Source organism: Lacticaseibacillus porcinae, from assembly GCF_003946305.1.
Taxonomy (GTDB): Bacteria; Bacillota; Bacilli; order Lactobacillales; family Lactobacillaceae; genus Lacticaseibacillus; species Lacticaseibacillus porcinae.
In genome coordinates this window covers 1-55,374 of sequence record NZ_RHNS01000020.1, presented here as the reverse complement: position 1 = coordinate 55,374, position 55,374 = coordinate 1, and the positions used below count along the sequence as shown (strand labels likewise).

The following is a 55,374-nucleotide window of genomic DNA, read 5'->3' as shown; positions in this document are numbered from 1 at the left end:
AAGTCACCGATTGCATATCGACAACTTGCCCTTCAAGAGGCTGCATAACCAAGTTATTTAATTGTCCAACCTAATGGATTCACATCAATCCTCCAAAGGTTAATTGACTAGTTTTTAAGTTAAGTACTGTGAAGAAAAAAATGGCCCGTCCTTGTTGCGAGGCATTTGCCTCCAACAGACGGGTCGTCCTGATCGTGAAACTTGATCAGGTGAGCAGTTAAATTAAATTGGTATATCTCGCTAATCGATTGCTTACAAGAAATAATATACCTAATCTTTGTATAAAGGTCAACTACTTTTTTCAAAAAAATTCGATTAATTTTTGTTTCCTCCTGTCGCAAAGGATCCGCACACTTTCCGATAATTATTTTACGATTTAATTAATTCTGCTTATCCCAGTATTTGTGGGGTAATTCCTGAATTTGTTTGAAAAATCAAGCCATTCGCTGACAAAACGGCATTCAAACATTAAAAACGGCTACAATCGTATGTATTTTTTTATTAATAATTGTCACCCAATAAATAATACACAATTTGCAAAATCAACCGAATTTATTTTCCGAGGCTATTGCGACGCTGAACCACCCCACTTAAACCGGCGATCATGAACAACCCCATTAATACGAATAAACCTCTTATGACATCATTAGAATGAAAGCGCTAACCTCCAACGTACGACTGAATTTTGCTGATTCATTAAATTGGTATAGTTTTTTCAAATTAAAAAGCCACCCACAAAGGATAACTTGTTTACGCCACTTGGATCAATGCCGGTTTCCCGTAGAAATACCCTTGCAACACATCAGGCGCATATTCAGCGACAATATCCAAGTCGCTTTGATCTTCGACCCCTTCCAAGGCGAAGACTTTATGTTCTTTGGCGGCAAGATCACGCCAGAACTTTAAGAAAGGCATGGCCTCTTTGGTGGTGCCAGTGGCGCGGAAGTTTTGCAATGCAAATTTATATTCATTGGCATAAGGTGCCAAAGCTGCGACTAACGCTTGTGTGTTGGCACCAGTGCCGACATCATCAACACATACTCGCAAACCTGATGCCACATAATGTGAGGCGGCTTGGCTCAATGCTTCTACCGAAATATGGTCATCATGTTCCGTCAACTCCACCACTAAATGTACCGGCCGCTTCACATGTAACTCTGCCAAAGCTTGTTCAAAAGCTGGATCAACGAATTGTGCTTGATCCAAATTAAACGATAATAATGGGAGATCTTTTGGTAATACCGCCAAAGTCTGGTCTAACAAGTCAACAATGTCAGCGGCTTGATATTGACTGAAGTCGCTTGTCACTTGCCAGTGGTCGCCATGCCACTCGCGTAATAAGAACTCGTAGCCAATCAAGGTTTTGGGGTCGTTGAGCGAATATTTAGGCTGCCCGAAGAATCTGATCATAACTGGCTCACTTTCTCGTCGACCACGATGCCTTTGCCCGCGCGATCGACGTTTTTGATTTAATATCGTGAATTTTTTGATTAAGGATTCACAGTTTGTGAAATAGTTTCAATTCCATTTCACGCAAAAAAGCCATCAATTCGATGACCCGCCTGCAAAACCTATTGCCGTTTAAGGCGCACATTGCACACACCGGCGATGATGGTTTGAGGGAAGATCAGCGCCAATCCGTTTGAGAATAAAACGACCCGCCACAGCAGACCAGAATCGCCTCTGTGTACGGGTCGTCCTCAACCGATGCAAATCAAGGTCGAGGTGAGCAGATTTATTCATTTGTTCTCAAGTACAAGTTAATCTTATATTGACAGTTGTCGATTTGCAAGCACTTTTGCTTTTCTCAACAAAAATATTGGTTGCCCAATTTATTTCGCTTTGACGTGTAGTCGCTGATTCAACCGCTGCCACTGATACCATGACCATGCCAACGAAATGATCGCTAAGCCCACTAACCACGCTGCGCGCATGCCCAGTTCTGGAAGCTTAATTGCTTTGAGAAACCAAAACAATTGCCCGACATACATCCCGCGCTTCACCCATTTAAATTGCTTAGAGTCTTTAGGCAAGAAACGACTCGGATTTTGATCACTCAAGGTGCCGACTTTGGCGACCATCACATAGGCAATGTACACTGCCACCGTCAGGAATAACGCAGCCGCTACCACATAAGGCCAATTGGCAAAAGCCACGATCACCCCTGCCATCACCACCATTAACCCGGCAAAGCCTAGCAACACCTGCACAGGGATCACACGCTTGGCTTTTTGCATTTGTTCGTCACTCATAATTTCTAGGTCAAACAACACCCAATACAACCAGCGCATGTGCGCTCACCTCTTTAGCTGAAGCATAGCAAATGCGTCAATGTTTTGCACCTAGAAAAATCTTTCCGCGGCGATTGGTGTAAGTTGACCGTGCGATCCCAATGCCGATTACCACATTCATCCCCGTCAACAACCCATCATGACTATGCCACCACGCCACACTGCCTAATATCCCAGCAAACAACAGCATCTCAACCAACTGTAAAATGAATAATTGCCGCCGCCGTTTATAAAAGGCCCCAGCCTCATGATAAATTTCTTGATCTAACCCAGAGTTCGCAACACTTTGCGTCACTGCTATGATGATCGCCTCCCCGCTGATCAACCCGATCCACCAATCTGCTGCATTCATTAGCAAGATCCCCGGTCCCACCATGCACCAATAAGCAAAAAGTTGTAACCCAATTAACGCGAGTCCGAAGCGATCATCGACTTGTTTGACTGCGTCTTCATCGAGCACAGCTAACCCCAATACCCAACGATACAAGCATTGCCGCCAACGTCGATAAGGCACATGCGACGATGTTAATGCCTTGAGCTTCGTTTCCCGATGTCTCGCGTAACTGACCAAACCTACGAAACCCATCATCGCAACACCGAATCCTAACGTCATCCCCCATTGATGTGTCACTAACCCTGCACCCACAGCGACTGATCCTCCCCAAAACATCCCGAACACAATCGCATTACGACGCAATAAATTTAAACTCACAGCCTCCGCCACACTCACACGATCCACTCGCCGACGATAAAGTAAATCGATCAACGCCACTGCGATCACCCACTGCCCCCATTGCCACCTGTAGCCGGGATGTCGCCACGCAGACACAATAAACGCGACGAGACAGACGCCTTTTGCCCACAGCGATGCAGTCCCTACCACTGCGTTTGCTTCATATAATTCTTGTTTCGATGCCACGGTTAGATCAAAGAATAGTCGATACGCCCAAGTCCTCATGTCGATCCCTCCAATTTGCGCTTAGCATATCAGCAATCGCCATTCTGTCAATTTTGACGTCAAAAATAGCGCTGACCACATGATCAGCGCTACCGGTTTAATCAAATACCATTTGATTTTTATACAAGCTCGCATAAAAGCCATCTTGGGCTAACAGCTCTTGATGGTTGCCAGCTTCAATGATACGGCCATGTTGCAAGACTTCGATGCGGTCAGCCGCAAGGATCGTCTTCAAACGGTGCGCAATGACAAAGCTGGTGCGGCCAGCGATCACATTATCCATCGCTTTTTGAATCGCCGCTTCGGTCACTGTATCCACGTTTGACGTGGCTTCATCTAAAATCAACAGCTTCGGATCGGTCAAAATCGTCCGCGCAATGCTCAACAATTGCTTTTGCCCTGCAGAGAACAAGCTTTGTTCATCAGAAAGCGGTGTGTCGTAGCCTTTTGGCAAACTCATGATGTAATCATGAATGTAAGCTTGCTTAGCAGCAAACACCATTTCTTCGCGCGTCGCATCAGGTTTGCCGAAGCACAAGTTTGACGCGACGGTGCCTGAGAACAACTGTGGATCTTGCAAAACGATCCCGACTGTATCACGTAACTGCGTGAGATCGAGTTTGCGGACATCGACGCCATCGACTTCAATGGCACCAGAGTCCACATCATAGAAGCGATTAAGCAAGTTCATGATCGTCGTTTTCCCAGAGCCAGTCGGCCCCACTAACGCAACCATTTCCCCACGACGCGCTTCAAACGACACGCCATGAAGCACTTCTTTGCCAGGAATGTAAGAGAAGCGCACATCATTGACTCGCAGTGCTTGATTGACTGCCGATACAGGCAAGCCGTCAGTCGGTCGCACTTCTTCAGTGTTCTCATGCACTTCAGCGACACGGCGGGCGCCTGTGATCGCCAATTGAATCTGGGCATAAAGACTGGTCATCATCACGATCGGTTGAAAATATTGTTGGGCGTATTGCACGAACACCACGACTAACGCCAACGCCGCGCCAGTTGATAAGTTGCCTTGTAACACCAACCAACTACCAAAGAAGATCACAATGGCAGTGGTCAACAACATCAACCCACTCATCAACGGTTGTAACACCCCTGACCAGATCTGCCCAGTCAAAGTGGTTTTGGCCACTTGGTCATTGAGTTCATCAAAGCCTTTTAGCGAATCTTCTTGCAAGCCGTTGGTGATGATCACCTTTTGCCCAGTGACTTGTTCGTTGATGTAGCCGTTGAGCTTGCCGACATTATCTTGTTGCAAGTTCACCGCACGACTAGCTTGGCGAATGTTGACCACCGCAATGATCGCAGCTAATGGCGTCGTGGCCAAGGTCACCCAAGCGAGTTGTTGCGACGCGGCAAACATCACGTAGATCGCCCCAATGAATTGGGAGATCGAATAAAACATTTGGACGAACACTTCATTCATCGCATTAAAAATGTTATCCAGATCTGACGTGTACCGCGCTAAAATGTCCCCATCAGAATGGGTATCAAAGTATTTCACTGGCAGCCGTTGCATTTTTTTGAACAAGCCAGTCCGCATGTCGCCAGTAGCGGTGCCGCCGACCCATGAAAGGATCATCGAAGTCGACCAATCGCCAAAGTCAGATGCCACATACAACGCCGTTAAAATCGCGGCATTTTGGTAAAATGGCGTCAAGCCTTGTCCATGTTGTACCGTATTGGTCAACGCAGTGATCGCCCGACCTAAAAACATCGGTGCCGCAGCGTTAGTCACAGCAAAAATCAATACTGTAAACACTGCCGCAAGCAACCACCATGAGAAGCGCCCGAGGTACACGCGATAATAATGCATCGCTAATTTAAAATCACGCATGTGCCTCACTCCCTTCTAATGCCCGTTGCGTTTGATAAATTTCTTGATAAATCGGACTGGTTTTCACCAATTCCGCATGTGTGCCTGCTGCGACAATCTCCCCATGATCCACTACTAAGATTTGATCAGCGCGGATCACTGCGGACAATTTCTCAGCGATCAGCACTGTGGTGGTATCTTGCAGTTCATGATTCAACGCATCTTGGACTAAACGTTCACTGCGGGCATCCAATGCTGACGTGGAATCATCCATGATCAGAATCGTCGGTTTCCCAATAACGCCACGGGTGATGGCCAACCGTTGCTTTTGACCACCTGAGAAGTTCGCCGAGCGCTCTTCGACTTCAGCGTCGTAATGCGCATCTAAGCGATCGATAAATTCTGCCGATTGCGCAACATTTGCCGCCCAACGCATATCTGGCAAGGTCGCATCAGGTTTGCCTTGCCGTAAATTATTGGCGATCGTCCCAGAAAACAACGTCGCGCGTTGCAACACCATCGCCACATTGCCACGCAACGTCGCCGCGTTGAGGTCGCGGACATCATGGCCGCCAATGCGAATCGTCCCGCGGTCGACATCAAATAATCTTGGGATCAACTGGGCTAACGTCGATTTACCAGAGCCAGTCGCGCCAACGATCCCTAACATTTCACCAGGTTTGACGCTGAAGCTGACGTCTTTTAATGTCGGTTCCGTGTCACCAGGATATGTAAAGGTCACATCATTGAATTCCAAACTCCCAGTGAGTTTCTCTTCTGGGCCTTGTGGCAATACCATTGAAGGTTCATGGTCGAGGACTTTCCCGATCCGCCCTAAGGAAACAAACGCCCGCGTCGCCCCAGTTAAAATAAACGAGGCATTGATGATCGCCATGAGTAGTTGCATCACATAACTAATGAAACTGGACACTGCGGCTAAGTCACTAGGATGGGCCCCAATACTGCGGCCGACTAGCAACAACACCAACACACACGTGAGGTTGGCGATCAAGAAGAATCCTGGCATCATCCAAGAAAAGGTGTACCCAATTTTCACGGTAATGTCGACCATACGATCAGATGCGGTGGTGAATTGTTTGATTTGTTGCGGCTCTTGATTGAACGACTTCACCACTCGCACACCCATTAAGTTCTCGCGGGCAATGGTGTTAACTTCATCGATATCTGCTTGAACCTTGGCAAACAAACCGCCCATTTTCTTGGTGCCGAATACCGCGATCAACACCACGATCACGATCATCAACACGATCACCCACCACATCCTAGGAATAGTGATCAAGGCCAAGATCAAGGCGCCAACAAACAACACCGGCACCCGAAACACGATTTGAAAGACTGACATCAACATCCCTTGAACTTGGTTGACGTCGTTAGTCATCCGCACCACTAAGTTGCTGGCAGAAAATCGCTCGATATCAGCAAAAGCGAATTTTTGCACTTGGGCATATAAATCGCGGCGCATCGTTGTCGCCACGCCTACAGCAGTTTTCGCCGAATAAAAAGTATTCACGATCCCAGCCGCAATGCCTAATACCGCCAGCCCCACTAACCAGATCCCTAAATGCAGCACAGATTTCTGGTCATTGGCAATGATCGCGTTCATCATCGATTGCAGCAATCGTGGCTGCCATAATGTGGCAAACGCCAAGACGATCGTCGCAATGGTGGCGATGATCGCTGGTTTACCAAAACGCCGTAAATACGGCCATAAAGTTTTCATAGGTCCCCCTGACTGCTTTGAAATAAAAATCCTTTTGGTGCGTCAGTCAACTTTTGCTAACTTCTGTTTATAACCCGCAAGTTCCTTACCCTAAAGCTCTCATAAATCATTAATATTCTAATCGTACCACGGAAAGTCACAGAATCACCAATGATTATGATATTTACGGCCAAGTCATCAGGCGGTAAACTAAACCATATCGCTTTTGGAGGATCTGTGATGTATATTCGAAACGCCCAACCCACTGATGGCGCAGACTTGTTGACGATTTACGCGCCTTTTGTCACCAATACCACCGTGACCTTAGAAACCGAAGTCCCGACCATTGCCGACTTCACCCAACGCATCGTCGACACTTTGCCAGATTACCCTTACTTAGTGGCTTGCGCCGACAACGGCGACATCTTAGGTTATGCCTACGCCCATCGCTACAAAGAGCGCCTCGGTTACAACTGGACCGTGGAAACTAGTATTTACGTCGGCCACTCAGGCCATGGCGTCGGTCAAGCACTATATCACGCATTATTTGAATTATTGACGCAACAACATGTCCAAACTGTGATGGCCTGTGTCACCGGGAACAACCAGCGCAGTTTAAATTTCCACGAACGTTTAGGCTTTATTGAAGTTGGCCATTTTGAAAAAGTTGGCTACAAACTCGGCGAATGGGTCGACATCCATTGGTTTGAACGACGCCTCAGCGATGGCGCCCCGCAAGCGTTTATTCCATTCCACCAATTACCGCAACACCCACAAGCCCATACTGCATAGATGGTTATCAAGCTGACTCAGAAATTGTGAGTCAGCTTTTTTATCCACACTTTTTCATCACGCAATGGCAATCATCATATTATCCACACCCGGCGTTTTGCCCGTAGTACTCACTGACGGAGAGGCTTGGGTCTCATGGAGGTGAGCGGGATCATGGTCGTGGCAGTGAAATCAAGGAAGACGCCGCATTTTGGCGGCTTGCGCAGATTTCACCGGCAAAATATGAAACAAAGTGGTTTTCTTTGGTTCATATTTTAGGCGTAAGAACATCGGCGCACTTTGCCGATTTCTGCAGCCGGCCGCACGACCATGATCCCGCTCACCGGAGTGAGACCCAACCCTCGGAGTCTTTAAAGACACCAAAAAAGCCATCACCGAGAAATCCCGATGATGGCTTTGCTTTGTAATCAGTTGATTAGAAAGCTTGGGCGTCAACTTTGACACCAGGCCCGAAGGTGGAAGTCAAAGTCAAGCTCTTGATGTAAACACCCTTGGTAGATGCAGGACGTGCTTTCGTGATCACGTCGTTCATCGCCTTGAAGTTTTCAGCAAGTTTTTCTTCAGAGAAGGAAACCTTACCGATCGGTGCGTGAACGATACCAGCTTTATCAGCACGGTATGCCACTTGACCTGCTTTGATGTCGTTAACAGCTTTGGTAACGTCCATCGTCACAGTACCGGTCTTTGGGTTAGGCATCAAGCCTTTAGGACCAAGGACACGGCCTAAACGACCAACCTTAGCCATCATCGGTGGCGTTGCAACCGCAACGTCAAAGTCTAACCAGCCGTCTTGGATCTTTTGAACCAAGTCGTCGCCGCCGACAAAGTCTGCGCCAGCTTCTTCAGCCATTTTGGCTTGTGGGCCTTCGGCGAAGACGATGACAGTTTGGCTACGGCCAGTCCCGTTAGGAAGCACAACGGCCCCACGGATCTGTTGGTCAGCTTGTTTTACGTCGATGTTTAAGTTGTAAGCAACTTCAACAGTTGCATCGAACTTAGCAAAGTCGATGGCCTTAACTAATGCGACAGCTTCTGCTGGGGCGTAAGTCTTGGTTGCGTCAACTTGCTTTTGTGCTTCAAGAAACTTCTTTGCTTTTTTAGCCATTTTGGGAATTTTCCTCCTTGCAAATGTGGTCAGCGGGCCTTAGCCCTTCCACTTGATTCACTCGACTTTTGCCGAGGATCCGGACAGTTCTTAGCCTTCGACAACGAAGCCCATGGAACGAGCTGTCCCTTCAACCATGCGCATAGCAGCTTCTACGTCTGCAGCGTTAAGGTCTTGCATCTTCGTTTCAGCGATTTGACGAACTTGATCCTTAGTCACAGTAGCGACTTTCTTGGTGTTTGGTTCGCCAGAACCGTGTTCAACGCCAGCGGCTTTCTTCAGCAAGATAGCTGCTGGAGGGGTCTTGGTAACGAATTCGAAGGAACGATCTTCGAACACAGTGATCACAACAGGGATGATCATGCCTGCTTGATCAGCAGTGCGTGCATTGAAATCCTTGGTGAAACCCATGATGTTGATCCCGGCCTGCCCTAAAGCAGGACCTACTGGAGGAGCTGGAGTTGCCTTCCCCGCAGGGATCTGGAGTTTAACGATGTTTGCTACTTTTTTAGCCACGAAACATAACCTCCTTAAGTCCGTGATGTGGTCATGATGGCCAAGTCAATTTTGGCCTCCCACGTGTATGCACAAAACATACCAGAATAGATTAGCATGAAAAAATACCCTTTGCAAGCAAAACCTGACTAGTCGTGACGTAAATTATTTTGTTAAAATGTAGCTACCCAACATCTGTCACTTTATCTATGGAGGAAACGCCATGTCACCGATGCATCATTGGCGCAAAAACGTCAATTTGTTTTTAGGCGGTCAGTTCTTGTCTGGGATCACCACGATGATCGTGCAATATGCAATCATTTGGTACCTCACCAAACATACTGGCTCAGCCACGATTTTAAGTTATGCGACTTTAGTGGGCATGGTCCCGATGGTGATCTTAAGTCCTTTTGTCGGCGGGTTTATCGATCGTAGCCACAAAAAATGGCTATTGATCATCTCGGATTGGATCGTCGCGGCCTTTGCCTTGGCTTTATTTATCGCTGGGCGCGATCAATTTCCATTATGGTTGGTGTTTGTCAGCTTAGCGATGCGCGCAATCGCCCAAACATTTCAAATGCCGACGATCCAAGCGTTGATCCCAACGTTAGTCCCAGAAGATGAACTCACTCGTGTCAACGGGCAACTCGGCATGGTGCAGTCAGCGAATATGTTGATCGCACCAGCGCTAGGGGCGTTCTTATTTAGTGTTGTCGATATTCGCTGGTTGATTTTACTCGATGTGCTCGGGGCTTTGCTTGGGACATTGATGTTACTCCCAGTCAATATTCCTTATCACCCGGCAGTTGATGCTGGACAACATGTTTGGGCTGACACGAAAGCTGGGTTCACCATGTTACGCCAGCGCCGCGGGTTATGGGCGATCACGATTTTAGGCATGGGGTTCACGTTAGTCTTCATGCCAGCGGCTAGTATGTATCCGTTAATGACGATGCAACATTTTCATGGCTCAGTCGGACAAGCCGGTTTGATCGAAGTGGTGTATTCAGCTGGTATGCTTGCCGGCGGTGCGATCATCGGGTTATTTGGAAAATGGCGCGATCGCATGAAGCCGATTTTATTTGCTTATGCGATCATCGGGATCACCATCGGCGCCAGTGGCTTACTGCCTGGAACGCCACAAGCGTTTTGGTGGTTTGTTGGACTTAATGCGATTGCTGGCTTAGGGACCCCATTTTTCAACACGTTGTTAATGGCGATGATCCAACAAAGCTATCCACCTGAACGCTTAGGCCGTGTGCTTGGGGTGTTGAACAGTTTAATGAGTCTCACCGGTCCCGTCGGTTTGATTTTTGCTGGGCCTTTGGCTGATCAACTTGGCGTGTCGACGTTGTTTGTGATTGCAGGCATCGGCACTTTGATCTGTGGTGCCATCACGTGGTTGTTGCCAGCAACGCGCACTTACGATCAACGGCTACAAGCAGAAAGTAAATAAGCACACGAAGGCCACGAAACTGAATTCAGTTTCGTGGCCTTTTGGCTTTAATGCCATTCAATTACGTCAAAGCAGTGACCAAAAGCGTTCCCAAGCAACAACTCTGCGTAACTTTGGGGGATTGGCCCAAAACCACTTTAAGGCTTACTCAGCTCTGCATTGCCTTTCGTCCACAGGCGTCACAAGCTTCCCATGTCACCATGGGGAAATCGATCCGGTGTGATCTAACTGAACCCGACTGGGCCCTTAGGTGCCGGCACTTTTGAAGCTAGAGATCCAACGGCGTAATGCCGCTGCGGATCAGTCTCACTCAGTTTGCGAGGAACTGCCCCTCGTTGCGAAGTACTACTGACGACCTGCGCTAAGTCGCCCCTTCCTCCTTGAATTCGACATCATCATATCACGTCTAATTACCCGTGACAAGACCAAGAGCTATGAATGTTTTTCCTAAAAATCGTCAAAAAACCGCCACTGAAAATTCAGTAGCGGTCCAGCAACCATTAGTTTTTGTCGACTTGGTCGTAATCGAGTTCTGCGGCAGTTTCACGATCAAACATATTGATGGTGACACGCAGCTTTTGCTTTTCTTTATCGTTGGCAGTGACTTTACCTTCCATACCAGCAAAGGCGCCATCAATGATGGTGACCGTTTCGCCGAGATCGAAGTCAACGTTTGCAGTTTTGCGAGCGCTCATCCCTAAGGAATGTAAGATACTGGTGATTTCTTCTGGTTCCAATGGCGCAGGCTTGGAGCCGGCACCGTGAGAGCCGACGAACCCTGTAACGCCTGGGGTGTTCCGGACCACGAACCAAGATTCATCTGTCATAACCATTTCAACTAAGACATAGCCTGGGAAAGTCTTTTCCATGACCTGCTTCGCCTTACCGTTTTTGGTTTGGGTTTCTTCTTCTTCTGGCACGATCACACGGAAAATGAAGTCATCCATGCCCATGGACCCTGCGCGGGATTCCAAGTTCGTTTTAACTTTATTTTCGTAACCAGAGTAAGTATGCAAGACATACCATTGTTTTTCGACAGATTCTACCATGATGCGCTCCTTTAAATTTGATGGCGACAAAATAAAAAACCGTCCATTACCGGCACGGTTTTTTCGTTAGTTCTAGTATAGCAAATCTCAACTTAGAATACAAACAGCTTCAACAAGGTCAAAATGACAAAGTCAGCTAAAGCGAAGTAAATCGCAAACAAAACTGAGGTCATCACAACAGTGGATGTATCACGCCGAGTTTCCTTGGCGTTGGGCCAAGTGACAGCTTTCATTTCTTGGAATACACTTTTAATAAATTTCATGAATTTCTCTCCCAACGCCGCGGGCTTACTTGGTTTCGCGGTGCTCAGTGACTTTTTTGCAGTACTTGCAATATTTGTTTAAGGTCAAACGTTCAGTACGTTTACGATTTTCTGGTACGAAGTAATTGCGCCGACCACACACAGAGCAGGCCATTGCGACTTTTTTTACAGACATAAGGAATTTCCTCCAGACTACTTACAATGTATCAGAAATTCAAAAGTCCTGCAACTAAGAGTAACACCACTTCTGCCGCTGCCGTCGTTAACAAGGTTTTGATCGCGAGGTTGAAGGTTTTGCGTTTATCTTGCACTGCCATAAAGCCGGCAGTGTTTTTCGCGACTAACGGCCACAACAACAAGGTGAGCAGCGACAACCAAGGCAACGCCCGTAGCAACACCGCTAACACGATCATCGCAAAAGCGACACGCGGCAGCCAAGGATAGATCTTCATGGCGCGCGGCTTGCCGAGATAATAAGGCAGCGTATAGCGTTGATTGCGTTGATCTTGTTCAAGATCACAAATATTATCGGCAAACATCACGGTGCCATCTAAAATCACGATCGGCAAGGCCACCAACAACAATTGCAAGCATTGCGCCATATATAACCCAAAGCGGAATTGACTCCAAGTGAGGCTTAACGTCATCGGTTGCGGCACGATGTTGACAAACACCGCAATAAAAATCGTCCCAAAGCCTTCGCACATCCCTGCAAGAAATTCCCCACTAGGAATACGCGACAGCGGCACCGGCCCAAAAGTATAGAAAATCGCCACAAAAATTGCGGCCCCACCGATCACCAACAAACTTAAATTCGTCCGAAACACCAACCACAACCCGCATAAACAAGCAATGGTCAAGAAACCAAGCATCAACGCGAGGATTCGCTTAGGGTTCAAATGTTCACGACCGATAATATTTTGGGTGGCACGATAATGATCATCTTTGGCTTTATAGAAATCTTGGACATTGTTAAAGCCGGTGACAAACAAGGCAATGCTCATTTGACCAACGAAGTAGATCAAGGTGTTGCCCCAGTTTAATTGGTGGTAATGCACCCAAGCATAGCTGACCCCAAATAAAAAGGGCAACAAGCTCGCCGCTTTAGCTGGCAGTCTGATCAATTCTAAAAATAGTGGCCAAGTTAAATGCTTTTCAGTCATCGACTCAACCCCCAATCGATCAACAATGCCAAAATCAAGGCAATATTTTCTGCCAGTAGCGATAATAACGCGGTTTTAAAGGTTTTGGCTTTATCTTGCAACGCTAAGAACTGTTGGGTGTTGCGCCATACCAATGGTAACGCCACAAACACTAACAACGCGGGCCAATGCAAGAGCCCTAATGCCACCGCGATCAATATCGCGACAAAGCCGCCGTAAGCTAAGCTCGCGTATAACCACATCGCTTGGCCATGGGTCAAATACATTGGCAACGTCGTGCGGTGGTTAGCTTCATCTTCTTTTAAGTCACACAAGTTATTGGCTAACATCACATTGGCGATGGTCCCCATGGGCATCACGCACACTAAGATCAACGTCACCAACGCCACCCAGCTGCCTGACACAAATAAGTTCGGCCATTGCCAAGTCACTGCCACAAAGCTTTGAGGCAACACATTGACAAACACCATTAAAAACGGGATCCCAAAGCCCATCGTCACCCCTGAGAACACTTCTCCGAGTGGTAAGCGATTCAGCGGAAGCGGCCCGCTAGTGTAAAAGATCCCGATCAACACACAAAAGCCGCCAATGAAAAACAGCACCCATTGCGTCCGCCACACCAACACTAAACCGATCACTAACGCTGCAAATAACAAGGTGACGATCAAGTTCAACACTGTTTTAGGCGCCACTTGCCGTCGTCCGAGGACATTGGTGTGTTCGCGATAGTCATCGCTGACCGCATGTTGATAATCCATTAAATTATTAATTGCTGTCGTCGCCATATCGATGCACAGCAACGCCACAAAAAACAACAGGCTGTTAAGCCCGTTGAGTTGATGAAAATACGCGAGGCTAAAGCCTAGCCCGATCAAACATGGCAAAATGCTGGCAAGCTTGGTTTTAGCTTCAACCACTTCTAAAAATGCAGGTATCGTCATTATTTCAACTCCGCCAAGGTATACCCAGAATCCGGTAATAACTTAAAGCTCTTCTTCAAGCCACTTGAAACATAGACTTTTTTATCTTTGGTGATAAAGATCGCTTCGGCATAGCCAGTTTTTTCGATGAAGGCCATGCCATCTTTCAACCCTTTATCAAAGGTCGCAGTCGACAACGCATCCCCATCCACCGACTTTTTGGTGATGATCGACACACCCATTAAGTTGTTTTCAAATGGATAACCAGTCTTTGGATCCATTAAATGGGAGTACACATGACCGTCAACTTTTAAGTAACGTTCATAGATCCCACTGGTGACAATGGTCATATTCTTTTCAGGCACGGTCCCAATGGCTGTCCCCCGTGATTTCTTCGGATCTTGAATGCCGACCGTCCAAGGTTTGTTGGTGCCTTTTGGTGAATGACCGAGCACATAAATATTCCCGCCGAGATCGACAATGGCAGTACTTACCTTGTCGCGCTTCAAGACTTTCACCACTTGATCAGTGATGAAACCTTTGGCGATCCCGCCAAGGTCGATAGCCATGCCAGGCTTTTTCAAATAAACAGTTTGTTTTTTGTCGTTAAGCACCACGTCTTTGTAATTGACCAAAGGCAGTTTGGCATCAATTTCTGCTTGGCTCGGCTTGCGGGCATCGTTAAAGCCGATGTGCCAAAGACTGGTGATCGGCCCGATGGCTAAATCAAAGGCGCCTTCAGACTTATCCGAGTAACTTTTGGCATATTTGATCATCGAATAAATTGCTGGGGTCACTTTAACGGCTTTTTTGCCCGCTTGTGCGTTGACCGCATCAACTTCAGAGCCTTCTTGGTTGACCGTGGTTTCTTTAGCCAGCACTTTAATGCGCGCGAAGGCATCGTCTAAGGCACTTTGTTTGCCTTTGTCATAAACGCGGATCGTTACCACAGTCCCCATGAGAAATTGGGTATCTTCATAAGGGCTTTTGACCAACGTTGGGGCTTTTTTGACCGTGGTGTTTGCTTGCCCACAGCCTGCTAATGAAGTGACGGCAAGCAATACTGTCGCCACTGCGATCCAAAACTTTTTCATCATCAAATTCCTTCCAACCACAGAATAGTTCTAGGATAACAGTTGAGAACAAAAACAGGTAGTACCCACAAGGATACTACCCATTTTTTGTGTGCCTAGTGTTTGCTTATTCAGCGTACACGATGTTGTCAACGGTGATCTTGTCAGTGTTGCCAGCTTGCGCAGCGTTGATCAATTGTTCAGCATATTGGATGAAGGAAGTTGAACTGGAAGTTGCACCAGAAACAACATCAACTTCAGCAGGGGTTTGCTTCTTCACTAAGGCTTCGTTCAATTCCTTGGTGTATTCAACAGGGCCCACTTTGTTGACTTTCTTCATCGACTTTTCGTAGTCAGCATCTTTAGTCTTGGACTTGCCGTTCTTGTCGACGTTGTCGTAGTTAGATGCAGTGATCTTGCCGTCTTTGACGGTGATGGAGAAGGTTACACGATAGCCATGGGAGTAGTTCTTTTCTTCCAAGGTGTAAGTGCCATCTTGCATCTTCTTAGTGTTTTGGATCTTGATGGTCTTGTGGTTGCCAGCTTGGGCAGCTTGAACTAATTGTGCAGCATAGTTCTTGAAGGACCAGGAAGATTCAGTGGCACCAGAAACAACTTCGATCGAGCCAGTGTTAGCGCCAGCCTTCTTGAAGGCTTTGTTCAAAGCTGGGATGTATTCTTTAGGACCAGTCTTAGCGACTTTCTTCATTTGCTTTTCGTAAGCTTTGTCCTTGGTCTTGGACTTGCCGTTTTTGTCGACATAGTCATATGTGGTCTTGGTGATCTTACCTTTTTTAACGGTAATGCCCATCTTAACTTTGTAGCCATGGGAGTAGCCAGTTTCTTGCAACTTGTACTTGCCGTTTTGCAGCTTTGCGCCAGCAGTTTGCTTAGCAGCAGCGTCAACGTTGTTGGACGGGTTCCCAAAAGCAGCTAAGCTTAAGGCGGTCAATGCGATCACGGAAATGCTTGTCACTGTCTTTAATTTCATTTGTCAGTACCCCTTTTTGAATAATGCCCTAAATTTGTGTTACCTTTCACACAAAATAAGTGTACTCAGTGTTTGTGCAAAAAGCAACAAAATCCGAAAAAATTTAGCGCTTTCACATGCGATTCTTACTAGACCAATTACCGCTTACAAGTGTGCGTCACGAAAGAATTAAGAGTTATTTATGAGAAACGGTTTCAAAGCGTGTGAAATTATGGACAAACCGATTGTGTTAAAGGTATAATGACGAACGTAACCAGCAATTATTTTAACCAGAATTCACACAAGGAGTGTTATTGCCATGACGCAAAAAAACATCGTCGTCATCGGCGCCGGATTTGCAGGGGTTTATGCAACTAAGCGGTTAGCCAAGAAGTTTAAAAAAGATCCAGATGTGACGATCACCTTGATCGACAAACATTCATACTTCACTTATATGACCGAACTGCACGAAATCGCTGCCGACCGTGTCGATGAAAACGCGATCCAATACGACTTGCAACGTTTGTTCTGCCGTCGCAAGAACGTGAAGCTAGTGACTGATGAAGTCACTACCATCGATCGTGAAAACCAACTCGTTAAAACGAAACATGGTGCTTACCCATATGACTATGTGATGTTAGGCATCGGCTCTGAACCTAACGACTTTGGCACCCCTGGCGTCAAAGAACATGGCTTCACTTTAGGTTCATGGGAACAAGCGATTCAGCTTAAAGAACATGTGCGTGACGTGGTCCGTCGTGGCTCTGTTGAACATGATCCTGAAAAGCGTAAGTCTTTGTTATCCATCGTGGTTGTTGGCTCCGGCTTTACTGGGACTGAAACCATCGGTGAATTACGCGACTGGCGTGAAAGCTTAGCTAAAGAATTCAAACTTGATCCAGAAGAGTTGACCTTTACCTTAATGGAAATGGCACCAACCATCATGAACATGCTGGATCGCTCCGACGCTGACAAAGCTGAGAAGTACATGATCAAACGCGGCATCAAAGTGATGAAAAACACTGGTGTTGTCGGCGTTCATGATGACTATGTCGACTTAAAAGATGGTTCCACTTATCCAACTTCCACGTTGATTTGGACTGCTGGGGTCAAAGCCACTAGCCAAGCGGCTAACTTCAAGTTGACGCAAGGCCGTGCCGGTCGGATCGTGGTCAACTCCCACATGCAATCCGTTGACGATGACAAAGTTTATGTCGTTGGGGATGTCTCCTTCTTTGACGGCAACTCTGATCGTGGTGAACCACAAATCGTGCAAGGCGCTGAAGCTAGTGTCCAAACTGCATTGGATAACATCACCAAGCAAATGAACGGTCAAACCCCTGATGTTGACTACAAAGCTTCTTATTCAGGCTTTATGGTCAGCTTAGGTTCTCGTTATGGTGTTGCCAACTTAATGGGCTTCATGCATTTGTCCGGGTTCTTTGCAATGTTGATGAAGCATTTGGTCAACATGTTGTATTTCATCCAGATTTATTCTGGTTACTACTTGTTCCAATACTTCATGCACGAATTCTTCCGGACTCGCAACGACCGCAACTTAATGCGTGGTCATATCTCTCGTCAAGGTAACGTTTTATGGGCAGTGCCAGCGCGGATCTTCTTAGGTGCGATGTGGTTAGTCGATTGTGCTTATAAAGTTTCTGGCAAGGAATCATGGTTCATCGACAAACTCCGCTTACCATTCACTTGGTTGCAGCCTGCTGCCACTTCCGGTGCTTCTGCTGCCGGCGCTGACGCGACGAGTGCTGCTTCTGGTGGTGGTGCTGACGCGGCAGCCACTGCGGCAAGCACAGCAAAGCAAGTCTTCTCCTTATCTTATCAATATGGCAAAGACCCAATGGCTGTGTTTAACGTGATGCCTGACTGGATGGCTTCAGTCACCAAGATCTTCATTCCTAACCAACAAGTCGCCTTCTTCATGCAAAAGTCGATGACGGTCATCGAAATCTTGATCGGTTTAGCGTTGATCGCTGGTTTATTCACTTGGGTCGCAGGTGGGATGTCTGTTGCCTTCACCGTGATCTTCTGCTTAAGTGGGATGTTCTACTGGGTCAACATTTGGATGATCCCAATGGCATTAGCCACCATGAACGGCTCCGGTCGTGCCTTTGGCTTAGATAAGTGGGTCGTGCCTTACTTGCAAAAGACTTTCGGCAAGTGGTGGTACGGTAAACCACAAGCGTTATATGGCAATGATGCCAAGTAGTTGGCAATAACGGTTTTCCGGATTTGGGTTCTGGGGTAAAATTGACCCCAGGACCTTTTTTCTTACCAAAGCGTTGCAGTCCGCACTTAGCAGAACGGATAGCCTAGGTTAAGCGTGTCTGCGTTGCTTGGCGTAGCGCAACAACTCGCAACCACTTTTCGAAGGGAGCTTTAAATGAAACACTATTTAAAAATGATCAAGCCCTTCGATATCATCATCGTGGTGTTATTGTTGATTGCATCGTTTATTCCTTATTTCGTTTTTGCCCATCAAGAAGCTGATCAACAAGCCGCAACATCGTCGTCAAAGGCGGTTTATACCGCAGTCGTCACTCACAACGGCGAAGAAGTTTACCGCATTAAGTTAACAGGACATAAAGGCACCACGACTTGGAAGTATAACGACGGCCACGACTGGAACACCATCGTCACCACTGGCGATCAAATTCAAATCAAAGATGCAAATTGTTCAGATCAAGTTTGTGTCCGCAAAGGCAAAATCGCCAAGCCAGGACAAACTATTGTCTGCTTGCCGCACAAGTTATTGATCGAGATCAAATCTACTGGTCACACCAGCGGAAATAATACGGGAGGGATGGTGACAGAATGAATTATCGACCAGACCGGACCCGCCAAGTGATTTTTATTGCGTTGCTATGTGCCCAAGGTGTGATCATCGGTTTACTCGAGCGCATGATCCCCTTCCCATTTGCCTTCGCTCCTGGTGCCAAACTCGGGTTAGCGAATTTGATCACGATCATTTCGTTGTTTACCATGTCGACTTCTGATAGCTTCTTATTGATGCTGTTACGGTTGGTATTAACCACATTGCTCGGTGGTACCTTGTCGACATTTCTCTATTCAGGTGCCGGCGCCGTGTTATCGTGGTTAGGGATGTTATTGATCAAACAACTCGGTGAAAAACGCGTCTCGATGATCGGTATCAGCGCTGCTGGTGGGATTTTACACAATGTCGGTCAGTTAGTGGTTGCCAGCTGGATCGCACAGTCATGGACCGTCATGTTGTATTTACCGATTTTAAGTTTTATGGGGATCTTAGCGGGGATCGCTGTTGGGGTTGCCGCTAATTTCTTATTCGAACATATTCAAACCCTCAGTCGATTGCGCTTTGATCGCCATCAAAGGAGAAAAGCATGTTGATCCATCCAATGTGGGCGGACTATCCTGAAGTCGCCTCTGAACTTACTGCCACTTTGCAATTGATCCAACAAGAGATCAAACCGCAAAACACCAAAGTCGCCGACGCTTTAGTCGACATGATCAATGCCGGCGGGAAGCTGTTGCGGCCAGCCTATTGTTTATTATTTTCCCAATTTGCCAAAAACCGCGATGCCGACAAAATGATCGCCTTAGCTGCTGCCGTCGAAGCGTTGCACAATGCGACGTTGGTGCATGATGATATCATCGACAAATCAAGCGTACGCCGAGGATTGCCGACGATCTCCGCACAATTTGGCGAAGATGTCGCTGTGTATGCAGGCGATTATCTTTTCGTTGTGTGCTTTAAATTGATCGCTAAATATGCGAGTGACCTCAAGTCAGTGCAACAAGACGCCGGCTCGATGGAGCGGTTGTTGAACGGTGAACTTGAACAAATGGCCACCCGTTACAATTACGACATGACCATCGATCAATATTTAAATCAAGTTTCTGGCAAAACTGGGCAGCTGTTTGCGTTATCGAGTTTCATCGGCACTTATGAAAGTGGTCAACCATTGCGTTTTGCCAAAAAAGTCGAAAAAATCGGCTTAAACATCGGTGTTGCCTTTCAATTGTTAGATGATATCCTCGACTACACTGCCGACAGTCAAACGCTTGGCAAACCAGTTCATGAAGATATGAAACAAGGCGTTTACTCAGCGCCATTGATTTTGGCCATGAGTCAAAACCGCGCCGCATTTTTACCTTATTTACAAAAGCAAAAAGCCATGACGGCTGACGACCTTCAAGCGGTGATGCAACTGGTCACCCAATATCGCGGCGTTCAACGTGCCCGCGCCATGGCGCAAGACTACACTGATCAGGCATTGAAAGGTTTAAACACCTTACCTGACGTCCCAGCCAAACAAACCTTGATCCGTTTAACCACCCAGCTTTTGAACCGGCGCAGTTAACGCCGCAAAGCCTTGACCGACATCAGGTCAAGGCTTTTTTTGTGGTTGGGCAACGATCATTTGAAGACGAGTTTTTAGGAATTTCTCTTAAGTGCTTATACAATAACATCATGAGGTAGTTTCAGCCCACACTTTGGGGGGTGATGGGAGTTACAGAAGCCGAGATCCGCGCTTTGGCAAAAGCTGCGGTCCATGATTCCGACGCCTTTGAACGGTTATTTCAGCAATATCAGCCACTTTTGTTACACATGTTTGAACGTTACCATTTGATCGGCTTTGATCGCGATGATTGGCTGCAAGAAGCACGAACGGCGATGTTGCGGGCCATCATTAATTTCAATGGCGACGCCGGTTCCAAATTTGGGTCTTACTTTCGTCTAGTCGCCCGCTCACAACTGAACGGTTTGATCCGCGTTAATCTGTCATTAAAGCGCGCCATCGATCAAAATGCGACTTTAATGTCCAAGATCCCCGATCATTATGTCCATGAGCCGACGCGCAATTACGAAGACTCCTTATTAATGGGGATCGAATTATCAGAATTTCTCGACACCTTATCTGAAATTGAAACCCAAAGCTTTTTTGCTGAACTCAATGGCACCATGCCGCAACAGCCACCATCGGTTCGCCGCGCGCGGGAACGCACCCGTCGGAAGTTAGAAAACTATATCGCCGATTACCATCATTAATGCGATGACGGACTACCGAGGACAAGACCAAATTTGGCCTTGTCCTTTTTTAACTACCGCACCAGCAACGTCAGTATCAATTGAATTCTCTGTGAGTTATCCTCACGAAACGCTATGGTCGCCAACGATTTGGCTTCACTGCGGTGAATGGGACAAGTTGCCGATGCGGCCGGTTGCAGAGATCGGCAAAACCCGCCGATGCTCTTTCACCTAAAAAATGAACCGTAGAAAACCACTCCGTTTCATTTTTTGCCGGTGAAATCTACGTGAACCGCCATAAACCAGCGTTTCACTTGATTTCACTGTCACAGGCAATTGTCCCATTCACCTTCGTTTTGATAAATCATCGCCACCCACAACTTTGCTTCTTTGGTGTCACTCGCTGACAAATCAAATCCTCTCACACTGAAACATCGGTCATTAAACAAAATGCGATATCACGTCAAGATCACAGATTTCACAGCCATCAAGCGATCGCGTCGCTTTAATCACTAGATCTGAGCCACTGATGCCAATCAAGTCGAAACTATTTTCAGAAATTAATCAGGCTTTTAAGTTGGGTTTAAGTTTATTTGACTAATATTGGCAACATTAACAAAACCTAATTAAAAAATTTATGGAGATGACATTATGGATAACGCGACGGATCTGACCCGCAATCCCAAACAGCCACGCGCTTACAGTTTCAAACAACTGTTACCTTGGTTGATCCCAGTAGGCTTGATCATCATTTGGCAAATCGCAGGCAGCCTCGGTTGGATCTCAACGAAATTGTTGCCGACGCCTTGGTCTGTGATCCAAGATGGCGTGAGTCTTTGGCAATCTGGTGAACTGCAAAAAAACATGGGCATCAGTTTGTATCGTGCCTTAGTTGGGTTTGCGATCGGGGGTTCCGTCGGCTTTTTCTTCGGCATGCTTAACGGCTTATCTAAAACCGCCCGCGCGTTATTTGATTCCACCATTCAAATGTTGCGTAACATCCCTCACTTATCGTTGATCCCTGTGGTCATCATTTTGTTTGGGATCGGCGAAACGGCCAAGATCTCCTTAGTCACTGTCGGCGTCATGTTCCCGATTTACATCAACACCTTCCACGGCATCACTTCAGTTGACCCAGAACTGATCGAAATGGGTCGCGCTTATGGCTTATCCAAACGTGAAATGCTCACCAAAATCGTTTTCCCAGGGGCATTGCCAACTATCTTAGTCGGTGTGCGTTACGCCTTAGGGGTGATGTGGACGACATTGATCGTGGCTGAAACCATTAGTTCCACTAGCGGTATCGGCTACATGGCCACCAACGCCCAAGAATTCATGAACATGAAAACGGTGCTCTTATGTATCGTGATCTACGCCTTGCTTGGTAAAGTCTCAGACTTGATTGCCAAATTACTCGAAGACATTTGCTTAGATTGGCAAGCAGAAAGGAGCCGTTAACATGGCTGAACCTTTATTAACTTTAGAACGTATCGGCAAAGTTTACGGCGACAAAACCGCTTTGCACGACGTCAACTTCTCCATTTATCCAGGTGAATTCATCGCCTTAGTTGGGATGTCAGGCGGTGGGAAATCCACTATTTTACGATTGATCGCCCAACTGGAACAACCAACTTCCGGACAAATCAAATACGCAGATCCTGACATGGTGACCCGCGTGATGTTTCAAAATGACCGTTTATTGCCATGGATGACCAATGTTCAAAACTTGTCGTTTAAATCTAGTGATAAAGCCCAACAAGCACGTGCTAAAGCGATGCTTGAAACTGTCGGCTTGCAAGACTTCCCAGATTCTTACCCAAGTTCGTTATCAGGTGGCCAGAAACAACGCCTCGCTTTAGGTCGCGCGTTAATGGCAGATCCGCAGTTACTACTGCTGGATGAACCACTTGGTGCTTTAGACGCGTTGACCCGCCGTAAAATGCAAGACTCCATCACTGAAATTTGCCAACAACAACATCTCACCACCTTGCTCATCACCCATGATGTGGAAGAAGCCGCGCGAATGGCAGATCGGGTGATTGTGGTGAAAGACGGCACCAACGTTTATGAAGCAGACGGCGCTAAAGGGCAAGACGCCGCCACCATCGGGACCGTTTCAGAAGACGTGCTCAACGTCATTTTGAACACCCCACAGGAGGTTTGATCGTTGGCAACTGGCGTAAAGAAAAAGCGGAAATATTTATATGAAGTCGATGCCATGCGCATCATGTTCATTTTCGGGGTATTGCTGAATCACACCACCACAGCCTTTGCACAAAGTATGACTGATGCCACTGGCTGGGCACACATGTTGTTGCTGTCAACGCATTTAACCATTCACTTCACGCGCATGGGTTTTATGTTCATGACTGGCTTGGTGTTGACCTTAAACTACTATAAAAAAGACGACTGGCCGAACTTCTTTAAGAAACGTTTTGCTGGGTCTGGCTGGCCTTACTTATTATGGAATTTCATTTTGATGGTGTTTGCGTTGATCGTCGGCACCCCTGGGTTTTCTCTCAACAACTTCGCCTCAACTTATTACAGCGCGATCATTCACGGTGATCAATTCTACATGTACTACATTTTGGTCACCTTGCAGTTATATCTGCTGTTTCCATTTCTGGTGTGGTTATTCAAGAAATTCACTGGCCATCACGGTTGGATCTTAGGCATTAGCTTTGCCATTCAATTGCTGTTGATGTTTGGGATTAAATATGGACTGCCACATGTCGATCGCAGCAACTGGATCTGGTGGCTGCGCGCTTATGGCGTCAACGTCTTCACCTATCAGTTCTACTTCATCTTTGGGGCCTTCACGTCGCTACATTATCAAGCGATGGTCGCCTTCATCAAGAAACACGCCAAAGCCATCGGCACTGTCACCTTGGCGCTTGGCCTTGGCACAGTGGCTTATTACTTCTGGAACCGCGATGTCTTAGGCCTCAGCCACAGTAGTGCGGTATCCCCACATCAACCTTATATGTTGTTTTACGACACGATGATGATCATTTTCGTTTTTGGCGTCGGGAAGATCTACGACCGCTGGCGTAAAAAACATGTCGGCTCTTGGTTTGATCTGTTTGTGAAAAATGGCGCCAAAGTCTCATTTGGGATCTATTTGGATCAAACCATCGGCTTAACCTTACTCACTTACCTGTTAAAATTCACCCACTTCCCAGATTGGGCTTATGTCGCCTTGATCCCTGTCGGCTACGCATTAGTGTTAGGCGTCAGCTTTGGGATCGCGTGGTTCTGTTATAAAGTCGCACCGTTTGGCATTTTGATCGGGCGACCACAAATTCACTTGTTCAAAAAGAAAGGAGACAAAGCGTATGACCAAATTAACCACGCTTCTGTCCAATCAACTAAAGAATAATCAAACGCGCAACATCATTAAAGATGCCGCACTAGATCGCTGGTTTACTGGCGCTGAACTCCAACAAGACGTTGATCAACTGCAAAATCTATTCACCGCGATGAATCTTGGTCGCGGGGATGTGGTGTTAGTTTGTTTAGAAAACTCTGCCGTCTTCCCTGTCATCAACCAAGCAGCTTGGAATCTTGGGATCATCGTTCACCCGATCTCCCCAACCACTCCGATTGCCGGACTTAAAGCCGACTGGGCGCAATTCCAATATCCCTTGATTTTAACCACAGACGCTTTAGCTACCGCTTGGACCGATGACCGCTTTGCCAAATCACCGTTGCAAGTTAACACTGCCGCCATCCAAGTGATCGCTGACACCAAGCAATTAGAACACCGAACAGACGTTGATCACTCTGAAGTTCAAGATGAAGATCTCGGGTTGATTTTAAACACCTCAGGCACTACCGGCAAACCTAAGCGTGTCGGCTTATCTCATCGCATTATGTTAAACGCCGCCATCCATGATGCTGAGTCGAATCAGATGACTGAAGCAGACACGGCGATGATCATGATGCCAATGTTTCATATCAATGCCCAAGTGATGTCGACGTTGTCTTCTCGGGTGGCGAATGCGCGGATCTTGGTCACCCCAAAGTTTTCTGCTAGTCGCTTCTGGCAACAAGTTGCCGATAACCATGTCACTTGGGTATCTGTGGTGCCGACCATCGTCAGCTTCTTATTACTCAATGAGAAAGCCAACGCTGCATACGGCCGCTTGCAAAGCCAAATCAACTTGCGGTTTGTCCGCTCTAGCTCATTTGCCTTACCAGAAGAACGGCTACGCGCTTTTCAAGATCGCTTCCACACCTTAATTATTGAAGGCTACGGCATGACTGAAGCGTCAAGTCAGTGCACCACCAATCCCCATGACGCCCCTAAAATTGGTTCTGCTGGGATTCCTTTTGGCACAGATGTGAAGATCTTAGTGGCTGATCACTTCACTGACGCCCCTGGTGCTTTAGGTGAAATTGCCATCAAAGGCGATCATGTGATCACCCATTACTTAGATGACGAAAAACCAGAATCGTTCAAAGACGGTTGGTTTTTAACTGGGGATCTCGGCTACTTTGATGAAGATGGTTACTTATTTGTCAAAGGCCGCAAAAAAGAGATCATTTCTCGCGGCGGTGAAAAAGTCGCCCCAGCTCACGTCGAATCTGTGTTATCTGAATTACCATTCATCGAACAACAAGCCGTCATCGGCATGCCAGATGATCTTTATGGCGAAGAAGTGACCGCAGTGTTAGTTTCCACAACACCAGGGTTGCATGAAGCAGAACAACGCGATGAAATTCTCGCTTTTGGCCGCAGCCATTTGGCGAAGTTCGAAGCCCCAACGCGCGTGGAATTTGTCCACGAATTTCCGCGCAACACCACTGGTAAGATCTTACGTCCCCAATTGCGCGAACAATTACTCTCAGTAGGAGCCCATAACTAATGAAAAAGAAAAGTCTACTCACCATCCTTTTAGTTGTCATCGTCGCCGCTGTTGCTTGGTTTGGTTGGTCATCGACTCATCAAACCACTGCAACAAAGCTCACCACCGTCACCATCGGTTATCAAAAAGCCGATCCTGTCGACATTTCCCGCGCTCGCGGTGAGCTTGCCAAGAAGATGAAGGCCAAAGGCTACAAAGTGGTCTTCAAAGAATTCCAAGACGGCACCGCTTTGACCACCGCCTTGAAGTCTGGCGATATCGATTACGCCCGCGTCGGCGATGTGCCACCAGTCACTGCTCAAGCTAACGGATTAGACTTCGTTTATGTCGCCGCTGGCTCTGATAAAGTCCAAGGTTCAGGGATCGAAGTCAAGAAAACTTCAGGCATCACCAGCCTCGCTGATCTCAAAGGCAAAACCATCGCCTACACCAAAGGCACTTCCAGTCAATATATGTTGATCCAAGCCTTGAAAAAAGCCGGTCTTTCCACTTCTGATGTGAAAATGGTGTCCATGGATCAAGCCACTGCCGCCGTCGCCTTTGCCAAAGGCACCGTTGATGCATGGGCTAGCTGGGATCCTTACACCGCCACGGCAGAAGTCAACAATGATGCGACCTTGTTAGTTGATGACACTGGCTTAGCGAAAAACCGCGACTTCTTGATCTCCACTGAAACTTACGCCTCTAAAAACAAAGATATTTCGAAATTATTGACCAAGTATTTAGGTGAAGATATGACTTGGGCCAACAACCACAAGAGTCAACTGACCACCATGTTGATGAAGATGTTGAAGCTCAAGAAATCCATCGTCACCAAAATGGTCGACCGTCGGACTTACAGCTTCGGTAGCGTCACTGACAGCATTTTGAAAGAACAACAATCCATTGCTGATGTCTTCTATCAACAAAAAGTCGTCTCCAAAAAAGTGGATGTCACCAAAGCCACTGTGAAATAAACCTCTGAACGTTGGCACTATCCTGACAAGGTTAGTTCCAACGTTTTTTGATTTTCACGACGCATTCAGTGTCGCGAATCTACCCAACTTTCATTGCCTTTTTCATTGATTGGCGTATCATGGCCATATATGTCTTAAATTTTAAGGAGCCACTCATGTATCAATTATTGACAGATTCCGCATGTGATCTACCTTATCAAACCTTGAAAGATGCCAACGTCGACTTTGTCTCGATGCACGTCGATGTTGATGGGGTCGATCATGTCGATGACCTCGGTGAAACCTTTAAGTTGGATCAACTTTATGCCCAAATCGGACAAGGCGTCATGCCGACGACTGCCCAAGTGAATGTCGGCCAATTTGTCGACTTTTTCACCCCTTATGTCGAAGCCAATACGCCAATTTTATACTTAGGCTTTTCTAGCGGGTTAAGTGGCACGTTCAGTTCAGCTGAACAAGCTAAGCAGATCCTCCTTGAAGATCACCCCAAGGCAACGATCCGCTTAGTTGATTCGCTGGCTGCCGCTAATGGTGAAGGGTTGATGGTGTTAGATGCCATCGACCAACAACAAGCAGGTAAGTCATTAGACGAACTCGCTGACTGGTTGGAAGCCAATCGTTTGCGCTATCGTCAATGGTTTACCGTTGATGATCTCAATTACTTGTATCACGGCGGCCGCGTCTCAAAAACCTCTGCGACGTTAGGAACGTTACTCAACATTAAGCCAGTGATGGATGTCGATACCGATGGTCACTTACGCGTGGTTAAAAAAGCCCGATCGCGTCAACGCTCATTGCAAGCATTAGCTGACGAAACTCTTGCTGCGATTGCCCATGATCCGAAACATCGTGTTTTGATCGCCACCGCTGACGCTTCAGACGCCGCTGAAATCGTCAAAAAGCGGATCCTCGCCAAGTCCCCTGATACCCCGATCACCATCGGCCATATCGGGGCTGCGATCGCCAGTCACACCGGCTTAGGTTGTGTGGCTGTATTTTCATTAGATGCCAAGCCTCGTGCTTAAAGTTATTAATTTATTCCATAAATTTTTATCGAGACCTTTTTGCTTGTCACCGCAAACAAAAAGGTTTTTTATTGCAGGAATTCTTCAGAAGCGGCATTGAAGTGATCAGATTTGCGAAATATCACGACTTAGCACAAAATAGAGGCGTCTGTGTGGTATCATATTTAATCGCACCGCATAAAATTTTTCATCATATTTATTGACATATCGTGTATTTGCATTGACTATTGATCGTCATTCGGTCATGATTAAACGTTCAACTAGGAAAGGATGGTGAGTTCATGATCCGCATCAGCATTGCCACGTTGTTTTTAGTGGTGGTCGCCACTTTAGGGTTTATCAGTGTGTACGCTCAAATCGAAACTGGCACCAAGCTTCGCTTAGCCAAAAATCGCAGTTTATCTGCCTTTGAACAGCGCTTACCGCAAGTGATCTACATTTGCAGCATGTTGGTGTTGTTGCGGATCGTTAACTCTGCCACCACTGATTGGCTGTTTTGGGTGATGGTCAATTTACAATTGATCATCATGATGTACAGTAATTTATTGGTCACCAACTTAGCGGATTTCGTGGTGATCCAAGCAGTTGGCGTCACCATGTTTGCCACTGACGGCGGAATGAATTGGTTGACCACCCCAGCGTATTTATTAGGGTGTCTGGCTGTTTATGGTGAACGTTGGTATGGCAAGCGGCTCAAACAACATGAGTTTTTATATTTATTGCCACCGATCATTATTGGCGGGTTTTTCTGGGGCGTGGTGTTACTCAGTCGCAAGGCGTTGACGCCAAGTTTAGCCATCGTCAACTTTATTGGGTTTGCTTGGGCCTATTTCGCGTTATGGGATTTTGATCATTATCAACGTCGCGATCAGCAAGTGATCGCCAAACTCACTCGCGAAGTGCAATACGACGGCTTGACTCGTGCGCGGAATTGGACGATGTTTCAACGAGACTTCAACCATGCCTATTTGCAAAGCCAAGATGGCCCGATGGCGTTGATCGCACTTGATTTGGATCACTTTAAACACATCAACGATCATTATGGGCATTTGATCGGCAATCAAGCGTTAATGGCGGTTTCTCAAACCGTTCAAGCTTACTTACAAGCAGAAAATGCCGGTTATCAATTTTATCGGACTGGTGGCGAAGAATTTGCGATCATCTTACCAGGTGCCACCGAACAAGAATCCACAGCAATCGTTAAAGCTTGCCAACAACGTATTCGTAAAGCTTCTGTTCACGGTAGTTTTGGAGAATTTCACTTATCAGCGTCATTTGGATTAGCCTTGGCCAAACCCAGTGACGGCAATGCCACCGCCATGTTTAAACGCGCCGATCATTATCTTTACCAAGCCAAACGTGCTGGCCGCGATTGCATCACCATTGAAGGCGAAGCATTAGAAGAAGCTTCAGCGTGATGTTTAAAAGCCTTGGATCTCAATCAGATCCAAGGCTTTTTCAGTATATTTATATTGATTGGTAATCATACTATTTACAATACGATTAACAATAGCTTTCTCACAAGATTACTACTTTGCAGCGCTATAATAGCGGCAAAATCAATATGTTTTGTCGGAGGACACCTATGACGCAAGACTTACGGGTTCAAAAAACGCAGGCCGCTATTCATCAAGCCTTTTGGACGTTGTTGGCAACTCGCCCACTCACCAAAATCGCAGTGGCCGACTTGATCAATGAAGCGCAAATCGGCAAAGCGACCTTCTATCATCATTACGTTGATAAATTTGACTTGGCGCGCAAGCTTTGTGAACTCACTCAAGCGCCATTGATCGCCGTTTGTGCACAGCGAATCAACAGTCACCACTTGCAGACGTTATTTTTGCCGTTACCTGAAGGAATTTTACAAGACGCAACGCATTTGCGTTTGCTCGATACTGTGCAAACCCCTGAATTTAACGGTCAAACCCAAATGATCCAAGCGTTGCAGACTGCATTTCAACAGGCACTGACCACTCATGATCCCAAATTTCCCAACCCAACCACAGTCACGATGGAACTCGCGACCCTTTATCAACATGTGGTGATCGTGGATCTGATCGGCAATGGGCAACCAACAATGACGATACAAATGCAAGCAATCCAACAGGCGGTTGCCTTGCTTTTTCCCCAACCTTGATCAAATACGCTTTTTAAATAACCATAACCGGCGAAAACCGACTTGCATGATCACCAATGCGATCACGATCAGACTCCCGCCGATCACCAAGTCCCAAGTCATCGGCTCAAAGCCTAATGCCACAGAAAAGACGCTCCCGAACATCGATTCCGTCATCAACAACAACCCTGCTGGTGTCGGATCAGTGTAACGCTGACCGACCAGTTGTAAAGTTTGGGCCCCAAAGCTCGACACGATCCCTAAAATGATCACTGGCACCAAGCCTTGCAACCAATGGACTTGCGAATAAGTGTGGGTTTCAAACGCTAAACTATAAATCAACCCAAACACCCCTTGCGTTAGTCCTAACATAAACGCGATGATCCAAGGACTTGATTGCGTTGCTGACATCCCAAAGTAAACGATTTGTAAGGCATAAAACCCTGCTGAAATGATCGTCAACAAATCTCCAAGATGTAAACTCACCCCACGAGAGAACACCCCAGTGAGCACTGCCATCCCCAACATACAAATCACGATCGCGACATAGGCTTTGCGCTCAGGTTTTTGATGGAAGAACACCCACACGATAAATGGGATCATCACCACATAAATCGCTGTGAGAAACGCATTATTCGCCGGCGTCGTGTACATTAAGCCGATGGTTTGCAATTGATAGCCTAAGAAGTTGATGCCACCTGCGATCAAACCAATTTTTAAATCGCGTTTGGTCATTTGGTTAATGGTTTTATGGAAAAACGCATAAGCCAGTCCAGCATAAATGAACCCACGAATTGCATTGATCAATCCAGCATGCATCCCAGCGTTCGTCGCTTGCTTGCTAAAAATATACCCCGCACCCCAAATGATCGCCGCCAACAACAACATCGCGTTGGCTTTTGTTTTGGTCACTTGCACCTGATCTCCCCCATTCTTCTTTCACTGTATCATATCCCGAATCATTTGGTGTTTTTAATTAATTTTTTAGTATAATGTAAGAAACCACTGAGGAGGAGCCATCATCAACACGCTGATTAAACTTTACGCACCATTTTTTGAAGCTAGCGACTGGCATAGTGCCATTATGACCGGTACGGGACTGGCAACGATCGCTACATTAGCGGTCATGGAATGTTTGTTATCTGTCGACAACGCAGTGGTACTCGCTGCCCAAACTGCCAGTTTAAAAGAACCTAAGAAAGAACACGCCGCATTAATGTGGGGGCTGTGGGGCTCTTACATTTTACGGTTCATTGCCATTGGCCTCGGCGCTTATTTGATCAAGTTCTGGGCGATCAAAGCGTTAGGCGCAGGTTACTTACTATGGATGTCGCTGCATTTCTTTTGGGAACAACACAATCCCAAAGATGAAACGGTGCAAGCGGCCAAGCCACGTAGCTTTTGGGGCACCGTGGTCGCGATCGTTTTTTTAGACTTTGTGTTTTCGATCGATTCGATTTTAACGGCGTTAGCCATCGACAATAACCCGGTCATTGTATTGATCGGGGGGATGATCGGGATCTTGGCAATGCGGTTTGTTGCCTCTGGCATGATCGTCTTATTAGCCAAAGTGCCAGAACTTCTATACATGGCCTATGTGTTGATCGGCTTTATTGCCATCAAACTCGGGTTATCCCTGCCGGCCATTGGTATCGAAGTCTCCAATACCTTTTTCTCGATTTTCGTTTTATTGGCTTTTGTTTCAACCCTTGCGATCCATTGGTGGCGCAACCGCCGCAAGTCGTGAATCACACCTTCAAAAAGGTCGTCTGAATGATTTCAGGCGACCTTTTCGATTATTGTGAAACTGCTGCTGACGGTACCGCGTCAATTTTGGCGATCACTGCCAATAACTGTTGAATGTCTTCTGGATAGATTTCCCCGATATTCCCGATCCGGAAAGTCTTAGCCTTGGACACCTTGCCTGGATAAATAATGAAGCCAGCTTGCTTCAAGCTTTCATAAAAACGGCGGAAATCAAACCGATTGTCAGGATATTTAAAACTGGTGATGATCGGCGACTGCACAGCTGTCGGCAATAATGGTTCAAAGCCTAACGCCAACATACCGGCACGCAGCTGCTTTTCATTGGCAGCGTAACGGGTATGGCGAGCAGCGACGCCACCTTCTTCGATCAACTCATTTAACGCTTGACGAAACGCATATACCGTATGCGTCGGGCTGGTGAAGCGCCATTTGCCAGCTTCTGCTTCAAAGCAAGTCCATTGATCATACAAATCAAGTGACAAGCTCCGCGCATTGCCTTCAGTGGCTGCCAAGGTCAATTGCTTAGCTAGGACAAACGCAAACCCAGGCACTCCTTGAATACATTTGTTGGCACTGGAAATCAGGTAATCGACGCCAAGTTGGGTCACATCGATCGGCACCCCACCAAAACTCGACATAGCATCGACGATCGTCACGATCCCCATTTCCACAAGTTTAGGGATCAGTGGTGTCAATGGATTCAAGATCCCAGTGGTGGTTTCTGAGTGCACCATGGCAAAATGCGTCACCTCGGGATGCTGATTCAACACATTGAGGACTTTTTCTGCGGAAACAATTTGCGTTTCCCCAAAATCTAAATCCAAATGTTTGATCCCCAACCTTGTCGCCATCGTTGCCATTCGTTGACCGTATGCCCCATTCATCGCGATCAACAAAGTTCCATCCTGAGGCACTGCCGTTTGGAGCGTAGCTTCTACCCCAAAACTTCCAGATCCTTGCATTAACACGCTGGTGTAAAGTTCCGGATCAGCATGGCCCACGGCTAGTAACGCTTGGCGGATCGATTGGGTCAACACTTTATAGTCATCATCCCAAGTCCCATGATCGACTAACATCGTTTCTTTGACTGATGCGCTAGTGGTCAAAGGCCCTGGCGTCAATAACAACGGCACTTGCAACGCTTTTTGATCAAGAGATTCGATCAACGGCATTAAGTCTGCCATTGAATCAATGGTGTAATCAGCCCCAGCCTTGATGAACGTGTCGCGAGCGGCGGCTTTCAAACGAGATTGTTCACTTTCAGGCAGCGCTGTGAACTCAGCCTCTGACATGCCGATTAAATTACTCCCAACAACAACCCCGACGCTGATGGCATGTGCATTTTTACCTTCGAGAATATCGTTGACGGTATCGCCGACTTTGATCACGGATTGGGGATCATCGAGATGCAATTGCTTGATCGCAAAGGTCAACATATCTGCTTGTGGCCGCCCAACACCTGCCGTTAACTCAGACGTGACGTTAACTGTCGGGCGATAGCCTTGTTGATTGGCTAAAGGCAGCAATTGTTTGATCATGTCAGCGGTATAACCTGAAGTCGATGCGACAGCGATATGCTTAAGTTGTAAATAGGCACATAATGCTTGCATGCCAGGCTTTAGCTGCGCAGTTTCGGTTAACACCGTGCGGATCTCTTGTTGAAACTGTTGATAAACTTCTTGAATCGCCACATCGCGTTCGGCGTTATGCCCTGAGTGCAACCATGCGGCCCAAGTGTCTGGTTGGGCAAACAATTTTGCAATGTGTTCCGCTTTATCCAAACCAACATCGGCGCGAATCACTGCTTCTGGGACATCGATGCCAAAATGTGCAAACGCACGTTGAAACGCAACGATCGGGGCGCGACTGCCGTAATCGATCGTGGTGCCAGCCCAATCAAAAACTACTGCTTGAATTGCCATGGGTCCCTCCTATGGGTTAATCAATAAATTTGTGTCGTAATTTGGTCGAGATTACTTCAAGTACAAAGACAAAAGCTAAGATGTAGTACACGATCATCCCGACTTCATGAAAATTAAAATAAAAATTGCTGGCGACGAACAGTTGATAGCCGATGCCACCAGCACCAGCCGCAGCGCCAACCACGACAGCATTGGCAAAGTTGATTTCAAAACGGATAAAAGTCCAGCTCAACAATCGCGATGCCAATGATGGCAATACCGCTTGGCATAACACTGGTAACAAACCGCACCCGCCTGCTCGCAACGCTTCGATCGTTTGTGCTGGGATTTCTTCAATGGTGTTAGCAAATACCTTGGCGAGATACGCCACACTATGGAAGGTCAACCCCACCACTGCAGCATTAGGACCAAGGCCAAGGGCAACGGAATAAATCAACACCCATAAAATCGTTGGAATCGCCCGAACAAAGGCCATGACGCTTTTGGTGGTGAGGCATAACCAACTCGGCGCGATATTTTGGGCTGCCGCTAACCCGCACACCAACCCCAACCCTGCGCCAAGCACTGTGGTGACAAAAGCAAGTTCAATGCTGGCTAGCAACGCTTGGAACAACAACCCATGCGAATCGTTGCCGACGTTAGGGCTAAAGAACATCAATTGAAGATTAGCGATAAAGACTTTTGTCGCCGCCCACAAGTCAAAATGTGCCGGGATCACTGAAATCAACCCATAAATCGAAATCACCGCCAAGCCGATCACGAAGGCTTGCAAGGTTCGCGCCCGCCGATCAACAGGGTGTGGGGCTTTTTGGGTGGGTTCTTGAGATAAGGTCACAGAATCGATCATGTTAAACTCCTTTGAATATGGGTCGATAGCAACTCTAAGCTGATCACTAACACGATCAACACCACCACGACTAATCCCGCAGCAGGATAATTGATCGACTTAAAGTACAAATCAAACAAGAAGCCGATCCCAGTTCCTGTCAATAAACCCACTAAAGTCGCATCTCGCACATTATTTTCGATCATATAAAGTAGCCACTCGACTACCGGGGTCGCAATTTCAGGCAACAGTCCTTGCATGATCGCCACTGGACGACTGGTACCAGTGGCGATCAGCGCTTCGAGTTTACCAGTGTCAAAGTCTTCGATCGTTTCTAAAAATGCGCGAGTCAAAAAACCGAGGTTCATCAACCACAACGCTAAAAATCCAGTCAGTTCATTTTGCTTAAACGAAAACAGTAAGATCAACGCCCAAGCAATGATGGGAATATTACGCAATACCGATGCAAACCCACGAATGAAAAAGCTGATGCTCACATGGCGTTGCCCTAAGTTTTTAGCCCCGATCACCGCAAGCAACAAGCTGATCACACCAGCGACACCAGCAGCAGCAGTGGCAATAATGAAAGTCCGCCATAATTGAAACAACACCGCAGGCAACAACTTCAGCGACGTCGCCGTTGGCAAAAAGTTCTGCGCCATCCATAAAAACCCGGTTTGGACTTGCAACAACGCGCCTTGTTGAAACCCTAACGCGATGCTAGCGACCACATAGCTGACCAACAAGGCGATCAAGGTGAACAACATTACTTGTTGTTTGCGACGGAAAAAAGTGACAGGCGTCATGTTACCCTCCTTAGGCATAAATCGCTTGAATCTGAGCATCATTCAACTCTGCCGGTGTGCCATCGAAAACTTTACGGCCATGATTTAACGCGACGATATGATCTGCATAATCTGTGGCGATATCCACTTGATGTAAATTCACCACCACGATTAAATCTTTCTCATCTGCTAAACGTCGTAATATATCCATCACCAGTTTTGCCGATTTGGGATCAAGGCTGGCGATCGGTTCATCGCATAACAACATCTTAGGATGTTGCATCAGCGCTCGGGCGATCCCTACCCGTTGTTTTTGACCGCCAGATAAATGTTTACAAGCGGTATAAGCAAAATCACTTAACCCCATTTCCGAGATCAACGCCATGGCTGCCTGTTTTTCCTCAGCCGTGTAATGCGCCAACATCCCTGCAATGGTGGATTTCGCCCCTAAGCAACCATGTAAGACATTTTCTAAAACCGTGAGGGCATCGATCAAATTATAATTTTGAAAGATCATGCCAATGTCACGGCGGGCTTTTTGCAACTCACGTTTAGACAATTGCCGCAAATCAACATCATCTAATTGCACCGTGCCTTCGTCATCTTTCAGCAGTTGATTCAAACTTCGCAAAAGCGTCGTTTTTCCTGCACCTGAAGGTCCGATCACGGCAGTAATCGTGCCAGCATCTGCCACTAAGCTCACGTCTTGAAGCGACGGTTTGTCTGGCGTATAGCGTTTGGATAAAGCGGTAACGGTTAACATAAGGGCCTCCTTTTAGGCATTTTGCCTTTGCTGATCAGACTTATTGACCAAGCCTGATCGGCAAAAGCAGCGTCTTTGACGCTGCCGTTTGCTTACTTTCCTAAGACTTTGTGGGTAGGCGCATACCACTTGTCGCTGATGGCCATGAAGTGCACTTTTCCAGTTTGAGTGAACAACCCTGGCTTTTTCGCATCTGGCTTGGAGAAGAAAATTGGGTTATCAGTCGTCGATTGCGCAGTCAGTGCCTTAATGATTTTTTCGCGATCTGCTTTTGAAACAGTTTTGTCGTTGATCGCTAACGGTTCGTTTTGCACTTGGGCCACCGAGATCGCTACAGATTCTTGACCTTTGGCTTTATCTAATGGCGCTGGCGCATCATCATTGATCTTGAAAATCGCCCCAGCTTTGGTCGCGTCATTGGTGAATTTCCCATAGTTGACCAAATCGATATCATCAAAGGCTGCGACATCCACATCCCCGTTGAATAAGTTCACGGCAGAACCTGGGTGAGATTGGCCGTAAAGCACTTTATCAAAGAAGCCACCGCCTTGTTGCAAGTCGGCTTTCTTCACGCCGTTAGCCGCTGCGATCGCCCCTGCAGGTACCGCAAAGCCAGAAGTGGAAGTGGCAGACACAAAGGAGATCTTTTTGCCTTTGACAGTCTTCAATGAGTAGCTACCGCCGACTTTGTAACTGTCTGCTTTAGCTTTGGGTACCATCACATAAGAGTTGTAATGAGCGTCTTTTAAGGTGCCTGATTCACCAGAATAAGTCACTAATGGGTTCACGGCACTGTTTTGCTTGCGTGCTTCGATGTAAGAATCTGGTCCTAACAACCCGAGCTGAGCTTTACCAGAAGCCAATGCTTGAATGGCGACGTTGTAGTCAGTAGTCGTTTGCACATTGATTTTTTTGCCAGTCGCTTTGTGCAAAACCTTGGATAATGCGGTGCGCACAGGCGTCATTTCTTTGCTGGATTCAGAAGGCAAAAACACCACTGTCAAAGTTTTACTGCTGGTTTTGTCCGCATGGGTCGTTTTGCTGGAACAACCAGCCGCAACGGCGATTAAGCTTAAAGCTGCAGTGGCAGCCAGAATATGTTTGATCTTCAAAATGGTCTCCTCCATAAAGTTGCTGTCATATGATACTGACTTAGTGTATCGACACCGTGTAAAAATTTGACCTATTTGATGTGTTGGTTGTGAAAAGCTTCTTGTGATTTTGTAAAGCTCTGGTATATTGTCGATACAAAAAAACGCCGCCTAAAAATCAGACGACGTTACTTCACATTCAATTCACGTTTGCGATCACGATGGATCACCTCCACCACTAACGCACTGGCTGCGATCAACCCGATGGCGATCACCAAGCGCCCTGGTCGCAGGCGCAAGGCCGCATCCCCACCAAAGGCATAAAAGAAAGCGGTCGGTAAGCTCCCTAAGGCGATCAAACTATTCCAAGCTTTACGTGGCAAGTGCAATTCTCCCGCCGCTAAATGCACCAAGGTATTGGGGACAAACGGCACACTATAGCCCAACAAAACCCCAAGTTTAGGATGTTGTGCCTTCATTAAATCATCTAATAAACGCGAGCGTTTCGGCGATTGGTGACGCAATTCGATGTGATCGATCAACAACGACCCGACATAATTGCCTGCAGTTAAACCGATCACGTTCACCACAAATCCCAGCGGTGCCCCTAAACACACCCCGTTAAGCACCGCAATCACTGAATTGGGAGCCCCTGGGATCATCGATACTGCCGCTAATACCAAAATCAGCGGCACCACTGCCCAAAGCCCGGCACCACGAAACATCGTGATAAACTCTGCGCGGTTAAACGAAGTGATCCCTTTTAAACTGTGCCAATAATGCCAAATCACCACGACCAACATCAATATGGCAATCACGCTAGCGATCAGGCGTATCCGTTGTTTGCGGCTCATAACATCCCTCTTTTCCATCTGGGAGTAGTGTACCGCAAATCTCAGTGAGTATCTACTCACACTACAAAATTCGATTCAAAGATTCTCCAATTACAAAAGCCGAAATATCGTCTGCCACGATTTTAACTAACCGTTGTCGCGTTTCTAACCCGCGCCAGCCGATGTGTGGGGTGACGATCACGTTGTCTAATTGAAATAGCGGACTATCCGCTGCTAATGGTTCACTTGCTTGCACATCTAAGCCTGCCCCAGCAATGTCATGATGTTGCAACGCCTTGATCAACGCTGGTTCATCGATCAAGCCACCGCGTGCAGTATTGATCAAAAAGGCCGTCGGTTTCATCAACTGTAACGCTGATTCATCGATCAAATGTGTGGTTTGCGGCGTCAATGGTAAGTTCAACGATACAAAATCACTGTGTTGTAGCAAGTCTGTTTGAGTGGTGAAGTGAATGCCGTCGCGATCGTCACGTTTGGTACGCGTGGCCACTAAGATCTTCATGTCCATCGCTTGGGCAATTTTGATCAAAGCTTGGCCAATGTGACCAAAACCGATGACGCCTAAAGTTTTACCATTGAGTTCAACATGCGGCACCATTAAATGATCGGAGAAATTGCGTTGGTCGCCGTGAGCTAACATCGCCAATTGAATTTGCATGCTGCTGGCAAGATTTAACATCAACATCAATGCTGTGTCAGCCACACGTTCGGTAGAATAAGCTGGCACATTTGCCAAAGCAATGTGTTTAGCCTTCAAGGCATCCAAATCATGGTTATTGTAGCCGGTGCCGGCTTCCACGACTAATTTCACCGAATCGGGGAACTGCGCCACAATTTCACCTGGTAGCGGCATTTCTTTGGTCACCACCACCTCTGCGTCTTGGACGCGCTCAACGATCCGCGCATTTGTGCTGTGATCAAAAACTTTGACCGTTTCGCCAAGTTGTTGCCAGTCCATCGCGTGATCATAATTCACCACAGCGCCATTGAGTACCACGATTTTTGTCATGTTGCACCTCCATTGATTTAAGTATACGGCGGGAAGATACCAGGCACAATTTTTAAGCCTAACCCAGAAATTGACAGCGCTTTAATCCGCATGTGATAATGGCTTTAATCAACAAAAAAGGAAGTGCGCCTGATGCCAAAAATTCTTGCGATCAATGCTGGCAGTTCCACCTTAAAATGGAAACTTTTTGCGATGCCTGAAGAACAAGTCTTAGCTAGCGGTTTGATCGATCGCCTCGGCCAAGCGCGCTCAACGGTCAAAGTCAAATTCGCCGATCAAAAACTTTCATTCGATACCCCGATCAAAGACTTTCATGAAGCTGTTGTTGATGTGATGGAACGGCTGAAAGACTTACACCTCGTCGCGCATTTGCATGAAATCAAAGGCGTTGGCCATCGGATCGTGGCTGGTGGTGAACACTACGCCCAAAGTGTGCAGATCACACCGGAAGTGTTAGCAGACATCACCGAACTCGGCCACTTTGCCCCATTACATAACCCAGTCCAAGCGAAATATGCGGAAATTTTCAGTCGCTTAATGCCTTGGGCAGTGCAAGTGGCAGTATTTGATACTGCCTTTCATCAAACCATGCCACCAGAAAACTATTTATACAGCATTCCTTATGACTATTACCAACGTTTTGGCGCGCGTAAATATGGTGCCCATGGGACTTCGGTGCGCTATGTCACCCAGCGCGCGGCCCAATTGTTTGACTTTGAAAAGTTGATCGTCATGCATTTAGGTTCAGGGTCCAGTGTCACCGCTGTACAAAATGGTAAAGTCATCGATACTTCCATGGGCTTCACTCCACTCGCTGGTGTCACCATGGGCACCCGCAGCGGGGACATTGACCCCAGCCTATTAGCCTACTTAATGGATCAGCTGGACTTGCAAGATATTCATCAATTGATCGAGATCTTAAACCACAAATCCGGTTTACTAGGCTTGTCGCAATTGTCTGCTGATCAACGCGATTTAGAGGCCGTGGAAAATGAAAATCCCCAAGCCAAGCTCGCCTTAACGATTTACGCCAACCGCGTCGCCAAATATGTCGGCAGTTTTGCTGCTGCGATGAACGGCGTTGACGCGTTAGTGTTCACTGGTGGCGTCGGGGAAAATGGTGGTGAAATGCGGGCGAAGATCATGGCACACTTAAGCTTTTTAGGCGCGACGATCGATCCAACCAAAAATCTTGCCCGAGGACGTGAAGTCGACTTATCGACCCCAGGATCCTCAGTTGCCACTTGGGTGATCCCGACTAATGAGGAATTGATGATCGTTCGAGATGTGCAAGCACAACTACCTTAAGCGTGGATGCCTTGCCAGATCACCGCAAAAATATCGTCAAAAGAGTACGCATCTGCAGCATACACGCCGCGTTGCACATTCAGCGAATGAGTATGGATCACTGAGAACACCAATGACATCAACACACTGATCGGCGCGTTTTTTAACGCGCCTTTTTGTTGCGCGCTGTGATATAGCTCAGTCACCAAGTTTTGGGTGTTGTCTTCATTCAAAAAAGGATTGTTGTCGTATTGACCGAATAAGAACTTGATCTGCTGAATCAAGGTCAAGCCATCCGGATGGCGCATGGCATCTTGATAAATCGCACGAATATAAGCTTTTACTCGGACCTCGATAGGCAAGCTTTCATCTGCCACCCGCTTTAAATCACCAGTCGCTTGAATTCGTTTGATTTCGCGATGGTAGACGCTCAACAGCAACGCCTCTTTATTTTTGAAATACAAATACACGTTAGATTGCGAGATCCCCACCTGTTTGGCGACTTTCACTGTGGAAACGCCGGCGGCCCCATCTTTTAAAATAATGGCGGCAGTGGCGTCTAAAATTTTGGTTGCTTTGGTTTCATCTTTTGTTCGCATAAAAAAAGTGTACAACAGTTGACAAAGATAAGTCTATCTTTTATGATGACGAAGTTAAAAAGATAATCCTATCCGTTAAAAGGAGACTCACCATGAAAATCACATTAGTAGGCTCTGTTGGCAATATCAATCGCTTCGTCATCCCACGTTTGGTTCAAGCAGGACACCAAGTCACCGTCATCACCTCAAACGCAGAACGTACCGCGCAAATTCAAGCCCTCGGCGCAACCCCTGCAGTTGGCAACATGGCCAACCAAGCCTTTTTAACGCAGACGTTTGCAGGTGCCGATGTTGTATACCTGATGATTTCAGGCACCGATCCAGATTTATTTGGCAGCGCCAAACGCCTAGGTGATATTTTTGCAGGCGCTGTCAAAGCTGCTAAAGTCCCACAAGTCGTCAACTTATCCAGTATCGGCGCGCAAGATCCTGACAGTGGCACCTTATATGCTTATCACTTCATTGAAGACGCCTTAAGCACTCTTGAGGCAGATGTAGCCTTTGTCCGGCCAGTCGGATTTTACAATAATTTATTTGCGAACCTCGCGACCTTGCATCAAAATCATACGCTTTATGCCAATATTCCAGCGGCAATCACCCGCAAAATGGTGGCTCCAAGCGATATCGCAGACGTCGTTTATGACGTGATCACCAACTGTCCAGCAGGGAAAACGATCCGTTATGTGGTTTCAGATACTTTCACTGGCACCGACATGATTGATGCATTCAGTCAAGCATTAGGGTTTGACGTACACTTTGTCGAGATCTCAGACGCCCAATACGCCGAAAACTTACGTCATGCTGGGATCCCTGAAAGTATCGTCAAACCTTTTGTCGCAAGCACTCAACATCAACGGCACCCGGAATTAATGTATGCTGATCTCGCCAACCAACCTGTGATCAACGGCCACGTTAAACTTGCTGATTTTGCTACCAGCTTTGCTCAGGCCTTCAACGCTGGCGATCAAGCCCCTAAAGCCCATACCGTTGCTAACAAATAATCCCACACTTTTTTCTGCAGTGATGATTTAACAGTCGGAAGCGGTTACGCTATACTGAAGTTAACGACACTCAGAAAGCAGGTGAACAATGTTACCCACATTTGATTTATGCGATACGGCAGTGCCAGCGTTAGGCATGGGCACTTGGTATTTAGGTGAAGGGGATGCTGCCAGAAGTCAACAAGAATTGACGGCATTACGTTATGGTTTAGATCATGGTATCACCGTGATCGACACGGCGGAAATGTATGGCGAAGGCGCTGCCGAAACCTTAGTCGGTCAAGCCATTGCCCCTTATGATCGTCATCGCCTCTTTTTGATTTCGAAATTTTATCCGTGGCATGCCACTGCCAACCAAATGAAAAAATCTTTGGAAGCTAGCCTCACGCGTTTAGGTACCGATTATTTGGACCTTTACTTATATCATTGGCGTGGTAACACCCCACTTGCTGAAACCCTTGCTGGCATGGCCGCTTTGAAAAAAGCCGGTTTGATCAAAGCTTACGGCGTTTCCAATTTTGATGTCGCCGACCTCAAAGAAGCGGCCCGCCTGCCATATGGTGATGGGATCGCCGCCAATGAAGTGTTGTATAATCTCAAGGCCCGCGGGATCGATTACGACTTGCGCGCTTATCAAAAAGCGCATGGTCAAAGTTTGATCGGCTATTCACCATTTAATTCTGGCACCGGGAATACGATCGTTTTACCACAAGATTTAAAAGACCTTGCCACTGCCAAACACATCACCACGCACCAGCTCATGTTAGCATGGACTTGGCGCCATCACGATGTTTTGGCGATTCCTAAAGCCTCAAGCTTCGATCATGTTCAAGCCAATCTTAACGCGATGCAGGTGACGTTCACTGCAGACGAACTGGCGTTGATCGATACCGCATTTCCAAAACCGTTGCACCATGTCCCTTTGGCTATGATTTAGGAGGAAATTATGAAAATTTTTGTTATCGGTGCTCACGGTCAAGTGGGCCAACATGTGATCGACACCTTATTAGAAAATGATTACCAAGTCGTTGCCGGCTACCGCGATCCAGCGACTCAAGCCCCTGAATCCTCCAGTGAAATGCAAGCTGTCACTTGTGATTTAACGGGTAGCATTGAAGGGTTAGCCCGCGTGATGCAAGGTTGCGATGCCGTGATTTTTGCCGCCGGTTCCCGTGGTAAAGCCTTATTAGCCGTTGATCTTGATGGCGCGGTTAAAGCGATGGAAGCTGCCCAACTGGCAGGAATTTCTCGCTTCATTCAATTATCGACGTTAAACGCCGGTGACCGGAAATTATGGCCTGCCAGCTTAAATGATTACTACATTGCCAAATACTACGCTGATGAATGGTTGATGCACCACACCACGTTAGATTATGTGATCGTCCAACCAACGACGTTAACTAACGATGCCCCAACTGGCCAAATTAAATTTGATCCGACTTGGGAAGACACCATTACCCGCCAAGATGTTGCCACAGTGCTCGTTGAAGCGATCGAATCTGACCAACATCGCACCACCATCAAAATCGCCAATGGTAATTTACCGATCGCCCAAGCGTTGTAAACTTGACAAGCGCTGGTGTTGATGATAACTTTTATCATATCAAATTACGAAAAGAGTGAAGCCGTTGAAGTAAGCCATTGCTGAAATGTATCTGATCTGCCACAAACAGGCGGAGTCTCGGCATTTTCAACAATGACTGACTTCCTCGGGGAACACTTTCCTGAGGTCTAGTGAATACTAGGCCTTTTTGTGTGCAGATCGTCAATTGGGAGGACTCAACTTATGTCTACAATTACGATCGATCAATTAAACTTCGCTTATGATGGTCAAGCCCCATTATTTGACCACACCAGCTTCAACCTCGACACCCAATGGCATTTAGGGTTAGTCGGCCGCAATGGTCGCGGCAAAACCACTTTGCTTAAATTACTGTTAGGGCAACTCCCTCACACAGGCACCATCACCACCAAAGCCCCACTGACTTATTTCCCCCAACCGATCGCCGATCCTAGCCAATTGACGCTTTATGCACTACAAGCAGGCGCAGATTTTGAACAATGGCAACTCGAGCGGGAAATGAACCTTTTAGGAATGGATCCTGATTTATTATGGCGGCCTTACCAATCATTATCTGGTGGTGAACAAACCAAAGTCCGTTTGGCGTTATTATTCGTCGATCAAAATGCGTTTGCCTTAATCGATGAACCGACCAATCATTTGGATATTGCCAGTCGCGCGTTAGTCGCCAAGTATTTACAACAAAAGTCTGGCTTCATCGTGGTTTCCCATGATCGCCAATTTCTCGATGATATTTGTGATCATGTCTTAGCGATCGATCGCCAACAGATTCAATTATTTCAAGGCAATTACACCACCTATGCCACAGCTAAAGCCAATCAAGATCAACAAGAACAAAACGAAGATCAAAAACTGCGCCATGAAATCACCCGTTTGAACAAAACCGCGCAAGAAAAAGCCGAATGGTCTAATGCCCGAGAAAAAACCAAATTTGGTGATCGCCATGTCAAAAACTCTGCCGTCGTCCCTGATCGCGGCTTTATCGGCGCGCGTTCAGCTCGGATGATGCAAAAACGGAAAAATCTAGAACACCGCATGGATAAAGAAATTCAAGCCAAATCTGGATTATTGAAAAGCATCGAAACCATTGACCCGTTAACGATTCAAGTCGTACCTGACCACCACCCAGTTTACGTGCATGCCGATCAAGTTACCGTCGGTTTTGATGGCCAAACGTTATTTGAACCTGTTAGCTTTGATGTGAAACCAGGCGATCGCGTCGCGTTAGTCGGCCCTAACGGCATCGGAAAATCTTCGTTACTCGAAGCATTGATCGATCAATTTCCTGGTACGATGTCCGGGACTTTCACCCATCCTGACTTGAGTATGAGCTGGGTCCGGCAACAAAATCACGCGTCAGGGACGTTGAAAGTATTTGCAGAACAGCAACACCTTGATTACCAAAGTTTATTGAACAACTTAAAGAAACTCGGTCTTGAACGCAGCAGTTTCAACACCCCGATCGAATCACTTTCAATGGGGCAGCAAAAAAAAGTCGCCTTAGCCGCGTCGTTGGTCACCCCAGCTAGCTTATATGTATGGGATGAACCTTTGAATTATTTAGATCTGTTCAATCAAGATCAGCTTGCTGAAAGCATTTTAACTGCAAAACCAACTATTTTGTTTGTCGAACATGATGAAGCCTTTGTTAAACGCGTCGCCACTAAAGTGATCACCTTGAAACATGCGTGACTATTAATTTAGGACGTGGTACGCTTGAAAACGAATGCAGAACGAATTTTGGTGTAAACCTGAAAGCAGGTGATCTATGGCGTCACAACATCAACCGACTTGGCGGTGGTTATTGCTTTTAGTCGTCGTTTTCATCGCGGTGTTTAGTGGGACGCGGTATTTCATCGCCAATGATATTGTCGATGGCACCTCCATGCAGCCGACGTTGCAATCTGGTGAGCGCCTGGTGTCGATCAAACATCAAACGCCTAAACGCTTTGATATTGTGGTGTTAACCGAACCAGTGGCGCCACATGCTTTGTTCATTAAACGTGTGATCGGCTTGCCTGGTGATACGATCAAAGTCGTCGATGACCAACTTTGGATCAATGGCCAACGTGTCAATGAACCTTACCTCAAAACTGCATTTGCCAAGCAAGAACTCAAGCAATTTCAACGCGCACACGCCGCTGCAACTTTCACAGCGAATTTCTCCTTATCGCAATTAAAAGCCACCCGCGCCAAGAAAGTCCCTGCTGGGCACTATTTTGTCATGGGCGATAATCGACTGGTTTCTTATGATAGTCGTGGCTTTGGTTTCGTTTCAAAAGCTGAACTTGAATCAGTGGTTATTTGGCGATATTGGCCGCTCACTCAAATGCGAGGGTTTTAAAACATCCAACGTCTGACAAAAATTCAAACAATTTGTCAGACGTTTTTGTTATTTCAAAATAAATTAAATTTTATTTTTGGTCGCGTTCCAACGATAATCATTCATCTGACCGTTTGCTCACCATCGTACTCATTTCGTTATTGAATCCGTTTGCTTTTCCTGTTAAGTTATAACCATGATGAATCACGGAGACTTCGGGGTGCGGCCGCACTGAACGCGACTCGATGTGTGAAGTCACAGTTTGGCGGCGTCGGTCGACCTGCCAAGCGATGTGCCACCTATGCACCGGTGCAGACCGAAAACGTCCACAACGTTTTGGCACCTGACTCTAAAATACTATGCTACCTCTACCTGGGTAGGCGGTCACCCGCTATCACGCCCAGGTACATAACCAAAAATTGCCGCAATTAGCGGCTATTTTTCGTGGGTGACAATTTTTTTGCGCCAATCGTTTGACAAAATTCATAGTTAGCTTTATTATTTGCTTGCGCAAGCAAATAATAAATGTAGGCTAGGTAATATTCATGACCTTTGAATCAAATGACGCGCTTAAAGATCTCCCAGCGTTGAGTCGCCGTTATATCCAAATTCTCGATCAAACGTTAACGCGCTACCAACTTTCCAGTAGCCTTTATTACTATTTGATCAAGTTACATCAATTTGGCCCGATGCCTCAAGAACGCATGGTTCAGCTCACTGGGGTCAACCCCAGCAATGTCACCCGCGCCGTCAAGCAGCTCATCGACCTCGGCTACCTCACGAAACACGCCAATCCCAATGATCGTCGTGGGTTTGTGTTAACCTTGACTGATTCAGGTACTGAAATTTGCCCAGCTTTACTTGATTGTCTTGCCTTAGCGCAACAACAATTTCTTGCCCCTTTAGCAGTTGACGAACAAGCTCAGTTTAAGTTGCTACTCCAGAAAATGGCAGATGCACCAAAGGAGTGACTGTTATGAACGAAGAAAAATTAATGAACCGTGTGATCTCAATACCGTCGACCTATCAATTGGTGTCATGCAAAACGGTCCAACGCAATGGTGATCCAGTGTTAATGTTGCGTTATCAACCTTTCGGCGTTTTTCAAGAAAATGGGCCACGGATTATCGGTATCTTTGATCATCACCGCGTTTTGAGCCTCAAACAACTCACTGTTGTCCCAGCAAGTGATCGCTTATCGACAAAGCAAGCACCAGCGCAAGCCCTTAAGCTTTTTCAACAGCTTGATGCTGAGTATGCCAAAGGTTTAAGTTTTATTCGGGTGGAAGATCAACGACGCAGTTTTATTAACGCCACCGGAGAAACCGTGGTTTTTCCGGTGCTATGGGTTAAATTCGGTCACCAAAACGGCACTTACAATTGGGTCACTTTCGCATTAGACGGTACCATGATCGAAATGGAAATTGAATCACAATGGGATTATTTCCGCGGACGCCGCGCCACAGAAATGTGGGATAACGATGATTGGGTCAACGCCCGTGAGGAACATGGCCCCCAGCTGCCAAGCCCCAATGCATTAGCGTAGAGGTGAGCAAATGAATGAAGATACCTTGATTGCTCGGTTAGGCGACTTGCACCAACAACTGGAACAACTCGAAAATGTTGATTATATGACTGCTTATTATAAAGGGTACAGCAGCCAAGGTGATGATTTAGAAACGATCAAAGAAAAAATCGCCACTGTCAATGACCAGATCCAACAAGTTGAAGATCAATTGGCCTCCTTTGACTTTCAATAGACGCAAAATCGCGGTTAACCTCCATTCGGAAGTTAACCGCGATTTTGCTATTCTGTGGCTTTTAATGCGGATACCATGTCGACATGTTGCAAACGCCGATGTGTGACTAAGATCACCACACCAGTGAAAACTGCCATCAAGACAGCAGCGGCCACATAACCTGGCCAATGAATCGTCAGTGGGAACATGACCTGTGCTGTGGTTGCTTGGCGCAAAATGTACCACGTCAACGCATTACCGACGCCATAGCCAAAGATGATCCCGATCAAGGTTAAAACGATATTTTCACGTGAGACATACATCGTCACTTCCCGATCGTAAAACCCTAACACTTTAACTGTTGATAACTCGCGAATCCGTTCAGACACATTGATATTGGTCAAATTGTACATCACCACAAATGATAACAAGCCTGACATCACAATAAAAATCATCACCACTGGATTCAAGGTACTAGACATGTTGTCGATGGTGGTTTTTTGATCGGCAACAAAACTGGTGCCAAGTACGGTACCAGACTTTAATAAACGATGCGCCAAGGTGTTGCGCTGGTGATCACTTTGCGGTGCCAACCGAACTAGTAAAGCATTGCTAGTTGCGGCTTGATGCCATGCCTTTTGATAGGCGTCAGCACTGAGGTACAAGTAATCGCCAATGTAGTTTTTGGTGATCGCAGCAATTTTAAGTGAGACGCGTTGATCACCAGTGACTGTCACTGAGACACGATCGCCGACTTTGACTCCTAGCAATGTCGCAGTTTTCTGGGAGATCACTGCCCCTTGTTTCGGGAGTGTGATTGCTTGGCCTTTGGGCGTGCTTAAATGAATATAGCGAGAAAAATCGCCAGTTTTTGGCGTAAAGACGTTGACTGAGGCAACACTTTCATCCCCAAACCGTACTTTGGCGGTGTTGGCCATCACTTTGGTACTGCTGCGATAGTTGGCATCGTCTGCTAAGACAGACTGAGCCTTTTGGGCTGAGCCTTTCAACGATACCACTGCTTGATATTTGACAATATCACCGTATTGCCTAGTCCCGCTGGCAATAATCGAGTCGCGGATCCCAAACCCAGTTAGAATCAACGCACAACCGCCGGCGATCCCGATGATCGACATCACCATTCGACTTTTATACCGGAACAAATTACGATAGGAGACTTTTTGATTGAAGTTTAAACGCGACCATAACGGCGTGATCCGCTCCAGTAAGATCCGTTTGGCAGATTTCGGGGCTTTAGGTAACATCAATGCCGCTGGGCCTTCTTGTAATTCGCGCCGCACCACAAACGCTGCGGCGCCAACCGTTGCGATCAAGGAGAACCCCAGCGCTAATCCAAGCGACCCCCATTGCATGCGCACAGTTGCGATCATGGGAATCGTTTGCCCATACAACGCGAGAATAAACCGTGGCAAAGTTTCATTACCAAATATTGAGCCAAGCACCCCACCGACTAGCGCGGCGATCAAAGCATATTCCAAATAGTTCTTCGCAATGGCCCATTTGCCATAGCCTAATGCTTTGAAGGTCCCAATTTGTCCACGGGCTTCTTCCACCATCCGCGTGATCGTGGTAAAGGTGATCAAAGCGGCAATCAAGAAGAAGAAGACTGGAAAGACATTTGCGATTGCGGCGATCCGCTCGCTAGATTCTCCGTAGGCCGAAAAGCCTGGTAAGTCTGAACGATCTTGATAGGTATAGGTGGTTTTGGTTTGTTGTTTGGCCTTGGTTTTAGCAGCTTCTAATTTCGCTTGCGCTACTTTTAACGTTGCTAACTGTTGATCGATCGCAGGTGTGGTCGTCATTTGACCACCACTAGCTTGCGCGACTTGGGCCTGGGCAAGCTTCAGTTGTTGGTTTGCCGCAGTCAGCTTTGCTTCTTGCGGCGCGATTTTGGCCAAAGCCTCTTGATACAAATCGTTGCTACGCGTCAAGGCACGCTTTTTAAAAATGGTTTTAAGCTGTCGAAGCTTTTTATCGCGTGCGGTTTGATAACTGTCAGCATAAGTATTATGCCCTTGAATCGCCTTAAAGCGCACAGACAACAAACTGGCAGGAATCGTCATTTGACTTTGGGGCACATAAGCAAAAAACCTGACTGTCCCATCCCCAACATTCGCAGCGCCTCGCAAACCATTGTCGATATATTGCGGTGAGTCTGCAAAGCCAACGATCGTAAAGGTGCGATGTTTCAATGCACTGGTTTTACCAAAGGTGAAAGTTTGACCTAACTTGTAGTTGTATTCAGACTTTGCGCGATAATCTAACACGACTTGGGTCTTGGAACGTGGTAAGTGCCCAGCACGCAAAGTCAACTGATTGAGACTAGCTTGTCGATCATAGCCATACAATGCAACCGCCAGTGCATTACGGCCACCGGTGACATAGGTAAACTTCGTGGCTTCTGCTTGAGCGCCTGAAACAGTTTCCACGGCATTGACATCTTTTTTCGTAAAGCCAGTGGTACTCATCAACTGAACATCGCTGAGTTTCGCTTTTTGCACCGTGGTGGTCAGTGATTCATTCAGTCCAGGACCTGCGGCGCGGACCCCAACAAAAATCAAACACCCCATGAAGATAATTAAAATGATCGCAATGAAGCGACCTTTTGACGCGCGAATCTCACGCCAAAGATTTTTAGTCATTGGTTTCATGGCATCACCACTCGATTTCAGCAACTGGTGTCGGTTGCGGATTATCAACCACTGAGCGGACTTTGGCATCGTTGATGTGGATCACACGATCAGCCATTTTCGCTAAGGCAGCATTATGAGTGATGATCAACACGGTTTTGTTATCTTTGCGAGAAGCATCTTGAAGCAACTGCAAAACTTGTTTACCCGTTTCATAATCCAAGGCGCCAGTTGGTTCATCACATAATAGAAGTTTTGGATTTTTCGCTAAGGCCCGGGCGATCGCCACACGTTGTTGTTCCCCACCAGATAATTGTGACGGGAAGTTATCAAGGCGCGCGCCTAACCCAACGTTCACCAAAGTTTCTTCTGCATCTAAGGCGTCTGAAACAATTGAATTGGCCAGCTCGACGTTTTCTTTGGTGGTGAGATTTGGCACCAAGTTGTAAAACTGAAAGACAAAGCCAACACTATGGCGACGATATTCAGTGAGTTGTTTATCAGAGAAATTGGCAATATCCACGCCATCGATCAATACTTCACCACTGGTTGGCGTATCCATCCCACCTAAAATATTTAAAACGGTAGATTTACCGGCGCCAGAAGGGCCCAAGATCACCGTCAATTGGCCTTGCTCACATTCAAAACTCAAGTCATGATTGGCATCGATTTTAGTTTCGCCCATTTGATAGGTTTTATATTCATGTTTGACTTCGATATATGCCACGCTACTTCCACCCTTTCTGATTACGTCATTGTGCTTATTATCCCGCTGTGAGAAAATGACCTCAACCACAAATATTCACCACAATGTTATGAATTGAACAGATTAGAGATAAGTGTCGAAAGGATAGTCATGGTTGGAATTAAAAACAATCGCCGGGTGCAACAAACCCGCAATCAACTCAAACTTGCTTTATTGACCTTGCTGGCAGATCACAGCCTCGCAAACATCACAGTCACCACCATTTGCCAAGTTGCTGATATCAACCGCGGGACATTTTATAGTCATTACGACAATCCCGCTGCTTTGTTTGCCGACATTGAACATGATCTCGCGCAACAAGTGAGCCCATTGATCGGTGATGAAACCACTTTGATGACGTGGCTACCGCAAGTGTTGACTGTGATCAAACAACAAGACACCGCCACTGCGATCATTTTACAAAATCTCCAACATAGTCCAGTGTTGCAAACCATTTTAAAGCCAATGCGTCACCAAACCTTAAGTCGCTACAGTGCTCGCTTTGACATCACAGATCCTGCTGTCTTAAATTATTATTTTGAGTTTTACTTCAGCGGCGCCATTCAAGTGATTTCCCAGTGGTTGGCGACTGGTGCGAAAGAAACCCCGCAACAAATCGCTGAGATCATCGACAACGTCACTGAATTTAACCATTAAAAAAACCGCCTTGACGAATGTCAAAGCGGTTTTTCAAGTTAAAAGCTATAAATTACAGCTTGTTAACGTTAGCAGCTTGAGGCCCACGATCGGATTGTTCGATGTCGTAGGAAACAGCTTGGCCTTCGTCAAGAGTCTTGTAACCGTCGCCTTGGATAGCGGAGAAGTGTACAAATACGTCTTGGCCATCTTGACCAGTGATAAAGCCGTAGCCTTTGTCTGCGTTAAACCATTTAACTGTGCCTTGTTGCATAGTGATGAATCTCCTTTATAAACCTAAATATAGTGACAAACAACGGTAATCTCGAAAGGAAAATTCATCATGCATGACACAACAATTCTCGCTTCTGTTAATTACTTGAACTCAGTATACCACAGAATCCAACATAAACCTAATATTTTGCAAGGGAGAACTGATATCCCAACTGATGACAGCTGTGATCCCAAAGAAAAAAAGATCAGCAATTGCTGATCTTTTCAAGGTTTTACCAGCCTTGAGCCGTCATCGCATCGGCAACTTTGGTGAAGCCGGCAATGTTAGCGCCTGCCAAGTAGTCGCCTTCAACGCCATATTCTTTGGCCGCTGCCACAGAATTAGCAAACAACGTTTCCATGATGTCTTTTAATTCGCCATCGACAGTTTCAAAGCTGTCAGATGCGCGACGAGAGTTTTGACCCATTTCCAAAGCGGAAACTGCAACCCCACCAGCATTAGCCGCTTTAGCAGGACCATAGAAGATGCCATTTGATTGATAATCGGCAATTGCTTCAGGCGTTGATGGCATGTTCGCCCCTTCAGCAACGGCGATGGCACCATTCGCACGGAGCTTGGCTGCTTGTTCACCGTTGATTTCATTTTGGGTGGCACAAGGCAATGCCACATCATATTTGATGTCAGCATCCCAAACAGAACCTTCGTGATATTCCGCACCGGCTTTGCGCTTGGCATATTCGCTGATGCGTGCGCGTTCGACTTCTTTGATTTGCTTCAACAATTCAAAGTCGATCCCAGCTTCATCATAAACATAACCGTTAGAATCAGAAGCAGTGAGGACTTTGGCGCCATATTCTTCAGCCTTTTGAGTGGCGTAAATCGCCACGTTGCCGGCACCAGAGATCACGATCCGTTTGCCAGCAAGTTCTTGACCATTTTCTTTGAGCATGGCGTTGGTATAGTACAACAACCCGTAACCAGTGGCTTCAGTACGCGCCAAAGAACCGCCATAACTCAAGCCTTTACCCGTTAAGATCCCGCGTTCTGCACCATGCAGACGCTTATACATGCCATACAAATAGCCGATTTCACGACCGCCGACACCAATATCCCCGGCTGGGACATCCAAGTCTAAACCGATGTGGCGATGGAGTTCCAACATGAAGGATTGGCAAAAGCGCATGATTTCATTGTCAGATTTGCCTTTAGGGTTGAAGTCCGAACCCCCTTTGCCGCCACCGATCGGCAAGCCAGTCAAGGAGTTCTTAAAGATCTGTTCAAAGCCCAAGAATTTAATGATCGACAAGTTAACAGAAGGATGCAGACGCAAACCACCTTTATAAGGGCCGATGGCAGAGTTGAACTGAACGCGGAAGCCGCGGTTCACTTGCATGTTTCCCGCATCATCTACCCACGGCACTTGGAATTGAATGGCACGATCAGGTTCAGTGATCCGGGCTAACACATTCGCCTTGATGTATTCAGGGTGTTTTTCAAATACTGGGGTGATGGTTTTAAAGAAGTTAGATACCGCTTCTTGGAATTCTGGTTGATTGGGATCGCGTTGTTCAATTTTAGCGCGAACTGCTGCGATATAGTCAGTTGCTTCTGTCATGTTTTGTCACCTTTCTTGATTAAGATACTATGATAGTTTAGCACATAAAATGAGATTGTGATGAGTTTCTAAGCTTTCGATAGCAAAAAAGATAGTGAACGCCAATCGTTCTTTGTTATTGTATCACCTTTTTGTCTGATGCGTAGATGCAATCGGATACATTTGTTGTCAGATAAGAAAACAGACAGTCATGCACAATGACTGTCTGTTTTGAACTTACTTTTGCTTATCTAAAACCGAATGGTGCATCCCATATACGAGATAAACGATCAGTCCAATGATGAACCACACCCCAGAATATAGCTTAGCTTGGATGTCTAAGCCTAAAAAGACGATCAATGCACCGATGAAGGCTAATGCTGGCATCACCGGATACCAAGGCATTTTGAAGGCGGGATCCGCGATGTCTTTGCCTTCACGAGGACGCAGGCGATAGATCCCTAAACTCACAAACATAAAGGCGATCAAAGTCCCAGCAGAAATTAATTGAGATAAGAAATCAAATGGGAATAGCGCCCCAATGATCACACCGATCACCGTCAGCACCAACAAGGCGTGATTTGGTTGGCCTTTTTTCGCTGTGAGCTTGCCTAAGGTCTTTGGCAACATGCCATCACGACCAAAGCTGTACAACAAGCGACTGCCAGCCATCATCATTCCGATCAAAGCCGTAAACATTCCGATCACTGCCACAGATTCGATGACAGTTGCCGCTAAGCGATGGCCAGATTCACGCAATGCCCAGCCGACAGGTTCCGCATTGCCAGCGTATGCAGAGTATTTAAACATCCCCACTAACACTAACGATACGGCCATAAACAAAATCACCGCGACGATCAAACTGCCGATGATCCCACGAGGCATCGTTTTTTCTGGATTCTTAGCTTCTGCAGAGTTAGCCGCAATTGAATCAAAACCGATATAAGCGAGGAAAATCGTGCTCATCCCAGCATAGATCCCTTTCCAACCACCAAATGACGAGCCGTCTGCGTTCACGTGATATGCCGGGATAAATGGGGTGTAGTTGCTTGGGTGAATTGCCGTTAACCCAATGGCGATAAACGCTAAAATCGCTAACACCTTCAACACAACTAAGATGTTTTCAACTCGCGCTGCTTCACTGACCCCGCGTGATAATAACCATGCCACTAGCAAAATCACCACAGTGGCGATCAGATCCATCACCCCGCCGTTATGACCGAACGGATTGGCGAGCGCATTCGGGACCACTAGTCCAAAACTTGCCAGCAACCCTCGTAGATTCGCAGATAGTCCTGAAGCCACAAACGCGACGGCAATGAAGTACTCAGCTAACAACGCCCAACCGGCGATCCAACCGAAGACTTCACCAAACACCACATTGATCCATGAATAAGCAGAACCAGCAAATGGCATTGCCGCAGCCATTTCGGCATAAGCGAAAGCCACCAAACCCGCGACGATGGCGGCGCCTAAACAACTTAAGGCAACCGCAGGCCCTGCATGGTCAGCTGCCACGACCCCAGGCAAGGTGAAAATCGTCGTTGACACAATGGTACCGACGCCTAAGGCTAAAAAATCTTTGACCCCTAATACTCGCTTAAGGTGTGAATCTTTATCTTCATAAACACTAGGATCTTCTTTTTGAAGCATCCGCGTGAACAGCTGACGCATTGGTGACCTCCTATATTAACAATACTTAAGATTATGAGAAACGCTCTCAATATTATTCTATTAATTGCCACAAAAGTCAACTGCTTCTGACAAACTGCCGCTCACCACACAAAAAGGCCGATCATCATGATGGCTATACTCCTTCTTGGGTAGACAAGCAAATAATTAAAGCTTGCCTTCCTAGGAAGGAGTTTTTGTATGGGCCGGA

54 protein-coding genes and 1 pseudogene are annotated in these 55,374 nt (G+C 46.7%); 26 read left to right on the top strand and 29 right to left on the bottom strand.

All coding sequences use genetic code 11. From position 1 onward, the window contains the following. Nucleotides 1-750 precede the first annotated feature (750 nt). The 5 genes from EKM92_RS12060 to EKM92_RS12040 all read right to left on the bottom strand — a co-directional run bounded on the left by EKM92_RS12060 (nt 751) and on the right by EKM92_RS12040 (nt 6,824). Nucleotides 751-1,410, bottom strand: coding sequence for an EAL domain-containing protein (locus EKM92_RS12060; protein WP_125711137.1), 660 nt, complete (start codon nt 1,408-1,410; stop codon nt 751-753). A 422-nt stretch (nt 1,411-1,832) separates the two neighbouring features. After that, nucleotides 1,833-2,291, bottom strand: coding sequence for a hypothetical protein (locus EKM92_RS12055; protein WP_125711135.1), 459 nt, complete (start codon nt 2,289-2,291; stop codon nt 1,833-1,835). A 37-nt stretch (nt 2,292-2,328) separates the two neighbouring features. Beyond that, complete coding sequence (locus tag EKM92_RS12050) at nt 2,329-3,249, bottom strand: hypothetical protein (protein ID WP_125711133.1); 921 nt, start codon at nt 3,247-3,249, stop codon at nt 2,329-2,331. Nucleotides 3,250-3,346: 97 nt separating this feature from the next. Further along, nucleotides 3,347-5,104 (bottom strand): ABC transporter ATP-binding protein, encoded by a 1,758-nt coding sequence (locus EKM92_RS12045; RefSeq protein WP_125711131.1) that lies wholly within the window; start codon nt 5,102-5,104, stop codon nt 3,347-3,349. Continuing rightward, nucleotides 5,097-6,824: an ABC transporter ATP-binding protein gene (locus tag EKM92_RS12040; RefSeq protein WP_125711129.1), complete on the bottom strand. Its 1,728-nt coding sequence runs from the start codon at nt 6,822-6,824 to the stop codon at nt 5,097-5,099. Before EKM92_RS12040 ends, EKM92_RS12045 begins: the two co-directional genes overlap by 8 nt. Before the next feature lie 219 nt (nt 6,825-7,043). On the opposite strand from EKM92_RS12040, the gene EKM92_RS12035 reads away from it, so the two are divergent. Then, nucleotides 7,044-7,595, top strand: a complete 552-nt coding sequence (locus EKM92_RS12035; protein WP_125711127.1) for a GNAT family N-acetyltransferase — start codon at nt 7,044-7,046, stop codon at nt 7,593-7,595. A gap of 415 nt (nt 7,596-8,010) precedes the next feature. Here the strand turns inward: EKM92_RS12035 and rplA are convergent, their stop codons facing one another. Continuing rightward, nucleotides 8,011-8,700, bottom strand: coding sequence for a 50S ribosomal protein L1 (rplA, locus tag EKM92_RS12030; protein WP_056963318.1), 690 nt, complete (start codon nt 8,698-8,700; stop codon nt 8,011-8,013). A gap of 90 nt (nt 8,701-8,790) precedes the next feature. After that, nucleotides 8,791-9,216: a 50S ribosomal protein L11 gene (gene rplK, locus EKM92_RS12025; RefSeq protein ID WP_125711125.1), complete on the bottom strand. Its 426-nt coding sequence runs from the start codon at nt 9,214-9,216 to the stop codon at nt 8,791-8,793. A gap of 202 nt (nt 9,217-9,418) precedes the next feature. Between rplK and EKM92_RS12020 the strand changes: the two genes are divergently transcribed. After that, nucleotides 9,419-10,651: an MFS transporter gene (locus tag EKM92_RS12020; protein ID WP_125711123.1), complete on the top strand. Its 1,233-nt coding sequence runs from the start codon at nt 9,419-9,421 to the stop codon at nt 10,649-10,651. 500 nt (nt 10,652-11,151) lie between these two features. Here the strand turns inward: EKM92_RS12020 and nusG are convergent, their stop codons facing one another. The 7 genes from nusG to pplA all read right to left on the bottom strand — a co-directional run bounded on the left by nusG (nt 11,152) and on the right by pplA (nt 16,110). Then, on the bottom strand, nt 11,152-11,700 hold the full coding sequence (gene nusG, locus EKM92_RS12015) for a transcription termination/antitermination protein NusG (protein ID WP_125711121.1): 549 nt from the start codon (nt 11,698-11,700) through the stop codon (nt 11,152-11,154). Nucleotides 11,701-11,792: 92 nt separating this feature from the next. Further along, entirely contained in the window at nt 11,793-11,963 is a 171-nt protein-coding gene (secE, locus tag EKM92_RS12010) for a preprotein translocase subunit SecE (protein WP_125711119.1), read from the bottom strand. Nucleotides 11,964-11,988: 25 nt separating this feature from the next. Then, nucleotides 11,989-12,138, bottom strand: a complete 150-nt coding sequence (gene rpmG / locus EKM92_RS12005) for a 50S ribosomal protein L33 (protein ID WP_054718202.1) — start codon at nt 12,136-12,138, stop codon at nt 11,989-11,991. A 31-nt stretch (nt 12,139-12,169) separates the two neighbouring features. Next, complete coding sequence (locus EKM92_RS12000) at nt 12,170-13,126, bottom strand: UbiA family prenyltransferase (RefSeq protein WP_125711117.1); 957 nt, start codon at nt 13,124-13,126, stop codon at nt 12,170-12,172. Continuing rightward, nucleotides 13,123-14,067, bottom strand: coding sequence for a 1,4-dihydroxy-2-naphthoate polyprenyltransferase (locus EKM92_RS11995; RefSeq protein ID WP_125711114.1), 945 nt, complete (start codon nt 14,065-14,067; stop codon nt 13,123-13,125). Before EKM92_RS11995 ends, EKM92_RS12000 begins: the two co-directional genes overlap by 4 nt. Beyond that, nucleotides 14,067-15,140 carry an FAD:protein FMN transferase gene (locus EKM92_RS11990; protein ID WP_125711143.1) on the bottom strand — a complete coding sequence of 358 codons (1,074 nt, stop codon included), beginning with the start codon at nt 15,138-15,140 and terminating at the stop codon, nt 14,067-14,069. The genes EKM92_RS11995 and EKM92_RS11990 overlap by 1 nt, the downstream gene beginning before the upstream one ends. A gap of 106 nt (nt 15,141-15,246) precedes the next feature. Then, nucleotides 15,247-16,110, bottom strand: a complete 864-nt coding sequence (pplA, locus tag EKM92_RS11985) for an extracellular electron transfer flavoprotein PplA (protein ID WP_125711112.1) — start codon at nt 16,108-16,110, stop codon at nt 15,247-15,249. A gap of 298 nt (nt 16,111-16,408) precedes the next feature. Here pplA and EKM92_RS11980 point away from each other — a divergent pair, with 298 nt between their 5' ends. From EKM92_RS11980 to EKM92_RS11920, 13 genes are all read left to right on the top strand, one after another. Next, nucleotides 16,409-18,316 carry an NAD(P)/FAD-dependent oxidoreductase gene (locus EKM92_RS11980; protein ID WP_125711110.1) on the top strand — a complete coding sequence of 636 codons (1,908 nt, stop codon included), beginning with the start codon at nt 16,409-16,411 and terminating at the stop codon, nt 18,314-18,316. A gap of 174 nt (nt 18,317-18,490) precedes the next feature. Further along, complete coding sequence (locus EKM92_RS11975; protein WP_125711108.1) at nt 18,491-18,925, top strand: NusG domain II-containing protein; 435 nt, start codon at nt 18,491-18,493, stop codon at nt 18,923-18,925. Further along, nucleotides 18,922-19,476, top strand: coding sequence for a Gx transporter family protein (locus EKM92_RS11970; protein WP_125711106.1), 555 nt, complete (start codon nt 18,922-18,924; stop codon nt 19,474-19,476). Before EKM92_RS11975 ends, EKM92_RS11970 begins: the two co-directional genes overlap by 4 nt. Then, on the top strand, nt 19,470-20,450 hold the full coding sequence (locus EKM92_RS11965; protein WP_125711104.1) for a polyprenyl synthetase family protein: 981 nt from the start codon (nt 19,470-19,472) through the stop codon (nt 20,448-20,450). The genes EKM92_RS11970 and EKM92_RS11965 overlap by 7 nt, the downstream gene beginning before the upstream one ends. 143 nt (nt 20,451-20,593) lie before the next feature. Then, nucleotides 20,594-21,139, top strand: coding sequence for a sigma-70 family RNA polymerase sigma factor (locus EKM92_RS11960; RefSeq protein ID WP_125711103.1), 546 nt, complete (start codon nt 20,594-20,596; stop codon nt 21,137-21,139). A 630-nt stretch (nt 21,140-21,769) separates the two neighbouring features. Beyond that, nucleotides 21,770-22,576 (top strand): ABC transporter permease subunit, encoded by an 807-nt coding sequence (locus EKM92_RS11955; protein WP_125711101.1) that lies wholly within the window; start codon nt 21,770-21,772, stop codon nt 22,574-22,576. Between the two features lies 1 nt (nt 22,577). Then, a complete protein-coding gene (locus tag EKM92_RS11950) occupies nt 22,578-23,282 on the top strand; it encodes an ABC transporter ATP-binding protein (RefSeq protein WP_125711099.1) in 705 nt (234 codons plus the stop codon). A gap of 3 nt (nt 23,283-23,285) precedes the next feature. Further along, nucleotides 23,286-24,497: an acyltransferase gene (locus EKM92_RS11945; RefSeq protein ID WP_225420806.1), complete on the top strand. Its 1,212-nt coding sequence runs from the start codon at nt 23,286-23,288 to the stop codon at nt 24,495-24,497. Then, on the top strand, nt 24,454-25,986 hold the full coding sequence (locus tag EKM92_RS11940; protein WP_125711097.1) for an AMP-binding protein: 1,533 nt from the start codon (nt 24,454-24,456) through the stop codon (nt 25,984-25,986). The genes EKM92_RS11945 and EKM92_RS11940 overlap by 44 nt, the downstream gene beginning before the upstream one ends. After that, nucleotides 25,986-26,942 (top strand): aliphatic sulfonate ABC transporter substrate-binding protein, encoded by a 957-nt coding sequence (locus tag EKM92_RS11935; protein ID WP_125711095.1) that lies wholly within the window; start codon nt 25,986-25,988, stop codon nt 26,940-26,942. The genes EKM92_RS11940 and EKM92_RS11935 overlap by 1 nt, the downstream gene beginning before the upstream one ends. A gap of 155 nt (nt 26,943-27,097) precedes the next feature. After that, the gene (locus EKM92_RS11930) at nt 27,098-27,967 is read left to right on the top strand and encodes a DegV family protein (protein WP_125711093.1); all 870 of its coding nucleotides are present in this window, start codon (nt 27,098-27,100) and stop codon (nt 27,965-27,967) included. A gap of 281 nt (nt 27,968-28,248) precedes the next feature. Continuing rightward, nucleotides 28,249-29,385, top strand: coding sequence for a GGDEF domain-containing protein (locus tag EKM92_RS11925; protein WP_125711091.1), 1,137 nt, complete (start codon nt 28,249-28,251; stop codon nt 29,383-29,385). A 167-nt stretch (nt 29,386-29,552) separates the two neighbouring features. Next, on the top strand, nt 29,553-30,104 hold the full coding sequence (locus EKM92_RS11920) for a TetR/AcrR family transcriptional regulator (RefSeq protein ID WP_125711089.1): 552 nt from the start codon (nt 29,553-29,555) through the stop codon (nt 30,102-30,104). On the opposite strand, the gene EKM92_RS11915 is transcribed toward EKM92_RS11920, so the two are convergent. After that, nucleotides 30,105-30,971: a DMT family transporter gene (locus tag EKM92_RS11915; RefSeq protein WP_125711139.1), complete on the bottom strand. Its 867-nt coding sequence runs from the start codon at nt 30,969-30,971 to the stop codon at nt 30,105-30,107. A gap of 196 nt (nt 30,972-31,167) precedes the next feature. Between EKM92_RS11915 and EKM92_RS11910 the strand changes: the two genes are divergently transcribed. Beyond that, on the top strand, nt 31,168-31,830 hold the full coding sequence (locus tag EKM92_RS11910) for a TerC family protein (protein ID WP_125711087.1): 663 nt from the start codon (nt 31,168-31,170) through the stop codon (nt 31,828-31,830). 49 nt (nt 31,831-31,879) lie between these two features. Here EKM92_RS11910 and phnW read toward each other — a convergent pair whose 3' ends face one another. The 8 genes and pseudogenes from phnW to EKM92_RS11875 all read right to left on the bottom strand — a co-directional run bounded on the left by phnW (nt 31,880) and on the right by EKM92_RS11875 (nt 39,100). Further along, nucleotides 31,880-33,022 (bottom strand): 2-aminoethylphosphonate--pyruvate transaminase, encoded by a 1,143-nt coding sequence (phnW, locus tag EKM92_RS13795; protein ID WP_225420807.1) that lies wholly within the window; start codon nt 33,020-33,022, stop codon nt 31,880-31,882. Next, a pseudogene (phnX, locus tag EKM92_RS13790) lies at nt 33,023-33,772 on the bottom strand (phosphonoacetaldehyde hydrolase); the annotation flags it as partial. Between the two features lie 16 nt (nt 33,773-33,788). Continuing rightward, entirely contained in the window at nt 33,789-34,619 is an 831-nt protein-coding gene (locus EKM92_RS11900) for a PhnE/PtxC family ABC transporter permease (protein WP_125711083.1), read from the bottom strand. Then, on the bottom strand, nt 34,616-35,404 hold the full coding sequence (locus EKM92_RS11895) for an ABC transporter permease subunit (RefSeq protein ID WP_125711081.1): 789 nt from the start codon (nt 35,402-35,404) through the stop codon (nt 34,616-34,618). The genes EKM92_RS11900 and EKM92_RS11895 overlap by 4 nt, the downstream gene beginning before the upstream one ends. 10 nt (nt 35,405-35,414) lie before the next feature. Next, the gene (gene phnC / locus EKM92_RS11890) at nt 35,415-36,146 is read right to left on the bottom strand and encodes a phosphonate ABC transporter ATP-binding protein (RefSeq protein WP_125711079.1); all 732 of its coding nucleotides are present in this window, start codon (nt 36,144-36,146) and stop codon (nt 35,415-35,417) included. Nucleotides 36,147-36,238: 92 nt separating this feature from the next. After that, a complete protein-coding gene (locus EKM92_RS11885; RefSeq protein ID WP_225420804.1) occupies nt 36,239-37,258 on the bottom strand; it encodes a phosphate/phosphite/phosphonate ABC transporter substrate-binding protein in 1,020 nt (339 codons plus the stop codon). A 167-nt stretch (nt 37,259-37,425) separates the two neighbouring features. Further along, nucleotides 37,426-38,091, bottom strand: coding sequence for a TVP38/TMEM64 family protein (locus EKM92_RS11880; RefSeq protein ID WP_164509992.1), 666 nt, complete (start codon nt 38,089-38,091; stop codon nt 37,426-37,428). Between the two features lie 61 nt (nt 38,092-38,152). Beyond that, complete coding sequence (locus EKM92_RS11875; protein ID WP_125711073.1) at nt 38,153-39,100, bottom strand: NAD(P)-dependent oxidoreductase; 948 nt, start codon at nt 39,098-39,100, stop codon at nt 38,153-38,155. Nucleotides 39,101-39,232: 132 nt separating this feature from the next. On the opposite strand from EKM92_RS11875, the gene EKM92_RS11870 reads away from it, so the two are divergent. After that, the gene (locus EKM92_RS11870) at nt 39,233-40,408 is read left to right on the top strand and encodes an acetate/propionate family kinase (protein WP_125711071.1); all 1,176 of its coding nucleotides are present in this window, start codon (nt 39,233-39,235) and stop codon (nt 40,406-40,408) included. Here the strand turns inward: EKM92_RS11870 and EKM92_RS11865 are convergent. Beyond that, a complete protein-coding gene (locus EKM92_RS11865; protein ID WP_125711069.1) occupies nt 40,405-40,986 on the bottom strand; it encodes a TetR/AcrR family transcriptional regulator in 582 nt (193 codons plus the stop codon). The two genes, EKM92_RS11870 and EKM92_RS11865, sit on opposite strands and share 4 nt — an antisense overlap. A 92-nt stretch (nt 40,987-41,078) precedes the next feature. Between EKM92_RS11865 and EKM92_RS11860 the strand changes: the two genes are divergently transcribed. From EKM92_RS11860 to EKM92_RS11825, 8 genes are all read left to right on the top strand, one after another. Then, entirely contained in the window at nt 41,079-41,987 is a 909-nt protein-coding gene (locus EKM92_RS11860; RefSeq protein ID WP_125711067.1) for an NmrA family NAD(P)-binding protein, read from the top strand. 88 nt (nt 41,988-42,075) lie between these two features. Further along, entirely contained in the window at nt 42,076-42,924 is an 849-nt protein-coding gene (locus EKM92_RS11855) for an aldo/keto reductase (RefSeq protein ID WP_125711065.1), read from the top strand. A gap of 9 nt (nt 42,925-42,933) precedes the next feature. Beyond that, nucleotides 42,934-43,551: an SDR family oxidoreductase gene (locus EKM92_RS11850; protein WP_125711063.1), complete on the top strand. Its 618-nt coding sequence runs from the start codon at nt 42,934-42,936 to the stop codon at nt 43,549-43,551. Nucleotides 43,552-43,773: 222 nt separating this feature from the next. Next, entirely contained in the window at nt 43,774-45,261 is a 1,488-nt protein-coding gene (gene abc-f / locus EKM92_RS11845) for a ribosomal protection-like ABC-F family protein (protein ID WP_125711061.1), read from the top strand. A 76-nt stretch (nt 45,262-45,337) separates the two neighbouring features. After that, complete coding sequence (gene lepB / locus EKM92_RS11840) at nt 45,338-45,913, top strand: signal peptidase I (RefSeq protein ID WP_125711060.1); 576 nt, start codon at nt 45,338-45,340, stop codon at nt 45,911-45,913. Between the two features lie 524 nt (nt 45,914-46,437). Then, complete coding sequence (locus EKM92_RS11835) at nt 46,438-46,863, top strand: MarR family winged helix-turn-helix transcriptional regulator (protein ID WP_125711058.1); 426 nt, start codon at nt 46,438-46,440, stop codon at nt 46,861-46,863. 5 nt (nt 46,864-46,868) lie between these two features. Further along, entirely contained in the window at nt 46,869-47,438 is a 570-nt protein-coding gene (locus EKM92_RS11830; RefSeq protein WP_125711056.1) for a hypothetical protein, read from the top strand. A 10-nt stretch (nt 47,439-47,448) separates the two neighbouring features. After that, entirely contained in the window at nt 47,449-47,652 is a 204-nt protein-coding gene (locus EKM92_RS11825) for a hypothetical protein (RefSeq protein ID WP_125711054.1), read from the top strand. A 47-nt stretch (nt 47,653-47,699) separates the two neighbouring features. Here the strand turns inward: EKM92_RS11825 and EKM92_RS11820 are convergent, their stop codons facing one another. Both EKM92_RS11820 and EKM92_RS11815 read right to left on the bottom strand, forming a co-directional pair. Next, nucleotides 47,700-50,303: an FtsX-like permease family protein gene (locus EKM92_RS11820; protein WP_125711052.1), complete on the bottom strand. Its 2,604-nt coding sequence runs from the start codon at nt 50,301-50,303 to the stop codon at nt 47,700-47,702. Between the two features lie 4 nt (nt 50,304-50,307). After that, nucleotides 50,308-51,009, bottom strand: coding sequence for an ABC transporter ATP-binding protein (locus EKM92_RS11815; RefSeq protein WP_125711050.1), 702 nt, complete (start codon nt 51,007-51,009; stop codon nt 50,308-50,310). A gap of 129 nt (nt 51,010-51,138) precedes the next feature. On the opposite strand from EKM92_RS11815, the gene EKM92_RS11810 reads away from it, so the two are divergent. Beyond that, nucleotides 51,139-51,684 carry a TetR/AcrR family transcriptional regulator gene (locus EKM92_RS11810; RefSeq protein ID WP_125711048.1) on the top strand — a complete coding sequence of 182 codons (546 nt, stop codon included), beginning with the start codon at nt 51,139-51,141 and terminating at the stop codon, nt 51,682-51,684. A gap of 52 nt (nt 51,685-51,736) precedes the next feature. On the opposite strand, the gene EKM92_RS11805 is transcribed toward EKM92_RS11810, so the two are convergent. From EKM92_RS11805 to EKM92_RS11795, 3 genes are all read right to left on the bottom strand, one after another. Next, nucleotides 51,737-51,937, bottom strand: a complete 201-nt coding sequence (locus EKM92_RS11805) for a cold-shock protein (protein ID WP_054716168.1) — start codon at nt 51,935-51,937, stop codon at nt 51,737-51,739. A 232-nt stretch (nt 51,938-52,169) separates the two neighbouring features. Beyond that, a complete protein-coding gene (gene gdhA, locus EKM92_RS11800; RefSeq protein WP_125711046.1) occupies nt 52,170-53,513 on the bottom strand; it encodes an NADP-specific glutamate dehydrogenase in 1,344 nt (447 codons plus the stop codon). Nucleotides 53,514-53,729: 216 nt separating this feature from the next. Then, the gene (locus tag EKM92_RS11795; RefSeq protein WP_125711044.1) at nt 53,730-55,166 is read right to left on the bottom strand and encodes an APC family permease; all 1,437 of its coding nucleotides are present in this window, start codon (nt 55,164-55,166) and stop codon (nt 53,730-53,732) included. Nucleotides 55,167-55,374: the final 208 nt, after the last annotated feature.

What these genes read in the sequence shown, in the direction of transcription:
- EKM92_RS12035 (WP_125711127.1), top strand. Translation starts at nt 7,044, where the DNA reads ATGTATATTCGAAACGCCCAACCCACTGATGGCGCAGACTTGTTGACG.
- EKM92_RS11880 (WP_164509992.1), bottom strand. Translation starts at nt 38,091, where the DNA reads ATGAGCCGCAAACAACGGATACGCCTGATCGCTAGCGTGATTGCCATA.
- phnW (WP_225420807.1), bottom strand. Translation starts at nt 33,022, where the DNA reads ATGCCGTTGATCGAATCTCTTGATCAAAAAGCGTTGCAAGTGCCGTTG.
- EKM92_RS11855 (WP_125711065.1), top strand. Translation starts at nt 42,076, where the DNA reads ATGTTACCCACATTTGATTTATGCGATACGGCAGTGCCAGCGTTAGGC.
- lepB (WP_125711060.1), top strand. Translation starts at nt 45,338, where the DNA reads ATGGCGTCACAACATCAACCGACTTGGCGGTGGTTATTGCTTTTAGTC.
- EKM92_RS11975 (WP_125711108.1), top strand. Translation starts at nt 18,491, where the DNA reads ATGAAACACTATTTAAAAATGATCAAGCCCTTCGATATCATCATCGTG.
- EKM92_RS11915 (WP_125711139.1), bottom strand. Translation starts at nt 30,971, where the DNA reads ATGTTGTTGTTGGCGGCGATCATTTGGGGTGCGGGGTATATTTTTAGC.
- EKM92_RS12040 (WP_125711129.1), bottom strand. Translation starts at nt 6,824, where the DNA reads ATGAAAACTTTATGGCCGTATTTACGGCGTTTTGGTAAACCAGCGATC.
- EKM92_RS11865 (WP_125711069.1), bottom strand. Translation starts at nt 40,986, where the DNA reads ATGCGAACAAAAGATGAAACCAAAGCAACCAAAATTTTAGACGCCACT.
- EKM92_RS11875 (WP_125711073.1), bottom strand. Translation starts at nt 39,100, where the DNA reads ATGACAAAAATCGTGGTACTCAATGGCGCTGTGGTGAATTATGATCAC.
- EKM92_RS12060 (WP_125711137.1), bottom strand. Translation starts at nt 1,410, where the DNA reads ATGATCAGATTCTTCGGGCAGCCTAAATATTCGCTCAACGACCCCAAA.
- EKM92_RS11870 (WP_125711071.1), top strand. Translation starts at nt 39,233, where the DNA reads ATGCCAAAAATTCTTGCGATCAATGCTGGCAGTTCCACCTTAAAATGG.
- rpmG (WP_054718202.1), bottom strand. Translation starts at nt 12,138, where the DNA reads ATGTCTGTAAAAAAAGTCGCAATGGCCTGCTCTGTGTGTGGTCGGCGC.
- EKM92_RS11960 (WP_125711103.1), top strand. Translation starts at nt 20,594, where the DNA reads ATGGGAGTTACAGAAGCCGAGATCCGCGCTTTGGCAAAAGCTGCGGTC.
- EKM92_RS11980 (WP_125711110.1), top strand. Translation starts at nt 16,409, where the DNA reads ATGACGCAAAAAAACATCGTCGTCATCGGCGCCGGATTTGCAGGGGTT.
- EKM92_RS12050 (WP_125711133.1), bottom strand. Translation starts at nt 3,249, where the DNA reads ATGAGGACTTGGGCGTATCGACTATTCTTTGATCTAACCGTGGCATCG.
- EKM92_RS11805 (WP_054716168.1), bottom strand. Translation starts at nt 51,937, where the DNA reads ATGCAACAAGGCACAGTTAAATGGTTTAACGCAGACAAAGGCTACGGC.
- EKM92_RS11820 (WP_125711052.1), bottom strand. Translation starts at nt 50,303, where the DNA reads ATGAAACCAATGACTAAAAATCTTTGGCGTGAGATTCGCGCGTCAAAA.
- secE (WP_125711119.1), bottom strand. Translation starts at nt 11,963, where the DNA reads ATGAAATTTATTAAAAGTGTATTCCAAGAAATGAAAGCTGTCACTTGG.
- rplA (WP_056963318.1), bottom strand. Translation starts at nt 8,700, where the DNA reads ATGGCTAAAAAAGCAAAGAAGTTTCTTGAAGCACAAAAGCAAGTTGAC.
- EKM92_RS11830 (WP_125711056.1), top strand. Translation starts at nt 46,869, where the DNA reads ATGAACGAAGAAAAATTAATGAACCGTGTGATCTCAATACCGTCGACC.
- EKM92_RS11970 (WP_125711106.1), top strand. Translation starts at nt 18,922, where the DNA reads ATGAATTATCGACCAGACCGGACCCGCCAAGTGATTTTTATTGCGTTG.
- pplA (WP_125711112.1), bottom strand. Translation starts at nt 16,110, where the DNA reads ATGAAATTAAAGACAGTGACAAGCATTTCCGTGATCGCATTGACCGCC.
- EKM92_RS11990 (WP_125711143.1), bottom strand. Translation starts at nt 15,140, where the DNA reads ATGAAAAAGTTTTGGATCGCAGTGGCGACAGTATTGCTTGCCGTCACT.
- EKM92_RS12020 (WP_125711123.1), top strand. Translation starts at nt 9,419, where the DNA reads ATGTCACCGATGCATCATTGGCGCAAAAACGTCAATTTGTTTTTAGGC.
- EKM92_RS11940 (WP_125711097.1), top strand. Translation starts at nt 24,454, where the DNA reads ATGACCAAATTAACCACGCTTCTGTCCAATCAACTAAAGAATAATCAA.
- nusG (WP_125711121.1), bottom strand. Translation starts at nt 11,700, where the DNA reads ATGGTAGAATCTGTCGAAAAACAATGGTATGTCTTGCATACTTACTCT.
- EKM92_RS11935 (WP_125711095.1), top strand. Translation starts at nt 25,986, where the DNA reads ATGAAAAAGAAAAGTCTACTCACCATCCTTTTAGTTGTCATCGTCGCC.
- gdhA (WP_125711046.1), bottom strand. Translation starts at nt 53,513, where the DNA reads ATGACAGAAGCAACTGACTATATCGCAGCAGTTCGCGCTAAAATTGAA.
- EKM92_RS11795 (WP_125711044.1), bottom strand. Translation starts at nt 55,166, where the DNA reads ATGCGTCAGCTGTTCACGCGGATGCTTCAAAAAGAAGATCCTAGTGTT.
- EKM92_RS11920 (WP_125711089.1), top strand. Translation starts at nt 29,553, where the DNA reads ATGACGCAAGACTTACGGGTTCAAAAAACGCAGGCCGCTATTCATCAA.
- EKM92_RS11950 (WP_125711099.1), top strand. Translation starts at nt 22,578, where the DNA reads ATGGCTGAACCTTTATTAACTTTAGAACGTATCGGCAAAGTTTACGGC.
- EKM92_RS11850 (WP_125711063.1), top strand. Translation starts at nt 42,934, where the DNA reads ATGAAAATTTTTGTTATCGGTGCTCACGGTCAAGTGGGCCAACATGTG.
- EKM92_RS11895 (WP_125711081.1), bottom strand. Translation starts at nt 35,404, where the DNA reads ATGACGCCTGTCACTTTTTTCCGTCGCAAACAACAAGTAATGTTGTTC.
- EKM92_RS11860 (WP_125711067.1), top strand. Translation starts at nt 41,079, where the DNA reads ATGAAAATCACATTAGTAGGCTCTGTTGGCAATATCAATCGCTTCGTC.
- EKM92_RS12055 (WP_125711135.1), bottom strand. Translation starts at nt 2,291, where the DNA reads ATGCGCTGGTTGTATTGGGTGTTGTTTGACCTAGAAATTATGAGTGAC.
- EKM92_RS11810 (WP_125711048.1), top strand. Translation starts at nt 51,139, where the DNA reads ATGGTTGGAATTAAAAACAATCGCCGGGTGCAACAAACCCGCAATCAA.
- EKM92_RS11825 (WP_125711054.1), top strand. Translation starts at nt 47,449, where the DNA reads ATGAATGAAGATACCTTGATTGCTCGGTTAGGCGACTTGCACCAACAA.
- EKM92_RS11835 (WP_125711058.1), top strand. Translation starts at nt 46,438, where the DNA reads ATGACCTTTGAATCAAATGACGCGCTTAAAGATCTCCCAGCGTTGAGT.
- EKM92_RS12045 (WP_125711131.1), bottom strand. Translation starts at nt 5,104, where the DNA reads ATGCGTGATTTTAAATTAGCGATGCATTATTATCGCGTGTACCTCGGG.
- EKM92_RS11900 (WP_125711083.1), bottom strand. Translation starts at nt 34,619, where the DNA reads ATGATCGATTCTGTGACCTTATCTCAAGAACCCACCCAAAAAGCCCCA.
- abc-f (WP_125711061.1), top strand. Translation starts at nt 43,774, where the DNA reads ATGTCTACAATTACGATCGATCAATTAAACTTCGCTTATGATGGTCAA.
- EKM92_RS11965 (WP_125711104.1), top strand. Translation starts at nt 19,470, where the DNA reads ATGTTGATCCATCCAATGTGGGCGGACTATCCTGAAGTCGCCTCTGAA.
- EKM92_RS11925 (WP_125711091.1), top strand. Translation starts at nt 28,249, where the DNA reads ATGATCCGCATCAGCATTGCCACGTTGTTTTTAGTGGTGGTCGCCACT.
- phnC (WP_125711079.1), bottom strand. Translation starts at nt 36,146, where the DNA reads ATGTTAACCGTTACCGCTTTATCCAAACGCTATACGCCAGACAAACCG.
- EKM92_RS11930 (WP_125711093.1), top strand. Translation starts at nt 27,098, where the DNA reads ATGTATCAATTATTGACAGATTCCGCATGTGATCTACCTTATCAAACC.
- EKM92_RS11910 (WP_125711087.1), top strand. Translation starts at nt 31,168, where the DNA reads ATGACCGGTACGGGACTGGCAACGATCGCTACATTAGCGGTCATGGAA.
- EKM92_RS11995 (WP_125711114.1), bottom strand. Translation starts at nt 14,067, where the DNA reads ATGACGATACCTGCATTTTTAGAAGTGGTTGAAGCTAAAACCAAGCTT.
- EKM92_RS12000 (WP_125711117.1), bottom strand. Translation starts at nt 13,126, where the DNA reads ATGACTGAAAAGCATTTAACTTGGCCACTATTTTTAGAATTGATCAGA.
- EKM92_RS11955 (WP_125711101.1), top strand. Translation starts at nt 21,770, where the DNA reads ATGGATAACGCGACGGATCTGACCCGCAATCCCAAACAGCCACGCGCT.